The organism is Telluria sp. ZB4P36, from assembly GCF_059685865.1.
Genome location: NZ_JCASIE010000018.1, coordinates 1 through 54,451, shown reverse-complemented (window position 1 = coordinate 54,451; position 54,451 = coordinate 1). Strand labels below are relative to the sequence as shown.

60 protein-coding genes and 4 tRNA genes (1 of these 64 cut by a window edge) are annotated in these 54,451 nt (G+C 64.1%); 49 read left to right on the top strand and 15 right to left on the bottom strand.

All coding sequences use genetic code 11. The features are described from left to right. From tssC to tssA, 5 genes are all read left to right on the top strand, one after another. Nucleotides 1-411: the end of a type VI secretion system contractile sheath large subunit gene (gene tssC, locus AC56LK_RS20085; RefSeq protein ID WP_497186290.1), read on the top strand. 1,080 nt of this gene lie to the left of the window's left edge; the window shows 411 of its 1,491 coding nt (coding positions 1,081-1,491); its start codon lies beyond the left edge, outside the window; its stop codon occupies nt 409-411. Nucleotides 412-442: 31 nt separating this feature from the next. Then, nucleotides 443-934 (top strand): Hcp family type VI secretion system effector, encoded by a 492-nt coding sequence (locus AC56LK_RS20080; RefSeq protein ID WP_497186245.1) that lies wholly within the window; start codon nt 443-445, stop codon nt 932-934. 84 nt (nt 935-1,018) lie between these two features. Beyond that, nucleotides 1,019-1,489, top strand: coding sequence for a type VI secretion system baseplate subunit TssE (gene tssE, locus AC56LK_RS20075; RefSeq protein ID WP_497186244.1), 471 nt, complete (start codon nt 1,019-1,021; stop codon nt 1,487-1,489). Between the two features lie 37 nt (nt 1,490-1,526). Next, nucleotides 1,527-4,169, top strand: a complete 2,643-nt coding sequence (gene tssH / locus AC56LK_RS20070; RefSeq protein WP_497186243.1) for a type VI secretion system ATPase TssH — start codon at nt 1,527-1,529, stop codon at nt 4,167-4,169. Nucleotides 4,170-4,178: 9 nt separating this feature from the next. Then, nucleotides 4,179-5,159: a type VI secretion system protein TssA gene (tssA, locus tag AC56LK_RS20065; protein WP_497186242.1), complete on the top strand. Its 981-nt coding sequence runs from the start codon at nt 4,179-4,181 to the stop codon at nt 5,157-5,159. 58 nt (nt 5,160-5,217) lie between these two features. Here tssA and AC56LK_RS20060 read toward each other — a convergent pair whose 3' ends face one another. Both AC56LK_RS20060 and AC56LK_RS20055 read right to left on the bottom strand, forming a co-directional pair. Next, nucleotides 5,218-5,805, bottom strand: a complete 588-nt coding sequence (locus tag AC56LK_RS20060) for a phasin family protein (protein WP_497186241.1) — start codon at nt 5,803-5,805, stop codon at nt 5,218-5,220. Between the two features lie 48 nt (nt 5,806-5,853). Beyond that, nucleotides 5,854-6,051, bottom strand: coding sequence for a hypothetical protein (locus tag AC56LK_RS20055; RefSeq protein ID WP_497186240.1), 198 nt, complete (start codon nt 6,049-6,051; stop codon nt 5,854-5,856). 100 nt (nt 6,052-6,151) lie between these two features. On the opposite strand from AC56LK_RS20055, the gene cueR reads away from it, so the two are divergent. Then, nucleotides 6,152-6,556 carry a Cu(I)-responsive transcriptional regulator gene (gene cueR, locus AC56LK_RS20050; protein ID WP_497186239.1) on the top strand — a complete coding sequence of 135 codons (405 nt, stop codon included), beginning with the start codon at nt 6,152-6,154 and terminating at the stop codon, nt 6,554-6,556. An 81-nt stretch (nt 6,557-6,637) separates the two neighbouring features. Here cueR and AC56LK_RS20045 read toward each other — a convergent pair. The 3 genes from AC56LK_RS20045 to AC56LK_RS20035 all read right to left on the bottom strand — a co-directional run bounded on the left by AC56LK_RS20045 (nt 6,638) and on the right by AC56LK_RS20035 (nt 7,003). Continuing rightward, nucleotides 6,638-6,722: transfer RNA gene (locus AC56LK_RS20045), tRNA-Leu, on the bottom strand. Nucleotides 6,723-6,769: 47 nt separating this feature from the next. After that, nucleotides 6,770-6,854, bottom strand: a tRNA-Leu gene (locus AC56LK_RS20040). A gap of 64 nt (nt 6,855-6,918) precedes the next feature. After that, a tRNA-Leu gene (locus AC56LK_RS20035) sits at nt 6,919-7,003 on the bottom strand. A gap of 340 nt (nt 7,004-7,343) precedes the next feature. Here AC56LK_RS20035 and rnr point away from each other — a divergent pair. The 4 genes from rnr (at nt 7,344) to AC56LK_RS20015 (ending at nt 12,257) form a co-directional block, all read left to right on the top strand. After that, nucleotides 7,344-9,929 (top strand): ribonuclease R, encoded by a 2,586-nt coding sequence (gene rnr / locus AC56LK_RS20030; RefSeq protein ID WP_497186238.1) that lies wholly within the window; start codon nt 7,344-7,346, stop codon nt 9,927-9,929. Nucleotides 9,930-9,932: 3 nt separating this feature from the next. Next, nucleotides 9,933-10,676, top strand: a complete 744-nt coding sequence (gene rlmB, locus AC56LK_RS20025; protein ID WP_497186237.1) for a 23S rRNA (guanosine(2251)-2'-O)-methyltransferase RlmB — start codon at nt 9,933-9,935, stop codon at nt 10,674-10,676. 148 nt (nt 10,677-10,824) lie between these two features. Next, complete coding sequence (gene cysE, locus AC56LK_RS20020; protein WP_497186236.1) at nt 10,825-11,574, top strand: serine O-acetyltransferase; 750 nt, start codon at nt 10,825-10,827, stop codon at nt 11,572-11,574. 8 nt (nt 11,575-11,582) lie between these two features. Next, complete coding sequence (locus tag AC56LK_RS20015; protein ID WP_497186235.1) at nt 11,583-12,257, top strand: YceH family protein; 675 nt, start codon at nt 11,583-11,585, stop codon at nt 12,255-12,257. Here AC56LK_RS20015 and AC56LK_RS20010 read toward each other — a convergent pair. Genes AC56LK_RS20010 through AC56LK_RS19995 form a run of 4 tightly spaced genes read right to left on the bottom strand, consistent with a single transcriptional unit; the run spans nt 12,217 to nt 15,231 of the window. Beyond that, entirely contained in the window at nt 12,217-13,032 is an 816-nt protein-coding gene (locus AC56LK_RS20010; protein ID WP_497186234.1) for a hypothetical protein, read from the bottom strand. The genes AC56LK_RS20015 and AC56LK_RS20010 overlap by 41 nt on opposite strands. A 5-nt stretch (nt 13,033-13,037) precedes the next feature. Further along, the gene (locus tag AC56LK_RS20005) at nt 13,038-14,003 is read right to left on the bottom strand and encodes a hypothetical protein (protein WP_497186233.1); all 966 of its coding nucleotides are present in this window, start codon (nt 14,001-14,003) and stop codon (nt 13,038-13,040) included. Next, nucleotides 14,000-14,857, bottom strand: a complete 858-nt coding sequence (locus AC56LK_RS20000) for an ABC transporter ATP-binding protein (RefSeq protein WP_497186232.1) — start codon at nt 14,855-14,857, stop codon at nt 14,000-14,002. The genes AC56LK_RS20005 and AC56LK_RS20000 overlap by 4 nt, the downstream gene beginning before the upstream one ends. Further along, nucleotides 14,854-15,231 carry a GntR family transcriptional regulator gene (locus AC56LK_RS19995; RefSeq protein WP_436106477.1) on the bottom strand — a complete coding sequence of 126 codons (378 nt, stop codon included), beginning with the start codon at nt 15,229-15,231 and terminating at the stop codon, nt 14,854-14,856. The genes AC56LK_RS20000 and AC56LK_RS19995 overlap by 4 nt, the downstream gene beginning before the upstream one ends. A 199-nt stretch (nt 15,232-15,430) precedes the next feature. On the opposite strand from AC56LK_RS19995, the gene AC56LK_RS19990 reads away from it, so the two are divergent. Next, nucleotides 15,431-15,823, top strand: a complete 393-nt coding sequence (locus AC56LK_RS19990) for a type II TA system antitoxin MqsA family protein (RefSeq protein ID WP_497186231.1) — start codon at nt 15,431-15,433, stop codon at nt 15,821-15,823. A 3-nt stretch (nt 15,824-15,826) separates the two neighbouring features. Here AC56LK_RS19990 and AC56LK_RS19985 read toward each other — a convergent pair whose 3' ends face one another. From AC56LK_RS19985 to AC56LK_RS19975, 3 genes are read right to left on the bottom strand one after another with little or no spacing between them, the layout of a single operon-like run. Then, nucleotides 15,827-16,573 (bottom strand): UDP-2,3-diacylglucosamine diphosphatase, encoded by a 747-nt coding sequence (locus AC56LK_RS19985; RefSeq protein ID WP_497186230.1) that lies wholly within the window; start codon nt 16,571-16,573, stop codon nt 15,827-15,829. Between the two features lie 40 nt (nt 16,574-16,613). After that, entirely contained in the window at nt 16,614-17,105 is a 492-nt protein-coding gene (locus AC56LK_RS19980) for a peptidylprolyl isomerase (RefSeq protein ID WP_497186229.1), read from the bottom strand. 49 nt (nt 17,106-17,154) lie between these two features. After that, nucleotides 17,155-17,826 (bottom strand): peptidylprolyl isomerase, encoded by a 672-nt coding sequence (locus AC56LK_RS19975; RefSeq protein ID WP_497186228.1) that lies wholly within the window; start codon nt 17,824-17,826, stop codon nt 17,155-17,157. Nucleotides 17,827-18,044: 218 nt separating this feature from the next. On the opposite strand from AC56LK_RS19975, the gene cysS reads away from it, so the two are divergent. The 8 genes from cysS to AC56LK_RS19935 all read left to right on the top strand — a co-directional run bounded on the left by cysS (nt 18,045) and on the right by AC56LK_RS19935 (nt 26,070). Continuing rightward, a complete protein-coding gene (cysS, locus tag AC56LK_RS19970; RefSeq protein ID WP_497186227.1) occupies nt 18,045-19,430 on the top strand; it encodes a cysteine--tRNA ligase in 1,386 nt (461 codons plus the stop codon). After that, nucleotides 19,430-20,092, top strand: a complete 663-nt coding sequence (locus AC56LK_RS19965; protein WP_497186226.1) for a DNA-3-methyladenine glycosylase family protein — start codon at nt 19,430-19,432, stop codon at nt 20,090-20,092. Before cysS ends, AC56LK_RS19965 begins: the two co-directional genes overlap by 1 nt. 103 nt (nt 20,093-20,195) lie before the next feature. Further along, nucleotides 20,196-21,173, top strand: a complete 978-nt coding sequence (locus AC56LK_RS19960; RefSeq protein WP_497186225.1) for an acetyl-CoA carboxylase carboxyltransferase subunit alpha — start codon at nt 20,196-20,198, stop codon at nt 21,171-21,173. Nucleotides 21,174-21,232: 59 nt separating this feature from the next. Continuing rightward, a complete protein-coding gene (tilS, locus tag AC56LK_RS19955; RefSeq protein ID WP_497186224.1) occupies nt 21,233-22,603 on the top strand; it encodes a tRNA lysidine(34) synthetase TilS in 1,371 nt (456 codons plus the stop codon). Nucleotides 22,604-22,743: 140 nt separating this feature from the next. Then, nucleotides 22,744-23,991, top strand: a complete 1,248-nt coding sequence (locus AC56LK_RS19950; RefSeq protein ID WP_497186223.1) for an aspartate kinase — start codon at nt 22,744-22,746, stop codon at nt 23,989-23,991. 98 nt (nt 23,992-24,089) lie between these two features. Then, a tRNA-Ser gene (locus AC56LK_RS19945) sits at nt 24,090-24,182 on the top strand. Nucleotides 24,183-25,193: 1,011 nt separating this feature from the next. After that, entirely contained in the window at nt 25,194-25,610 is a 417-nt protein-coding gene (locus AC56LK_RS19940) for a hypothetical protein (RefSeq protein ID WP_497186222.1), read from the top strand. 10 nt (nt 25,611-25,620) lie between these two features. Beyond that, on the top strand, nt 25,621-26,070 hold the full coding sequence (locus AC56LK_RS19935) for a hypothetical protein (protein ID WP_497186221.1): 450 nt from the start codon (nt 25,621-25,623) through the stop codon (nt 26,068-26,070). 248 nt (nt 26,071-26,318) lie between these two features. Here the strand turns inward: AC56LK_RS19935 and AC56LK_RS19930 are convergent, their stop codons facing one another. The 3 genes from AC56LK_RS19930 to AC56LK_RS19920 form a co-directional block, all read right to left on the bottom strand. After that, nucleotides 26,319-27,116, bottom strand: a complete 798-nt coding sequence (locus AC56LK_RS19930; RefSeq protein ID WP_497186220.1) for an OBAP family protein — start codon at nt 27,114-27,116, stop codon at nt 26,319-26,321. 80 nt (nt 27,117-27,196) lie between these two features. After that, a complete protein-coding gene (locus AC56LK_RS19925; RefSeq protein ID WP_497186219.1) occupies nt 27,197-27,664 on the bottom strand; it encodes a methyltransferase family protein in 468 nt (155 codons plus the stop codon). A 314-nt stretch (nt 27,665-27,978) separates the two neighbouring features. Continuing rightward, nucleotides 27,979-28,398 carry a protein tyrosine phosphatase family protein gene (locus AC56LK_RS19920; RefSeq protein ID WP_497186218.1) on the bottom strand — a complete coding sequence of 140 codons (420 nt, stop codon included), beginning with the start codon at nt 28,396-28,398 and terminating at the stop codon, nt 27,979-27,981. Nucleotides 28,399-28,676: 278 nt separating this feature from the next. Here AC56LK_RS19920 and AC56LK_RS19915 point away from each other — a divergent pair, with 278 nt between their 5' ends. The 30 genes from AC56LK_RS19915 to AC56LK_RS19770 all read left to right on the top strand — a co-directional run bounded on the left by AC56LK_RS19915 (nt 28,677) and on the right by AC56LK_RS19770 (nt 54,342). Further along, nucleotides 28,677-29,036, top strand: coding sequence for an ArsR/SmtB family transcription factor (locus AC56LK_RS19915; protein WP_497186217.1), 360 nt, complete (start codon nt 28,677-28,679; stop codon nt 29,034-29,036). Further along, nucleotides 29,033-29,464, top strand: a complete 432-nt coding sequence (locus tag AC56LK_RS19910) for a YeeE/YedE family protein (RefSeq protein WP_497186216.1) — start codon at nt 29,033-29,035, stop codon at nt 29,462-29,464. The genes AC56LK_RS19915 and AC56LK_RS19910 overlap by 4 nt, the downstream gene beginning before the upstream one ends. A 13-nt stretch (nt 29,465-29,477) precedes the next feature. Beyond that, nucleotides 29,478-29,915 carry a YeeE/YedE family protein gene (locus AC56LK_RS19905; RefSeq protein WP_497186215.1) on the top strand — a complete coding sequence of 146 codons (438 nt, stop codon included), beginning with the start codon at nt 29,478-29,480 and terminating at the stop codon, nt 29,913-29,915. Nucleotides 29,916-29,942: 27 nt separating this feature from the next. Next, the gene (locus AC56LK_RS19900; RefSeq protein ID WP_497186214.1) at nt 29,943-30,746 is read left to right on the top strand and encodes a sulfite exporter TauE/SafE family protein; all 804 of its coding nucleotides are present in this window, start codon (nt 29,943-29,945) and stop codon (nt 30,744-30,746) included. A 45-nt stretch (nt 30,747-30,791) separates the two neighbouring features. After that, nucleotides 30,792-31,490: an MBL fold metallo-hydrolase gene (locus AC56LK_RS19895; RefSeq protein ID WP_497186213.1), complete on the top strand. Its 699-nt coding sequence runs from the start codon at nt 30,792-30,794 to the stop codon at nt 31,488-31,490. Between the two features lie 19 nt (nt 31,491-31,509). Continuing rightward, a complete protein-coding gene (locus tag AC56LK_RS19890; RefSeq protein ID WP_497186212.1) occupies nt 31,510-31,911 on the top strand; it encodes a class I SAM-dependent methyltransferase in 402 nt (133 codons plus the stop codon). A gap of 298 nt (nt 31,912-32,209) precedes the next feature. Beyond that, nucleotides 32,210-33,370 (top strand): c-type cytochrome biogenesis protein CcsB, encoded by a 1,161-nt coding sequence (gene ccsB, locus AC56LK_RS19885; protein WP_497186211.1) that lies wholly within the window; start codon nt 32,210-32,212, stop codon nt 33,368-33,370. 429 nt (nt 33,371-33,799) lie between these two features. Further along, the gene (locus AC56LK_RS19880) at nt 33,800-34,174 is read left to right on the top strand and encodes a DUF302 domain-containing protein (RefSeq protein ID WP_497186210.1); all 375 of its coding nucleotides are present in this window, start codon (nt 33,800-33,802) and stop codon (nt 34,172-34,174) included. A gap of 144 nt (nt 34,175-34,318) precedes the next feature. Beyond that, nucleotides 34,319-34,684 (top strand): ArsR/SmtB family transcription factor, encoded by a 366-nt coding sequence (locus AC56LK_RS19875; protein ID WP_071362852.1) that lies wholly within the window; start codon nt 34,319-34,321, stop codon nt 34,682-34,684. A 111-nt stretch (nt 34,685-34,795) separates the two neighbouring features. Further along, nucleotides 34,796-36,145: a sulfite dehydrogenase gene (gene soxC, locus AC56LK_RS19870; RefSeq protein WP_497186209.1), complete on the top strand. Its 1,350-nt coding sequence runs from the start codon at nt 34,796-34,798 to the stop codon at nt 36,143-36,145. Continuing rightward, complete coding sequence (locus AC56LK_RS19865; protein WP_497186208.1) at nt 36,129-37,187, top strand: c-type cytochrome; 1,059 nt, start codon at nt 36,129-36,131, stop codon at nt 37,185-37,187. The genes soxC and AC56LK_RS19865 overlap by 17 nt, the downstream gene beginning before the upstream one ends. A 53-nt stretch (nt 37,188-37,240) precedes the next feature. Beyond that, nucleotides 37,241-37,675 (top strand): pseudoazurin, encoded by a 435-nt coding sequence (locus tag AC56LK_RS19860; RefSeq protein ID WP_497186207.1) that lies wholly within the window; start codon nt 37,241-37,243, stop codon nt 37,673-37,675. Between the two features lie 50 nt (nt 37,676-37,725). Beyond that, entirely contained in the window at nt 37,726-38,187 is a 462-nt protein-coding gene (gene soxY, locus AC56LK_RS19855; protein ID WP_497186206.1) for a thiosulfate oxidation carrier protein SoxY, read from the top strand. Between the two features lie 28 nt (nt 38,188-38,215). Beyond that, nucleotides 38,216-38,527, top strand: a complete 312-nt coding sequence (gene soxZ / locus AC56LK_RS19850) for a thiosulfate oxidation carrier complex protein SoxZ (protein WP_497186205.1) — start codon at nt 38,216-38,218, stop codon at nt 38,525-38,527. A gap of 85 nt (nt 38,528-38,612) precedes the next feature. Further along, nucleotides 38,613-39,410: a sulfur oxidation c-type cytochrome SoxA gene (soxA, locus tag AC56LK_RS19845; RefSeq protein ID WP_497186289.1), complete on the top strand. Its 798-nt coding sequence runs from the start codon at nt 38,613-38,615 to the stop codon at nt 39,408-39,410. 9 nt (nt 39,411-39,419) lie between these two features. Next, on the top strand, nt 39,420-40,040 hold the full coding sequence (soxX, locus tag AC56LK_RS19840) for a sulfur oxidation c-type cytochrome SoxX (RefSeq protein WP_497186204.1): 621 nt from the start codon (nt 39,420-39,422) through the stop codon (nt 40,038-40,040). Nucleotides 40,041-40,100: 60 nt separating this feature from the next. Then, complete coding sequence (gene soxB, locus AC56LK_RS19835) at nt 40,101-41,813, top strand: thiosulfohydrolase SoxB (protein ID WP_497186288.1); 1,713 nt, start codon at nt 40,101-40,103, stop codon at nt 41,811-41,813. 10 nt (nt 41,814-41,823) lie between these two features. Continuing rightward, nucleotides 41,824-42,426, top strand: coding sequence for a rhodanese-like domain-containing protein (locus AC56LK_RS19830; RefSeq protein ID WP_497186203.1), 603 nt, complete (start codon nt 41,824-41,826; stop codon nt 42,424-42,426). Beyond that, the gene (locus AC56LK_RS19825) at nt 42,404-42,937 is read left to right on the top strand and encodes a thioredoxin fold domain-containing protein (protein ID WP_497186202.1); all 534 of its coding nucleotides are present in this window, start codon (nt 42,404-42,406) and stop codon (nt 42,935-42,937) included. Before AC56LK_RS19830 ends, AC56LK_RS19825 begins: the two co-directional genes overlap by 23 nt. Beyond that, on the top strand, nt 42,934-43,440 hold the full coding sequence (locus AC56LK_RS19820; RefSeq protein WP_497186201.1) for a GlcG/HbpS family heme-binding protein: 507 nt from the start codon (nt 42,934-42,936) through the stop codon (nt 43,438-43,440). Before AC56LK_RS19825 ends, AC56LK_RS19820 begins: the two co-directional genes overlap by 4 nt. Before the next feature lie 43 nt (nt 43,441-43,483). After that, nucleotides 43,484-44,482: an MBL fold metallo-hydrolase gene (locus AC56LK_RS19815; protein ID WP_497186200.1), complete on the top strand. Its 999-nt coding sequence runs from the start codon at nt 43,484-43,486 to the stop codon at nt 44,480-44,482. A 27-nt stretch (nt 44,483-44,509) separates the two neighbouring features. Further along, nucleotides 44,510-44,932, top strand: coding sequence for a DsrE family protein (locus AC56LK_RS19810; RefSeq protein ID WP_497186199.1), 423 nt, complete (start codon nt 44,510-44,512; stop codon nt 44,930-44,932). A gap of 276 nt (nt 44,933-45,208) precedes the next feature. After that, complete coding sequence (locus AC56LK_RS19805) at nt 45,209-46,588, top strand: MBL fold metallo-hydrolase (protein WP_497186198.1); 1,380 nt, start codon at nt 45,209-45,211, stop codon at nt 46,586-46,588. An 18-nt stretch (nt 46,589-46,606) separates the two neighbouring features. Beyond that, nucleotides 46,607-47,113, top strand: a complete 507-nt coding sequence (locus AC56LK_RS19800) for a YeeE/YedE thiosulfate transporter family protein (RefSeq protein ID WP_497186197.1) — start codon at nt 46,607-46,609, stop codon at nt 47,111-47,113. A 64-nt stretch (nt 47,114-47,177) separates the two neighbouring features. Continuing rightward, on the top strand, nt 47,178-47,693 hold the full coding sequence (locus AC56LK_RS19795) for a YeeE/YedE thiosulfate transporter family protein (protein ID WP_497186196.1): 516 nt from the start codon (nt 47,178-47,180) through the stop codon (nt 47,691-47,693). Nucleotides 47,694-48,081: 388 nt separating this feature from the next. Further along, nucleotides 48,082-49,689 (top strand): cbb3-type cytochrome c oxidase subunit I, encoded by a 1,608-nt coding sequence (locus tag AC56LK_RS19790; protein ID WP_497186287.1) that lies wholly within the window; start codon nt 48,082-48,084, stop codon nt 49,687-49,689. 2 nt (nt 49,690-49,691) lie between these two features. Further along, a complete protein-coding gene (locus AC56LK_RS19785) occupies nt 49,692-50,324 on the top strand; it encodes a cbb3-type cytochrome c oxidase subunit II (RefSeq protein ID WP_497186195.1) in 633 nt (210 codons plus the stop codon). Next, nucleotides 50,321-51,181 carry a c-type cytochrome gene (locus AC56LK_RS19780; RefSeq protein ID WP_497186194.1) on the top strand — a complete coding sequence of 287 codons (861 nt, stop codon included), beginning with the start codon at nt 50,321-50,323 and terminating at the stop codon, nt 51,179-51,181. Before AC56LK_RS19785 ends, AC56LK_RS19780 begins: the two co-directional genes overlap by 4 nt. 25 nt (nt 51,182-51,206) lie before the next feature. Then, the gene (locus tag AC56LK_RS19775) at nt 51,207-52,346 is read left to right on the top strand and encodes a c-type cytochrome (RefSeq protein ID WP_497186193.1); all 1,140 of its coding nucleotides are present in this window, start codon (nt 51,207-51,209) and stop codon (nt 52,344-52,346) included. Between the two features lie 4 nt (nt 52,347-52,350). Further along, nucleotides 52,351-54,342 carry a heavy metal translocating P-type ATPase gene (locus tag AC56LK_RS19770; RefSeq protein ID WP_497186192.1) on the top strand — a complete coding sequence of 664 codons (1,992 nt, stop codon included), beginning with the start codon at nt 52,351-52,353 and terminating at the stop codon, nt 54,340-54,342. Nucleotides 54,343-54,451 lie beyond the last annotated feature (109 nt).

Here is a 54,451-nt window from a genome sequence, read left to right as displayed (position 1 = left end):
GCGGCCTTCTTCGGCGCCCAGTCGGCGCAGAAGGCGAAGAAGTACAACAATGAGGCGGCCAACGCCAACGCCGTGCTGTCATCGCAGCTGCAGTACATCTTCGCAGTCTCGCGCATCGCCCACTACATGAAGGCCATGATGCGCGACAAGATCGGCAGCTTCGCCGCCGCATCCAACGTCGAGGACTACCTGAACCGCTGGCTGACCCAGTACGTGCTCCTCGACGACAACGCAAGCCAGGACCAGAAGGCCCAGTTTCCGCTGCGCGAGGCCAGCGTGCAGGTGTCCGAAGTCCCGGGCCGCCCGGGCGTCTACCGCGCGGTCTCCTTCCTGCGCCCGCACTTCCAGCTCGACGAGCTGTCCGTTTCGCTCCGACTGGTCGCGGAGTTGCCCCAATCGACCAATGGCTAAGCATTTTTCTTAAACCTGAATGGAGTAGAACATGGCAATTGACGTGTACCTGCAGATCGACGGCATCAAGGGCGAATCGATGGACGACAAGCACAAGGACTGGATCGAGTGCCTGTCGGTGGACTGGGGCGTGAAGCAGCCGCGTTCCGCGACCGCTTCGACCGGCGGCGGCCATACCGCAGAACGTTGCGAGCATGAGGAAATCAAGTTCATGAAGCTGGCCGACCTGTCCTCGCCGATCCTGCTGCAGACCTGCTCCGCAGGCAAGACCATCCCCAAAGCCAAGCTGGAATTCATGCGCGCCGACGGCCAGGGCGAGCGGGTCAAGTACTTCGAGATCGAGCTGGAGAACGTGCTGATCGGCGCCGTCGAGCCGAACGTGAAGGAGGGCAGCATCATTCAGGAGAAGGTCGGCCTGAAGTTCTCGAAGATCAAGTGGAAGTACACCCAGCAGAAGATCGGCGGCGGCTCGGGCGGCAACACCTCGGGCGGCTGGGACCTGGCGGCCAACAAGGTCGTCTAACGTCTGACTCCTGCGCGCGGCGCTCGCGGCTGGATCGCGGCGCCGCGCGCATTTTTTTCGAAGTTTCCGGACACCGGAGGGAGCATGAAGGGCTTCAAGCCGGGCCTGCTGGACCGCCTCATGGACGAAGGCCCCGAGGGCAGCGCCGGCACACCGCTGAGCGCCGAGCAGTTCAAGGACAGCGTGGCGCGCGACCTGGAAGCGCTGCTCAACACGCGCCTGGCCTTCGACCCGGCCATCCTGAACGCCTACCCGGAAGCGCGCGGCTCCTTCCTCCACTACGGCCTCCAGGACTTCGCCGGCTATTGCCTGACCAGCAGCATCGACCGCGCCGCCGTCTGCGCCAGCATCCAGGACGCCATCGAAGCCCACGAACCGCGCCTGCGCGAGGTCAGCGCCACGCTCGAGCTGGCGCCGGGCAGCGTCAACCGCCTCAACTTCGTCATCCACGCCCGGCTGGCCTCCTGCGACATCGGCGAGCCGGTGAACTTCAATGCGGTGCTGCAGCCCTCGTCGCTGCATTACGCCGTCAAGCGCAGCGGCCGGCGGGCATGAATCCGCGGCCGGCCAACCACCACAAGGACCCGACACGATGGACATCAATCTCAAGACCCTGATCGGCAAGCTGAACGACACCACCCGCGCCGCCGCCACCCGCGCCGCCTCGATCTGCGTCGGCCTCGGGCAGTACGAGGTCGAGATCGAGCACCTGTTCCTGGGCCTGATCGAGCAGCCGGGCAGCGACCTGTCCGTGGTCGCGCAGGGATGCGACATCAGCCTGACGGGCCTGGAGACCGATCTGCGCAATGAGATCGCGCGCTTCGCCACCGGCAGCGCACGCACGCCGGTGTTCTCGCGCCACCTGCCGCTGCTGTTCGAGCATGCCTGGCTGATTGCTTCCCTGGCCGCGCCAACTGCGGGGCAACCGAACCAGATCCGCAGCGGCCATTTACTATTGGCGCTGCTCACCGAGCCGTCTTTGTCGCAGCTGGCGATGCGCGCCTCACCGCTGTTCAGGAAATTCCCGATCGACCGCCTGAAGCACGAATTCCAGAAGATCACGCGCGGCTCGCAGGAAGCGCAGCCGGCGGCGCTGGAACAGCCGGATTCGCCGGGCGACGCCGCCGACGAGATCGCGGCCGGCCCAGCGCGCGCGACGCCCGCCCTCGACCAGTACACCACCTGCCTGACCCAGCGCGCGCGCGACGGCCGGGTGGATCCGGTGATCGGGCGCGATCCCGAGATCCGCCAGGCGATCGACATCCTGATGCGGCGGCGCCAGAACAACCCGATCCTCACCGGCGAGGCCGGCGTCGGCAAGACCGCCGTGGTCGAAGGCCTGGCCCTGCGCATCGCCCAGGGCGACGTGCCGGAGGTCTTGAGCGGCGTCGAGATCCATACCCTCGACATGGGCCTGCTGCAGGCCGGGGCCAGCGTCAAGGGCGAGTTCGAGAACCGCCTGAAGAACGTGATCGACGAAGTGAAGAAGAGCCCGCACGCGATCATCCTGTTCATCGACGAGGCCCATACCATGATCGGCGCCGGCGGCACGGCCGGACAGAACGACGCCGCCAACCTGCTGAAACCGGCCCTGGCGCGCGGCGAGCTGCGCACCATCGCGGCCACCACCTGGGGTGAATACAAGAAGTACTTCGAAAAGGATGCGGCGCTGGCGCGTCGCTTCCAGGTGATCAAGGTCGAGGAGCCGGACGAACCCACCGCCTGCGCCATGCTGCGCGCGATGGCGCCGCTGATGGAGAGCCATTTCAACGTGCGCATCTACGACGATGCCGTCACCGAGGCGGTACGCCTGTCGCACCGCTACATCAGCGGCCGCCAGCTGCCGGACAAGGCGATCAGCGTGCTCGATACCGCCTGCGCCAAGGTCGCGCTGGGCCAGAGCTCGACCCCGGCGGCGCTGGAAGACTGCAGCCGCAGCATCGAGCGCATCGACGCCCGGATGGCGGCCCTGCAGCGCGAGGCGAACGCCGGCGCCAGCCACGAGGACCAGCTGCTCCAGCTGCGCCAGCGCCGCGGCGCCCTCGACGACGAACGCATCGGCCTGCAGCGGCGCTGGGACGAGGAGCAGAAGATCGCCGCCGAGATCGGCGAGATGCGCACGGCGCTCGAAGAAGGAAGGACCCAGGACGCGGGCGAACTGCGCGTCCGCGTGGACCGCCTGCGCAGCCTGCAGGGCGAGATGCCGCTGGTGCCGGTGCAGGTGGACGGCCACACGGTGGCCGCGATCGTCGCCAGCTGGACCGGCATCCCGCTGGGCCGCATGGTCAAGGACGAGCTGACTACGGTGATGAAGCTGCAGTCCCTGCTGGACGAGCGCATCCTGGGCCAGTCGCATGCGAGCCAGGCCGTCGCCCAGCGGGTGCGCACGGCGCGCGCCAACCTGGACGATCCGAACAAGCCGAAGGGCGTGTTCCTGTTCGTCGGTACCTCGGGCGTGGGCAAGACCGAGACCGCGCTGGCCCTGGCCGACATCCTGTACGGCGGCGAGCGCAAGCTGGTCACCATCAACATGAGCGAATACCAGGAGGCGCACAGCGTCTCCGGCCTGAAAGGTTCGCCGCCGGGCTATGTCGGCTATGGCGAGGGCGGCGTGCTGACCGAGGCGGTGCGCCGCAATCCCTACAGCGTGGTGCTGCTCGACGAAGTCGAAAAGGCGCATCCCGACGTGCTCGAGCTGTTCTTCCAGGTCTTCGACAAGGGGGTGCTGGACGACGCCGAAGGCCGCCAGATCGACTTCCGCAATACCATCATCATCCTGACCTCGAACGTGGGCTCGAGCCAGATAATGGGCGCTTGCCTGAACAAGCCGGCCAGCGAAGTGCCGGCGCCCGACCAACTGGCTGAGCTGATCCGCCCGCAGCTGATGAAGCACTTCAAGCCGGCCTTCCTCGGCCGCCTGGCGGTGGTGCCGTTCTACCCGATCCGCGACGAGGTGCTCACCAATATCATTCGCCTCAAGCTCGAGCGCATCAAGGCGCGCGTGCTGGACAACCACCGCGCGCGCTTCGAGTACGACGACGCCCTGGTGTCGGCGGTCCTGAGCCGCTGCACCGAGGTCGATTCGGGCGCGCGCAACGTCGACAACATCCTGAACGGCACGCTGCTGCCCGAGATTGCCGACAGCGTGCTGGCGCGGATGGCGGAGGGCGGCGCGATCACCCGGGTCAAGGTCGGCGCGACCAAGGCCGGCAAGTTCAAGTACGCGATCGAATAGGGAGCCGCCATGCTGGATCTGGACAAATTGCTGGCGCCGGTCACTGCCGACCGGCCCTGCGGCGAGGACCTCGCGTTCTCGCCCGAGTTCGACGCCATCAACCGTGCGCGCCAGGCCGACGATCCGTCGATCGAGCAGGGCGCCTGGGTGACGACGCTGAAGGAAGCCGACTGGAAGTTCGTGTCGAAGCGCTGCATCGAGCTGATCGAGACGCGCAGCAAGGACTTGCAGCTGGCGGTCTGGCTGGCCGAAGCCGAGACCAGGTCCGGCGGGCTGCCCGGCCTGGCAGGCAGCCTGCGCCTGCTCGCCGCCCTGTGCGAACGCTACTGGGCGGACGTGCATCCGCTGCCGGACGAAGACGGCGACGAGCGCCGCATCGGCAATCTGGCCTGGATCGCGGCGCGCATCGCGCCCCTGGTGAAGGAGGTGCCGCTGGCCGCGGGCGTGACCTTGATGGCCTGGGAAGCGGCGCGGGCGCGCGGGCCGGACAGCGTGGCGGAACTGGAAGCGGCGCGTGCCAAGGTGGCGCCGGCAGCGCGCCAGGCGCTGGCCGAGGCGGCGCACGACTGCCTGGCCGCGCTGGCGGAGCTGGAGCGGGTCGTCGACGAGCGGCTGGGCGCCGACGGTCCGAGTTTCGGCGCCGCCCGTGCGGCGCTGCGCGACGTCGAGGACCTGGCGGTGCCGGATACGCCGCAGTCCAAGCCGGCGCAGGCCATGCCCGTGGTGGTGGCTTCCGGCGCGCCGCTGCGCGGGCAGGGAATGGCAAGCGACGGCCCGCTGCAGAGCCGCGAGCAGGCGCTGGCGCAGTTGCGCTGCGTGGCCGAGTTCTTCCGGCGCACCGAGCCGCACAGCCCGGTCGCCTACCTGGCCGAGAAGGCGGCGCGCTGGGGTGAGCAGCCGCTGCACGCGTGGCTGCGCTCGGTCATCAAGGACGAGGCTTCGCTGGGACGGCTGGAGGAATTGCTGGGGATTGAAACGGAAGGAAGCTGAAAGAAGATTTCATCCTGGAGCCCAGGATGAAATCTTATGTCATTTCTTATGTCATTTATTACTCGGCTGGTTTTTGCGTGCCCGGCTGTACCAGCGAAGTCGCTTTCGCGATCTGCGCTTCGACCGTCTGCACCGCCTGGCGCGTGGCCTGGGTGACTTGCTCGTAACCCTTGAAGGCATTGTCGATCGCGGTCTTGATGATCTCGACCGCGTTCTCCGATCCTGGCTTGACGTTCTGGGTCACATCGTAGATCAGGGCCGACAGGGTGCTCTTGGCTTCGGCCACGTGGGTATCGGCGGCCTGGCGGAATTCCTGGTGCATCTCGTCGATGATGGACTTGAGCTGCTCGTGGTATTCCGCGGCGCCGGCGGCGCCCGGCTGCATGCGCGCATGCAGGGCCGCGATAGCCGCTTTCGGGTCGCCAAACTTGGCCATACCCTCGGCCATCCCCCCAGCCATCCCCTTGGCCATCTCCTGGCCGGCAGCGATCGACCCTTCCATCGAGCTTTTCGCTGCGTTCATGTTCAGCGCCATCACCTGTTCCACGCCCTTGACCGTCTTGTCGGCCAGGGTGTTGAAGGTCTGCATCTGCAGGTCGAACAGGGTCTTGGTGGCGTTGGCAAACTGCTCCGGACTCGTGAACATCGGTGTCTCCTCAGTATTGGAATAGATCGGATGAGTCTTGCTACCCCATTATTTAGCAACAATGAGTTTTTCGCAACGCGCGTCTCGGTAGGGGCCGGCAGATTTTTCCCAACCCGCTCCCAAGGGCGTCTGCGAACAGGCGAGGGCGCCGTTGAGCTTGCTGCGCCACTGGAACCAGGGCGCCGGTGCGGCCAGGGCGGCGTGGGCGGCCAGGCCCAGCGCGAGGAGGAGAGAAAGAGCTTTCATGTGCGGTCGAGCTTACCCCCTTGCCGCGCCAAGTCAAGCACTGCTTGACCCTCCTATCGTGGGAAGGTGTATTCTGCGCGTGGTACAACAGGAGATGACAATGCAGCAAACGCTTCTCAACATCGGCGACGCCGCCAAGGCTTCCGGGGTGTCGGCCAAGATGATCCGCCACTACGAATCGATCGGCCTGCTCAGGGAGGCGAAGCGTACCGAGTCCGGTTACCGCGTCTACAGCGGCGAAGACGTGCGCGTGCTGCAGTTCGTCCATCGCGCGCGCGCGCTCGGCTTTTCGCTCGAGCAGATCGGCAAGCTGCTGGACCTGTGGCAGGCCCAGGACCGCGCCAGCGCCGACGTGCGGGCGCTGGCGCGCACGCATATCGATGAGCTCAACCGCAAGATCGCCGAGATGGAAGCGATGCGCCGTACCCTGGAGGCACTGGCCTCGTCCTGCCATGGCGATGCACGCTCGAGCTGTCCGATCCTGGACGACCTGGCCGCGCAATAAGGGGAGGCGGACAACGCAAAACGCCGTAAGCCTTTTTCAAAGCTTACGGCGTTTTGCGGGACCGTAGTCCTAGGTAGAGTTTGGTGCCCACGGAGGGACTCGAACCCCCACACCTCGCGGCACATGGACCTGAACCATGCGCGTCTACCAATTCCGCCACGTGGGCACTGATACTGCTACAACAAAACTGCTTGCGGAGATACATCCAGTAGATGGTGCCCACGGAGGGACTCGAACCCCCACACCTCGCGGCACATGGACCTGAACCATGCGCGTCTACCAATTCCGCCACGTGGGCACTGATACTGCTTACATCTCACAACGGTACAACGAACTGCTTGCGGAAAACTGCTCCGGTAGAGTGGTGCCCACGGAGGGACTCGAACCCCCACACCTCGCGGCACATGGACCTGAACCATGCGCGTCTACCAATTCCGCCACGTGGGCACTGAACTGCTAACTCTGCTACAATAGCAGGGTTTGTCATTTTTCGCTAGATCAACTTTCGTCGGATCGCAGCGTAGAACGTACCTCCTGCTACTGCTTTCTCTCTCGCTTCGGCTTGCGGCCGTTGCTGAAGAGACCGAGATTATAGCGGAAGGATTTCAAAAGTCAAAGACCCCGCGCTGGGGTTTCCAACTGAATTCACCGAGCACGCTTCGCTGCATATGTTAGGCGAATCGCATCGCTCTCCGTTACACTACGCCTGTCAAGGTGTCAATCAATCGGCAGCCGCCGAGGCCGGCGCTGACCTCAACGCCATCACTAAGAGAAATAAGAAAACGATTTGAAGCAACCTACTCATACCATTCCTAGCCGCGAGGAAATCCTCGCCGTCTTTCGCAGTGCCAAAGGTCCGATCGGCGCGGCCGAACTGGCGCGCGCCCTCAAGGTCAAGCCCGCCGCGCAGGAAGTACTCGGCCGCCGCCTGAACGCCATGGAACGCGACGGCCAGATTCGCGCCGACGTCAGCGGCACCTATCTGCTGGCCGACCAGTCCGGTTTCATCACCGGCCGCGTCAACGCGCACCGCGACGGCTTCGGCTTCGTCATTCCGGACGAGGGCGGCGACGATCTCTTCCTGAACGACAAGGAAATGAACAAGGTGCTCAACGGCGACCGCGTGCGCGCACGCGTCACCGGCACCGACCGCCGCGGCCGCCCGGAAGGCACGATCGTCGAAGTCATCGCGCGCGCCAACACCCACCTGATCGGCCGCCTGATGAACGAAGGCGGCGTCTGGATCGTGTCGCCGGAAGACGTCCGCATGAGCCAGGACGTGCTGGTGGCGGGCGGCCCCGGCAAGGCCAAGGCAGGGCAGGTGGTCAGCGTCGAGCTGATCGAGCAGCCTTCGCGCTTCCAGCAGCCCACCGGCAAGATCGTCGAGGTGCTCGGCGAGCTGGACGACCCCGGCATGGAAATCGAGATCGCGGTGCGCAAATTCGGGGTGCCGCACGTCTTCTCCGCCGCCGCGCTGAAGCAGGCCAACCGCCTGCCGAACGAAGTGGTCGAGGCCGACCTGGCCGACCGTGTCGACCTGCGCGACGTGCCGCTGGTGACCATCGACGGCGAAGACGCGCGCGATTTCGACGACGCGGTCTACTGCGAGCCGGTCAAGATCGGCGCTACCCGCGGCTACCGCCTGCTGGTGGCGATCGCCGACGTCAGCCATTACGTGAAGCCGAACGATGCGCTGGACGTCGACGCGATCGAGCGCAGCACCTCGGTCTACTTCCCGCGCCGCGTGATCCCGATGCTGCCCGAGAAGCTGTCCAACGGCCTGTGTTCGCTGAACCCGGCGGTCGACCGCTGCACCCTGGTGTGCGACATGGTCGTGACCCAGGACGGCGAAGTGACGGCCTACCAGTTCTACCCGGCCGTGATGCACTCGGCCGCGCGCCTGACCTATAACGAGGTCGCCGACATCCTCGGCAACACGGGCGGTCCGGAAGCGCAGCGCCGCCCCGGCATCGTGCCGCACCTGCTGCACCTGAACGAGGTGTTCCGCGCGCTGCTGAAGGCGCGCCAGGAACGCGGTGCGATCGACTTCGAGACCACCGAGACCTATATCGTCTGCAATGCCGTGGGCAAGATCGAAAAGATCATTCCGCGCACCCGCAACGATGCGCACCGCCTGATCGAAGAATGCATGCTGGCCGCAAACGTGTGCGCGGCCGACCTGCTGATCCGTCACAAGCATCCGGGCACCTTCCGCATCCACGCGACCCCGACCGAAGAGAAGCTGCTGCAACTGCGCACCTTCCTGAAGCTGGTCGGCCTGAACCTGGGCGGCGGCGCCAAGCCGAGCGCGCGCGACTATGCCGAGGTGATGCAGAAGATCAAGGAGCGTCCCGATGCGGCCCTGCTGCAGACCATGCTGCTGCGCTCGATGCAGCAGGCGGTCTACAGCCCGGACAACGTCGGCCACTTCGGCCTGGCATACGAAGCCTATGCGCACTTCACCAGCCCGATCCGCCGCTATCCCGACCTGTTGACCCACCGCGCGATCAAGGCCATCCTGCAAGGCAAGAAGTACGAGCCCAAGGGCATCGAACTGGGCAAGCTGAACACGACGGTGTCGAATTCGGCGCGCAAGCAGGCGGCCAAGGACAAGGCGGCCGGCACCCGGAAGAACGAGAAGGACCTGACCATCTGGGACGCGCTGGGCGTGCACTGCTCGGCCAACGAGCGCCGCGCCGACGAAGCCTCGCGCGACGTCGAGAACTGGCTGAAGTGCTACTTCATGCAGGACAAGCTGGGCGAGGACTTCACCGGCACCGTGTCCGGCGTGACCCCGTTCGGCATCTTCGTGACCCTCGACCAGCTCTACGTCGAAGGCCTGGTGCACATCAGCGCATTGGGTACCGACTACTTCCAGTACGACGAAGCGCGCCACGAACTGCGCGGCGAGCGCAGCGGCCAGATCTACAAGCTGACCAGCAAGGTCAACGTCAAGGTCGCGAAGGTCGACCTCGAGTCGCGCAAGATCGACCTGATGCTGGCCGAACGTACGGAGAGCGTCCCGGCGCCGATGGAGCGTGCCCGCAAGGCCGCGATCGATGCGATGGAAGGCAAGGCGCCCAAGGGCCGCAAGGGCAAGGGCGCGGCCGCTCCTGCGCCGGTGCAGGCTTCGCGCTTCACCAGCACCGAAAAAGAGGCTAGCGAGGAAGATCAGGATGTCGTCTTCGTGCCGCCGCCGCGCGTGCCGCGCAGCGCCCGCAAGCCTGCCGCCAAGACCGAAGCCAAGACCGAGGCCAAGAGCGCCGGCAAGACCGCCAGTAAAACACCAACCAAGCGTGCGTCCAAGAGCGCACCAGCAACCAAAGCGGTGGCCAAGACCCCCGCGTCCAAAACCAGCAGGAAGAAACAGTAATACATGAAAAATAAAATGTTATTCGGGTTCCACGCGGTGACCTCGCGGCTGCGCCACGAGGCCCAATCGGTGGAAGAGATCTTCGTCGACGCCGCACGCCAGGACCGCCGCATGCAGGACCTGATCGCCAACGCCAAGGCGGCCGGCGTACGCGTGATGCCGGTCGATGCATCGCGCCTCGACAAGATCACCGGCACCCGCCGCCACCAGGGCGTGATCGCCTTCGCCAGCCAGCTGGCGCTGGCGCGCAACCTGGACGAGCTGCTGGACGCCGTCGAAGGTCCGCCGCTGCTGCTGATCCTCGACGGCATCACCGACCCGCACAACCTGGGCGCCTGCCTGCGCGTGGCCGACGGCGTCGGTGCGCATGCCGTGATCGTCCCGAAAGACCGCGCGGTGGGCCTGAACGCCACCGCCGCCAAGGTCGCGAGCGGCGCGGCCGAGAGCGTCCCTTATATCACCGTGACCAACCTGGCGCGCACCATGCGCGACCTGAAAGACCGCGGTATCTGGCTGATCGGCACCTCCGACGATGCCGACAAGGGCCTGTACGAAGCCGACTTCACGGGTCCGGCCGCGCTGGTGATGGGTTCGGAAGGCGAGGGCATGCGCCGCCTGACCCGCGAGACCTGCGACTTGCTGGTCAACATTCCGATGTTCGGCGCGGTCGAGAGCCTGAACGTGTCGGTGGCCTCGGGCGTATGCCTGTATGAGGCACGGCGCCAGCGGATCGCGCGCGAAGGCTGATCCGTTTCACGCCTGGCTGAAGGGAGCATGCCGCCGGCATCGCTCCCTTCAGTGCATTTGGGGAAGCCGTTTCTCCCATCTTGCGGCCTCCCAAGCAAACCCCGTAAACATACGCTACCATCATCCTTGGTTTGCGATCTTACTTATTATGTTTTCCAACTTATTTGCCAATCTGCGCGGCGATATCCAGAGCATCATCCAGCGCGACCCCGCCGCCCGCAACGGCTGGGAAGTCCTCACCTGCTATCCCGGCCTGCACGCCGTGATCATGCACCGCTGGGCGCACGCCTGCTGGACGCTTGGGCTGAAGTGGGTCGGCCGCTTCATCTCCTACCTCGCCCGGATCATCACCGGCATCGAGATCCACCCCGGCGCCACCATCGGCCGCCGGGTCTTCATCGACCACGGCTTCGGCGTCGTCATCGGTGAAACCGCCGTGGTCGGCGACGACTGCACCATCTACCAGGGCGTCACCCTGGGCGGCACTACCCTGGTGGCCGGCACCAAGCGCCATCCGACGCTGGAGCGCGGCGTGATCGTCGGCGCCGGCGCCCAGGTGCTGGGCGCGTTCACGGTGGGCGAGTATGCCAAGGTCGGCTCCAACGCCGTGGTCATCAAGCCGGTGCCGTCGGGCGCCACCGCGGTCGGCAATCCGGCCCACATCATCCGCAAGGAAGACCAGTCGCGCAGCGCCCACCTGTTCGCCGCCTACGGCGTCACGCCCAACGGCGACGATCCGCTGTCGAAAGCCCTGCGCGGCCTGATCGACCACGTCGCGCGCCAGGACGAGCAGATCGAACGCCTCACCAACACCATGCGCGAGGCCGGCCTGTGCTGTCCGAAGGTGGCCGAGGGTGATAAACTCGATTCGGAACAACTGAACCGACTGGTCGACTGAGGAATCGCATGACGAATGAAGTGACGGGCACGCCCGACGGCGCCGTATTGGACCCGATGGAAATCCGCGTGCTCGCGGTGCTGGCCGAGAAAGAGGCGCTGACACCCGATAACTACCCGATGTCGGTGAACGCGGTCGTCAACGGCTGCAACCAGCTGTCGAGCCGCGACCCGATCATGCAGATGACCGACGAAATGGTCCAGGACACCCTGCAGCGCCTGATCGAGAAGAAGCTGGTGAATGCGATCTCGCAGGCCGGCGCCCGGGTCGTGAAGTACGAGCACCGTATGCGCATCAAATGGACCCTGGAGCAGGACAAGGTGGCCGTCCTCAGCATCCTGATGCTGCGCGGCCTGCAGACGGCCGGCGAGATCCGTACCCGCACCGGGCGCCTGCACGAGTTCCGGAGCGTGCCGGAAGTCGAGACCGTGTTGCAGTTCCTGAGCGATAAATATCCGCCGCTGGTGGCGCGCCTCGACCGCGCCCCCGGCACCAAGGAGGCGCGCTACGGCCACCTGCTGGGCGGCGAACTCCCTGTCTTCGAGGCGCCCGCCGCCGGCGCCGGCCTCGGTGGGGGAGGTGCCAGCCGCGTCGGCCAGCTGGAACAGGAAGTCGCCGCCCTGCGCGGCGAACTCGAGGAACTCAAGGCGCAGTTCGAGGCGTTTCGGCAGCAGTTCCAGTAGGCGTTTCGGCAGGGTCCGCATACGTCAGCTCGATGATCGCGTCGTCGCTCCAGGTGGAGTTGCCGATCGGTACGTCGAACTGTTCCCCCTTGACCTTCAATTGCGCCGAGCGATTCCCTTCGGCCAGGATCGCCCGGGCGAGCGGCCGCTCGGCCCGGTAGCCGAAGTGGGCCCGCTTGCTGGCGCCCTCCCAGCGCATGTCGTCCTGGTCGCCGAAGAAGCCGCACCAGTCGGTCCGCAGCAGGATGGTGTTGATGGTCAGGACCCAGAAAGTCGGAATCTCCGCCTTGGCCATCGCCACCGTCACCTTGCATTCCAGGCGCAGGTCGCCGAGGCGCCGCTGGTTGGCCGCCAGGCCCGGCGTGCGGATGTCGGGCTCGGTACGGTAGACGCGCTTTTTGCGGTTCAGTTCCAGCTCGCTGTCCGCATCCTCGGCCGCCTCGCTGCGCGGCACCACGAAGCGCCGGTCGGCATCGATGGCGACCGGCAGCTTGAAGCCGCCCTCGCCGACGAGGCGCAGCGCCAGCGGCTCCGCCGACTCGTCCTTCCCGCGTCCCGTCAGCCGGAACTGCAGGCGTTCGGCCGCGGGCGCCAGGCTGTGGTACTTGTCGAAGGCGTCCAGGCCGGCCAGGATCACCTTGTACTTGCGGACTTCCGGATTGCGCATGGCATTGACATGCACGGGCTCGAGTTGACGTGTCGCTTGTTCCTCCGCGGCGCCGGCCGCGCCGCAGAGGAACACGCTCCCGAGAAACAGGGTGGGGAGGGCGCGCATTCGGCTCAGCCCTCGTCGCGCCAGCGGCGCAGGCGCACTGCGACGGCGATCATGGCGACGCCGATGGCGGCGGCGATCCAGACGCCCGAGCTGGCCAGCGTGGAGTAGGACACGCCCAGCAGGGTCATCGGATCCAGGCCGTACTGCTGGTTGATGAGCTCGATGTCCGGCTGCGACAGCCAGATCCCCGGCACCAGGCCGGCCAGGCCGCGCATCACCACTTCGCTGACGAACCAGTCGACGTCGAACACCGTGTCCGACACGTGGCCGACGATGAAGTTGAACCACTTCAGCATCAGGGCCACGACCAGCGGCGTACCGACCGCCCACAGGAAGACCTTGGAGCGCGCCCAGCTCGACACCATCAGGAGCCAGCCGACGGTCGGCAGCGCCCAGATGATGTACAGCGGCAGGAAGGCCAGCAGGTACAGGGGGCTCAGGTAGAGGTTCGGCTCCATCAGCACGGGCGCGAACAGGTTCATGCCCTTGCCGGTGGCGCTGATCATGCCGAGCACCAGCAGCACCAGCGCGGTCGCGGTACCGATCGCGATCGTGATCACGGGGGCGACGACCAGGGCGGTGACGACTTTCGACAGCACGGTGTCGCGGTCCGACAGCGGCAGCGACTTCCAGAACAGGATGCTGCGGTCGCGGCGGTCGTCATGCAGGGCCCCCAGGCAGTAGAAAAACACCACGACGGTCAGCACCAGGAACAGCGGCGCGGCCAGGCCCATGTAGCTCGAGGCGGCGACGTGGGCGATCTTGTAGCGCAGCGCCGACGGCACGCCCTGGATCGAGACCACGGTCTGGCCGTCGATCTGGATGTTCTCGTGGCCGCCGAAGGTCATGGCGTACATGAAGCCGACGCCGACCAGCAGGACCATCGCCGCCGCCACCGCGACCGGCGTCCAGAAGAAGGCGCCCTTGTGCTCCCAGAACTCGCGCCGGAGCAGCCATTTCATTGTTTTCATGCGTAGGTTCCTTTCATGGTTGCCACGAACAGGTCGGCAACGCTGGGATTGCGGGTCTCGCCGAGCTGGGCCAGCTGGGTGCGCGACACGCCGTCGAACAGCATCACGGACTTGCCGAACACGCTGCGCTGGTCGATCGGTGCCAGCGCATTCGCCGCGCCGACCTTGTCGGGCGGGACCATCACTTCGGTATAGCGCTCGCCGATCTCTTCCATCGACGCGGCCAGCACGATCTTGCCGTCGCGGATGAACATCAGGTCGGTCAGGATGTGCTCGACTTCTTCCACCTGATGGGTGGTGATGACGATGGTCTTCTGCTCGTCGAAGTAGTCTTCCAGCAGGTTCTGGTAGAACTGCTTGCGGTAGAGGATGTCCAGGCCCAGGGTCGGCTCATCGAGCACCAGCAGCTTGGCGTCGATGGCCATCACCAGCGCCAGGTGCAGCTGGACGATCATCCCCTTCGACATTTCCTTGACCTTCATGGTCGGCTTCAGCTTGGTATTCGCGATGTAGCGCTCGGCCTTGGCGCGGTTGAAGCGCGGATGCACGCCTTCCACGAAGTCGACCGCGTCCTTCACGCGCATCCAGCGCGGCAGGATGGCGACGTCGGCGATGAAGCAGACTTCCTTCATGAGGTCGTCGCGCTGTGTGCGCGGGTCGAAGCCCAGCACCGAGAGCTGGCCGTCGAAGTCGATGAGGCCGAGGGCGGCCTTGAGCGTGGTGGTCTTGCCCGAGCCGTTGGGGCCGATCAGGCCGACGATGCGTCCGGCCGGGACCTCGAAATCGATACCGTCGACGGCGCTGCGCTTGCCGTAGCGCTTGGCTAAGCCGCGTGCGGAGAGCACGGCATTCATGCTGAACCTCCCGGGGCATTGCCTGCCGAGGCTTGCAGCAGTTGCTCGACGTTGAGGCCGAGGCGGCGGATGCGTTCGACCATGGCGGGCCATTCCTCGCGAATGAAGCGCTCGCGTTCGGTGGCCAAGAGTTTCTCGCTAGCTCCTTCGGTAACGTACATGCCAATCCCCCTTCGTTTTTCCACCAAGTTTTCGTCGACCAGTTCCTGGTAAGCCTTGGACACGGTGATCGGATTCAGTTGATATTCGGCCGCGATCTGGCGGACCGAGGGCAGGGCGTCGCCGGCTTTCAGAATACCGTCGAGCATCATGCCCACCACCCGCTCCTTGAGCTGGCGGTAAATGGGTGCGTTGTCATTCCAGCCGACTGTCATGTCCAGTCCTCCCTTGTCTCGGCGCTGCATTGTTCATGGTCGTCTCCTTGTCGTGCTTGGTGGTGCTGCATTGAGGTGGTGTTGTAGTGAAGTATAACAGTGGCTTGGTAAATGTAAACATACATATTGAACAAAAGTGCGGGCGCGGCCTCGGGACGCACTTTGGTAGGATGGGGGACCGATAGAGAAGGAGGGAGCGATGCTGACCTGCCCGAACTGTGGCCTCTCGCCGCTGACGCATGCGATCAGGGAAATGCAGTACACCTACAAGGGACAGAGGACGACCATTCCCGAAGTGTTGGTCGAGCATTGTGCCGGGTGCAAGGAAGTGATGTTCGCGGCGGGCGAGCACGATCACTATGGCGAACTGGTGGCGGCCTTCCGCAAACAGGTGGATGCGGACGAGCTCAAGACGATCCGGGCGATGCGCAAGCGCCTGGGTCTGACCCGGCACAAGGCGGATGAGATGTTCGGGGATGGAGCAGGGGACTTCGCGCGCTATGAATCGGGCGAGGCGGATGCGCCGGTGGCGCTGGTCAAGTTGTTGAGGCTGTTGGGCAAGCATCCGCAACTACTGGATGCTGTTCGGTAGGGGCTAGGCTAAGTCGTGGCGTGTCAGCGTCCCATCGTGTGCCAGCGCGATCCACCCGCCACGCCGCGGCTCGGCATCCAGCTCCCAATCCGGCAGCACGTAACGCAGCTTGCCGTCCGTCTCATGCACGGCCGGCCGGTGCGTATGCCCGTGAACGATGACGCTCGCATCCGTGTCGCCGTACAGCTTCTCGACGGCCTCGGGCGCCACGTCCATGATCTCGTAGGACTTGCCCGCCTGCGCCTCGCGGCTGCCTTCGCGCAGTCCGGCAATGATGGCCTTGCGCTGCGCCAGTGGCATGCCGAGGAATTGCTGCTGCCATTTCCGGTCGCGCACCTGGGCGCGGAAAGCCATGTACTTGAGGTCGGCGGTGCACTGGGCGTCGCCGTGGACCAGCGCAATGCGCCTGCCGCCGGCGCTGATGACATGGGGTTCTTCCAGCAGGCTCAGGCCCGCGGCCTCGGCAACGCCCGGCCCGACGAGGAAATCGCGGTTGCCGGCCAGCCAGTACACGGCCGTGCCCGCAGCGCTCACGGCGCGGATGGCGTTGAGGACTTGCTGGTGGAAAGGCTCGGCAAGATCGTCGTCGCCGGCCCAGTATTCGAAGATGTCGCCGAGCAGGTAGAGCCGCTCGGCATGCACGGCGCGCTCGGCCAGGAAGCGGAAGAAGGCTTCGGCCGTGCGCGGGTGCGCGGCCTGCAGGTGCAGGTCCGAGATGAACAGCGCAAACGTGCGCTCGGGCGTGGTCATCGAACTGATGGGTGTTGCTGGCCCCGGCGCACTGCGATCATCAGATGACTTCGGCCTTCTCGATGACGACCGGATCGACCGGCACGTCCGAGTGCATGCCGCTGCGGGTGGTCTTCACGCCGTTGATCTGGTCGACGATGTCCTGGCCTTCGGTGACCTTGCCGAACACGGCATAGCCCCAGCCGTCCTGGCCCGGATAGTTCAGGAAGGCGTTGTCCTTGGTGTTGATGAAGAACTGTGCCGATGCCGAATGCGGCGCCGAGGTGCGGGCCATGGCGATGGTGTACTTGTCGTTCTTCAGGCCGTTCTTGGCTTCGTTCTCGACGGTCGTCTCGGTCGGCTTTTGCTTCATGCCCGGTTCGAAGCCGCCGCCCTGGATCATGAAGTCCTTGATCACGCGGTGGAAGATCGTGTTGCTGAAGTGACCCTTGTTGACGTAGTCGATAAAGTTGGCAACGGTCTTCGGCGCTTTTTCGGCGTCCAGTTCGACGGTGATGTTGCCCATATTGGTGGTCATGCGTACGCTGGTCATCTTGTGTCCTGTTCCTTGGTTATTGTTGAGATGCGAGATTGCACATCCGCTATTTTACAAGCTTGTCGCCTTTGAGCACGCTCACGGACTTGATGAAGACCGGCGTCACCGGCACGTTCTGCATGCCGCGCACGTCGTCCACCACCACGCCCTTGATCTTGTCCACGACTTGCTGGCCTTTGACGACCTTGCCGAAGACGGTATAACCCGAGCCCTTGTAGTTCGGGTAATCGATGCCCGAATTGTCGGCCACGTTGATGAAGAACTGGGAGGTCGCCGAATCCGGATGATCCTCGCGCGCCATCGAAATGGTGTACGGCTGGTTCGACAGGCCGTTACTCGATTCGTTCTTGACCGGCTTGTTGGTCTTGCGCCCCTCGAACTTCTCGTTCATGCCGCCGGCCTGGATCATGAAGCCGTCGATCACGCGGTGGAAGATCGTGCCCTTGTAGAAGCCCTGCTTGACGTACTGCATGAAGTTGGCGACCGTTTTCGGCGCCCGTTCTTCGTCGAGCTGGACGACGATCTCGCCCATGCTGGTCTTGATCGACACTTGCGGGCCCTTGACGACGGGGGCGGCGGGCGCCGCCTCGGCGGCGGGTTCGGCCTGGGCTTCTTGCGGCGCGGCCAGCGCGGCGCCGGTCAAGGTGCCACATAAACTCAGGGCGCCGGCGCCCAGGGCGATGCCCTTGAGCAGCGAGCGGCGGAAGGCAGTCGTCATCGTCTTGGCTCTCCTCTGGTGGACACTGCGCAAAGCGGTGTCAAGTCTTTTCCCGAAAAATAAAGCTGAGCCATATGCGGCCAGACGGGATTTTAACAATGCTATACTTTGCGCAGAACGCCCCATTCTATCAAAGAAGAACAACACCCGAGGGTACAGACGGTCTCGACGCAATCCCCGCGGTTTGCCCCGGTCCTCTCCCTCACCAGATTACACCCATGAGCCAACTCAAGATTTACAACACGCTCGCGCGTGACAAGCAGGTATTTGTCCCGATGGAAGCCGGCAAGGTCGGCATGTATGTGTGCGGCATGACCGTCTACGACTACTGCCACGTCGGGCACGCGCGGATGATGATGGCCTTCGACGTCATCTATCGCTGGCTCATGGCCTCGGGCTACGAGGTCACCTACGTCCGCAACATCACGGACATCGACGACAAGATCATCAAGCGCGCCGTCGAGAACGGCGAAACCATCGGCGCCCTGGTCGAGCGCAATGTCAAGTACATGGACGAGGACATCGGCGCGCTCAACATGCTGCCGCCGACCGTCGTGCCGCGCGCCACCGAATACGTGCCGCAGATGCTGTCGATCATCGAACAGCTGGAACGCAAGGGCCTGGCCTACCGCAGCGACGACGGCGACGTGAACTACGCCGTGCGTGGCTTCGAGGGCTACGGCAAGCTGTCCGGCAAGTCGCTCGACGACCTGCGCGCCGGCGAGCGCGTCGACGTCAACAGCGGCAAGCGCGATCCGCTCGACTTCGTGCTGTGGAAGGCCGCCAAGGAATCCGAACCCGCGGAAGCCAAGTGGGACTCCAAATGGGGCAAGGGCCGTCCGGGCTGGCACATCGAGTGCTCGGCCATGTCCTGCGCCACCCTCGGGCAGCACTTCGACATCCATGGCGGCGGCGCCGACCTGCAGTTCCCGCACCACGAGAACGAGATCGCGCAATCTGAGGGTGCGTTCGGCGGCAACATGGTCAACTACTGGATCCACAACGGCTTCGTGCGGGTGGATAACGAGAAGATGTCCAAGTCGCTGGGCAATTTCTTCACCATCCGCGACGTGCTCAAGCAGTACGACGCCGAAATCATCCGCTTCTTCATCCTGCGTGCCCACTACCGCAGCCCGCTGAACTATTCGGACGCCCACATCGACGACGCCAAGGGCGCGCTGACCCGCCTGTACACCGCGCTGTCGACGGTGGACATCGATGCCGAGCAGCCTGCGGTCGACTGGGACGAAGCCCACGCCCTGCGCTTCCGCGAAGCCATGGACGACGACTTCAACACGCCGCTGGCCGTGGCCGAGCTGTTCGACCTGGCCGGCGAAGTCAACCGCAGCAAATCCCTCGACGCCGCGCGTCAGCTGAAGGCCCTGGCCGGCGTGCTGGGTCTGCTCGAGCGTGCGCCGCAAGCCTTCCTGCAGGGCGGCAGCGAGGGTGGCGATGCCGGTATTGACGACGCCATCGCGCGCCGCGCCGCCGCCAAGAAAGCCCGCAATTTTGCCGAGGCGGATGCCATCCGCGCCGAACTGACTGCCGCCGGGATCATCCTGGAAGACAAGCCGGACGGAACGACGACCTGGCGCCGCGCATAATGGCGGCCGACAAGGACACGCCGGGCCTCGAGGCCGGGGCGCAGGACGAACTTTCCGTTCCCGCCTACTGGGCGGAAGCGAAGGCCGCCCTGATGGGGCGCGACCGCATCATGGCCAAGCTCATCCCGCAATTCGGCGACCTGCACCTGCGCGGCCATCCCGATCCCTTCACCACCCTGGCGCGCTCGATCGTGGGCCAGCAGGTGACGCCGAAGGCGGCCGACGCCGCCTGGGGCAAGCTGCTGGCGATCTGCCCGAAGCTGTCCCCGGCCCAGGTAATCAAGGCCGGCGCCGCAGAGCTGGCCGGCTGCGGCCTGTCCAAGCGCAAGACCGAATACATCCTCGACCTGGCCGACAGTTTCAAGGCCAAGCGCGTCCACGCCGACCTGTGGTCGCAGATGGACGACGAGGCCGTCATCGCCGAACTGGTCCAGATCCGCGGCATCAGCCGCTGGACAGCGGAGATGTTTTTGATATTTAATCTGCTCCGGCCGAATGTGCTGCCGCTCGACGACCCCGGCCTGATCCAGGGTATCAGCCAGAATTATTTCTCTGGCGAACCTGTTTCGCGCAGTGATGCGCGCGAGGTCGCGGCCAACTGGGAGCCCTGGCGCACGGTGGCCACCTGGTATCTGTGGCGCAGCCTGGACCCACAACCCTGATGTGATATCCGACGCGGGTACGGTAAAATAACGCCCAAAACAGGGCCAGAGCGGCTGCGCCCCATCCATAAGCGCTGCTGCCACGAAATAATCCGGAGGTACAATGACTAAAACAACTTTCCTCAATTTTGAGCAGCCGATCGCCGAGCTCGATTCCAAGATTGAAGAGCTGCGCTTCGTGCAAGACGATTCCGCAGTGGACATCTCCGAAGAGATCGACCGCCTGGCCAAGAAAAGCCAGCAGCTCACCAAGGACATCTACGCCAAGCTGACCCCGTGGCAAGTGTCGCAGATCGCCCGTCACCCGCAGCGTCCTTACACGATGGACTACGTGAACGCGATCTTCACCGACTTCCACGAACTGCACGGCGACCGCAGTTTCGCCGACGACCAGTCGATCATCGGCGGCCTGGCCCGCTTCAACGGCCAGGCCTGCATGGTCATCGGCCACCAGAAGGGCCGCGACACCAAGGAGCGCGCGATGCGCAACTTCGGCATGCCGCGTCCGGAAGGCTACCGCAAGGCCATGCGCCTGATGAAGCTGGCCGAGAAGTTCAACCTGCCGATCTTCACCTTCGTCGATACCCCGGGCGCTTTCCCGGGCATCGACGCCGAAGAGCGCGGCCAGTCGGAAGCGATCGGCCACAACCTGTACGTCATGGCCGAGCTGAAAGTGCCGCTGATCGCCACCATCATCGGTGAAGGCGGTTCGGGCGGCGCGCTGGCGATCGCCGTCGGCGACGCGGTGCTGATGCTGCAATACTCGACCTATTCGGTGATCTCGCCGGAAGGCTGCGCCTCCATCCTGTGGAAGACCTCGGAGCGCGCCTCCGACGCCGCCGACGCACTGGGCCTGACCGCACACCGCCTGAAGGCCATGGGCCTGATCGACAAGATCGTCAACGAGCCGCTGGGCGGCGCGCATCGCGATCCGAAGCAGATGGCCCAGCTGCTCAAGCGCGCGCTGGCCGACACCCTGCGCCAGTTCCAGGGCATCAAGACCAAGGACCTGCTCGAGGCGCGTCACCAGAAGCTGATGAGCTACGGCAAGTTCAAGGAAACGCTGCCGAGCGAAGAGTGAGTTCCAGGCATGCCGGATCCGCATCTAAGCTGAACCCTTCGGCAGTCTTTGCGCAGGCCATGGACGGCCTGCGCGAAACGTATTCCCCTTCCTCCATGGCGATTGCCTGCAGCGGCGGCCTCGATTCGATGGTCCTGCTGCGGCTGGCGCACGCCTGGGCGGCGGAGCAGGGCATTCCCTTGCACGCCTTTCACGTCCATCACGGGCTGAGCCCGAATGCCGATGCCTGGCTGGCGCACTGCGCGCAAGCCTGCGCGGCGCTCGGCATCGCCTTCGACCATCGCCGCGTCGAGGTCGTCAAAGGCAAGGACGGCATCGAGTCGGCGGCGCGCAAACTGCGCTACCGCGCCCTCGGCGAGCTTTGCCAGCAACACGGCGTGCCGCTGCTGCTCACCGCCCACCACCTCGACGACCAGGCCGAAACCGTCCTGCTGCAACTGCTGCGCGGTTCCGGTCCGGCCGGCCTGTCCGGCATGGACGCCGCCAACCGCGCGCCAGGCCTGCTGGGCGATCCTGATCTCGTGATGGCACGGCCGCTGCTGGCGCTGTCGCGCGCCCAGCTCGAAGCCTATGCCCAGGACGAGGGCCTGGACTGGGTCGAGGACGAATCGAACAGCGATCCGCGTTACGCGCGCAATGCGCTGCGCCATGGCGTGATGCCGGCGCTGGCCGCCAGCTTTCCCGGTTACCAGCAGCGGCTGGCGCGCGGTGCGGCCCACGTGCAGGCGGCCCAGCGCATCCTCGACGAAGTGGCGGAGCAGGATCTTGCCGCCTGCCAGGATGGCGAGGCGATCGACCTGGCCCGCGTCCAGGGCCTCAGCCGCGACCGCACCGACAATATGCTGCGCCATCTGTTCTCGGTGCGCGGCCTGGCCATGCCCTCGACCGCTTGGCTGGGAGAAATGGTGTCCCAGCTGTTCTCGGCGAGGGAAGACGCCCAGTTGAAAGTGACGCATCCGGCCTGCCACATCCGCCGCCACCGCGGCAAGCTCTACCTCACGCCGAAGCTGCCGGACTTGGCCGGCATGCGCGACCCGGACGACGAAGGCGTGCTCGTCAAGGAAGGCGAGGGCTTCCGTTGGAACGGCGAGGCCGCACTGGCGTTTCCGGCCTACGGGGGCGTGCTGCATTTCGACCCCGCGCCGCAGGGCTTCGATCCGGCCTGGCTGCGCAGCCAGGCCTTGATCATCGATTTCCGCAAGGGCGGCGAGCGTTTAAAACTTGCCGCAAATCGTCCGAGCCGTGGGCTGAAAGCGCATTACCAGGCGCTGGGCGTACCGGCCTGGGAGCGCGAACGCGCGCCGCTGGTCTGGGCCGGCCACGAGTTGCTGTTCGCCGCGGGCATCGGCATGGATTGCCGCTGCATCCCGGACGGGGAAGGCGAGCGAGTCGCCTTGCGCTGGGTACCCGATCCTATTCGGGCCGGGTAGAGAGTTACTATACGAAAAAGGTATTACTTTATTTTCTTTTCGTATAGCTTTTTCTCCCACCAGTCTTGTGATACTGCGCTGCAGCATGCTAGAGTAAAGGTCCCCTTTTGATCTTTCAACAAGCTGGAACCCTTCCTGATATGGCTTTAATTGTCCACAAATATGGCGGAACGTCGATGGGCTCGACGGACCGTATCAAGAATGTCGCGGCCCGCGTGGCCAAGTGGCATGATGCCGGCCACCAGATCGTGGTGGTCCCCTCGGCGATGTCCGGTGAAACCAACCGCCTGATTGGACTGGCCAAGGAAATCATGGCGCAGCCGGACCCGCGCGAACTGGACATGATTGCCTCGACCGGCGAACAGGTCTCGGTCGGCCTGCTGGCGATGGCGCTGCTGGCCATCGGCAAGGACGCCGTCTCCTACACCGGTTGGCAGGCCGGCATCCGCACCGACTCCTCGTTCACCAAGGCCCGCATCCAGTCGATCGACGACACCCGCGTGCGCGCCGACCTGGAAGCCGGCAAGATCGTGATCATCACGGGCTTCCAGGGCATGGACGAGGATGGCAACATCTCGACCCTGGGCCGCGGCGGTTCCGACACCTCGGCGGTGGCGATCGCCGCCGCGCTGAAGGCCGACGAATGCCTGATCTACACCGACGTGGACGGCGTCTACACGACCGACCCGCGCGTGGTGCACGAGGCGCGCCGCCTGGAGAAGATCACCTTCGAGGAAATGCTCGAGCTCGCATCGCTGGGCTCGAAGGTCCTGCAGACCCGCTCGGTCGAGTTCGCAGGCAACTACCAGGTCCCGACGCGCGTGCTGTCGTCGCTGACCGATCCCCTGATGCTGCTGGACGAAGAAGCGAAGTCCGGCACCCTGATTTCGTTTGAGGAAGAAAGCAACATGGAACAAGCCGTCATCTCCGGTATCGCCTTCAATCGCGATGAAGCCAAGATCACCGTCCTGGGCGTGCCGGACAAGCCGGGCGTCGCCTTCCACATCCTCGGCCCCATCGCCGAGGCCAACATCGAAGTGGACATGATCATCCAGAACCAGTCGGTGGATGGCAAGACCGACTTCACCTTCACCGTGTCGCGCAATGACTACGTGAAGGCGATGAGCGTGCTGGAAGGCCAACGCGAGGCACTGGGCGCGGCCAAGATCCTGGGCGACGCGAAAGTGTCGAAGGTGTCGGCGGTCGGTGTGGGCATGCGCAGCCACGTCGGCGTGGCCTCGCAGATGTTCCGCACGCTGTCGGAAGAGGGCATCAATATCCTCATGATTTCGACCTCGGAAATCAAGATCTCGGTGCTGATCGACGAGAAGTACATGGAGCTGGCGGTGCGTGCCCTGCACAAGGCTTTTAACCTCGAGCAAGCTTAACAATTTTCAAAATTTTTAGGCGTGCGTCCTTGACGCAACAGGCACCAGCCCTTAAGATGCCTGCACTCAGCGCTGACTGACAACAGTTGGTTCTGATTGGAGACGTGGCCGAGTGGCCGAAGGCACTTCCCTGCTAAGGAAGCATACGGCTTATACCCGTATCGTGGGTTCGAATCCCACCGTCTCCGCCAAGACAATTGTTTTAGGGAAACCTTTAACAATCAAAAAAACCGCTAGCCTTCAGGCAGCGGTTTTTTTGCTTCTTAGTATCATGATTGTGAATCTAGTTCGAATCCCGTTGTCCTTGCGTATATGGCAACAGAATGGCACGTGACTGTACCGTTACGTGGAACGCTGAGAACGCGCCTGATCTCCAGTCAAGTGATAGTCACAATTAGACCAAGACCTTGATCGTTCTAAGTAACCCCCTCAGTGTCAAACCACGCTGATTCGCACGAAACATCGAAGAATGCACTTGCTTGGTAGTTAAATGGGACATTACGGGAATAATGTTTAAAACCGCATCTGTCTTGATGGAACCGGTTAATGTGTTTTGTCGTGGCGATTCACGACGGGCTACCTAGTTTCTGCCATCTGACATTGAGGCGTCGTCGTGCTCTCCGGCCGCGAATTTCCCACGACGTGAAACTCGCATCCACTGCCGATGAACCGCTGATCAGGCAATACGACTTCTCGCACTCGAAGGAGGGCGCACGAATCTTTACCAAGTCGGATATAAAACCTGATCTTCCGAAAGAATCATGCGGTCGACGCAACCGCTGCGCCACCCTGTTGTTCAACTATCCCGTGCATATCTGTCGCAACGGCGCTTGACGGAGGATATGTGGCTCTGTAATGCGGATCGCTACCCGCGCCTGCTCACCATCACGCCACCTTAGGCGCCCACCCGAGCATTTGGGAGCTGACAAAAGGAGAGTTCCTCTACCCCTTAGCTTGCTTGCTCGACGCGCAGTCTTACGGTTGTCGTGAGTACTCATCGGTAACCGAGTCCCGGGTTGACGTATACAACTTAATGCGGGCCACCACTAATCTTTGCGTTGCGGAACAGTACATCCCAATCTCATAAATTGGCCTAAGATTGGTCGCGCAGACCTTATCAGGGTCCCGTTCACTACCACCAGGCGTATTAGGAAGACTGGCGACAAAGCCGTTGAGTATTCATTATTGACATGGAGGCTCCGATGTTTCCTGCAACAACTGAAAAGGCCGAACGCAACACGTCACCGGCTGCCATACAGCGGTTCGACCAAGAGTTTCGAGAAAACATCGCGCGCTTTAAGGAGGCGGACAAGCGGGCGATAGAGCATCGCTTGAGAGAACTTGATCGTGAGTGGAATGTCGAGAGGGCAATCGAGCTCGAAGCGCCGACTATGATTCTCCTCGGCCTGGCGCTGGGCAGCCTGAGCAATCGTAAATGGTTCGCGGTGTCCGTGATGGCGGCGAGCATGGTTATTCTGCACAACCTCCAGGGCTGGTATCCGCTTCTGCCCGTTTTTCGCGCCGCAGGGCTACGGACCGCCGAAGAGATCGAGCAGGAACGCATGGCGTTGAAGGCATTGCAGGGTGAAAAATCCACGCTGGCTTATTCAATTCACTAAGGAGACGACGATGTTCGCTGCCACCGCGACCCAAGTATCAGGCCATACCTCGCCGCATCTGAACGATCAGATTCGGCACGAGGCGCAGGAACGGATCAGGGAATATGAACACGACGACAGGAACGCCTTGATCACCCGTCGCCTTCATGAGCTCGAACACGAGTGGGATGTCGAGCGTACCCTGCAGACAAATTTCGCCACCCTATCGCTTGTCGGCCTCGCACTTGCGCTCAAGAGCGACAAGCGCTGGCTGGCACTGGCTGCCGGCGTGCCTCTCTTCATGGTGCAGCACGCGCTGCAAGGTTGGTGCCCGCCGCTTCCGGTGCTACGCAGGCTAGGCGTGCGCACAGCGAGAGAAATCGCCGAAGAGCGCTATGCACTGAAATCGCTGCGGGGTGACTTCGACGATGTCGATGGCTCGAAGGATACGGACGCAATCGTCCGCGCGGTCCGAGCCTAGACTCTGGCGGGTGTCTGCAGAAAAAAGGAGGAACAATGAGTTTTCGCCAGTTGTTCGAGCCGCTGTAGAGCACTTATACATATCCGCTCGGCTGGGAAGAGACCGGCCACGCGAGGTTGAGGAATGACGGCCCCTTGAACCGTACAGCGTCACCGTACGGTCTCCCAGCCTGTATTCTTATGAATGCAATGCAATCCACATGCGGCTGCCGGCGTGTTTCTTGAGGGGGCGCACGTGCCCCATGATCGTCAATTACCCGGCTTCTGTCCGGAAGCGTTCTGGTCAACGACACCAGGGATTGCTTTCGTTGACCGGGGGAATTTGCCTTTCAGATCGTCTACTCCAGATTGAGGCTTGGCAAGCGCGCGCAGATCAGAGCGCTGCTCACGTTTTTTGGCCGTGTCAACTTTCAACTGCTTGTCACGCGCCTTGCCCAAGCCAGGCATGATTTCACCATCTCGATTGAATGACCAGGCAAGCATGGCTTCACCCAACGGGATTTTATCGCCCCGCTTGCCCTGATGACCGGTATGCCACACATGCCAGGTCTTGCCATAGCTGTTCATTTTCTTCTTCATCAGGGCATGCTCAGCAGCGGCTGGCAGTCCTGGCGCAACAAGCTGGCCGGACAGGATCTCACCGTTATGCGGATGCCAGTATTCTCGCTCTTCTTGGGGCAGGGTACTGAACAGCTTTTCGGAAATTATATATTCCACCCCATTCATGTTGGCGGTTCTTGTATTGCCGTCGAACAGCACACACTGCGCAAAGTCCTCGTTGACCTGATGGCAGTAATGGTGTGCCTCCATCTGCATTTCCGGATTCTCCTTCATTGGATGAAACCCATCCAGATACACATCGAACCCTTTGAGAGGAGAGTTGCTCTGCAAGATCTTTGCGCCTGCCTCGAGCATCTTTGTATCGCCATATTTTGCCTCGCCTGCCGGTCTGGTCTTGGGTGGCGACCCGGGCTGCGCTGACGCTACGCGTCCACTCCCAAGTCCGACGACACAAATTGCTGCGGCTATACATGCGTTCAGTTTCATTTCAGACTCCTCATGTGTAAATTCTTCTATAAATGAACGTTCCAGTGAATCGTATTTCACAGGGTACCCGGACCCACGCATCAGTAAAGGTAAGGCAGTAGCTTCCTGACCCTGGCCTGATACGCCGGATAGTCGGGATAGCGCTCCAGCAACCACCTTTCCTCGAGCGTTGCCTTGCGGTCGAAAAATACGCCTAACAGCAAGGTCAGTGCGATACGCAAAGGGCTCAATGTCAATAACGAAATCCCGAGCGCGGCCAGAAGCAGGCCGAAATAGATGGGGTGCCGTACCAGGCGGTAAGCGCCACTCGTGACGAGTTGAGCCCTAGGCAAGGGCCGGGGGAAAGGCGTAAGCGATTTCCCGAGCGAGACGACACTACTGCCGAGAACAGCGATTCCGCCCAGTACGGCGATTGCTCCCAAGACGCCGAACACCATCGGCGCAGGCCAAGCTGGCCCGACCTGGGGCATCAGCAGGAAGAGTACAAATAGCAAGACCTGGATCACTACCCAGGCTTCGCCACGGTTGCCGAAATGGTTTCGATTCATGCCATATCCAGTTTTCGCTGAGAAGCACCACGAGGTTGCGGTAAGCCAGCAAGCTGCCGTCGGCAAGCACCACGGTGTTACGTTCCGGGGCAAACCCGGCAGTCGCGGCCTTGATCCAGCGAATCCCACGCGGCATGACCGAGGCCATGTCGTGCACGGTATTGCAGGCCTTGAAGATGCCGGCCCCGACCACGGTCCAGTCGGGCTGGTAGAAGTGGGTGGTAGCAGGTTCAACGATGGCGATGGCGATGCCGGACAGCCGCGCCGCCTCCCACGATGAGCACATCATGTGATGCGGACATGTCTGTCTCCGTCTATTTTTTTTTCTCAAGGCGCGGTGCAAGCGCGCTGAGATCGTACCCGGCCTGCGACGCAGCCTCCAGCAGCGCGGAGGGGGCTTCCTCACCCGCGCGGGAAAGCGCCCACATCGAGGTTGAACGCCGTCCCGTGCGGCAATAGCCGAGTACCGGCTTTGGCAACTCGGCCATCAATTGCCCGAACGCGGCCGCATGGGAATCGGTGACGTTGTCCGGCGCCGCCGGCAGATACCGCGCTTCCACTCCGAAGCGGGCGGCCTCCTGTTCGATCTCGCTAAAAGCAGGCTGGCCCGGTCCTTCGCCGTCCGGCCGGTTGCAGATGATCGAACGAAAACCCTGTTGCGCCAAGGCGGGGATGTCCTCGAGTTGAACTTGTTGCGAGACCGCGAGGTCCGGGCTGAGCTGTTTTAATGTCATGGGATCTCCTGGGAGGTTGATGTCGTCGTCCGACCAAAGCGCTTGCGAGCTTGCGGCCGCGGAAGGAGTGCCGCTTACCGGCCATGCTGACCGAGGAAGCACATCGGCCGCCAAATCAGCAATTCCACTTGTAGCGATGACGTGCCATGTCGAAGCATACGTCCGACTTCCGACTTGGCACGCGCGCGATGTCGCCGGTGACCGATATACAGACAATATACTTGAAAATAGTTTGATATGCTATATACTATAAAAATGTATTTTGATAGGTGGACAGGATGTTAAAGAAAGATGAGGAAGAGGGGCTGTGCCCGGCCGATGGCATCGATATCGAGTCGATGCGCCGTGCTGCAGAGCAGGCCTGCGGCCTGTTAAAGGCACTGGGCAATGTTGACCGTCTGCTGCTGCTTTGCCAGATGACACAAGGAGAGTTCTGTGTCAGCGAGCTGGAAGCCTTGACCGGCATTCGCCAGCCCACACTCTCGCAACAGCTTGGCGTGCTGCGCGACGAGCAGCTGGTCCATACCCGCCGTGAGGGCAAGCAGATTTATTACAGCATGGCGAGCAGGGAAGCGATGGCCGTGATGGAAGTTTTGTACGGGCTGTACTGTAAACCGATGAAGGAGAGTAAATCATGACCATTAACTGGAGCGAATTCACGCCGTGGGCGTCGCTGTCTGGCGGCTTGCTGATCGGGCTCTCGGCCGCGTTGTTTGTACTGTTCAACGGCCGGATTGCCGGCATTAGCGGCGTGCTTGGCGGTTTACTGCGTCCGCTACGCGGCGACATTTCCTGGCGTATCGCATTTCTGGCTGGACTGCTCGGTGCGCCTTTGGTGTACGGGATGTTTGCTACCTTGCCTGAGGCCCGCATCGAAGCCGGCACCGGGACCCTGGTTGTCGCCGGATTGCTGGTCGGGCTGGGCACGCGCTATGGGGCCGGCTGCACCAGCGGCCACGGCGTATGCGGACTGTCGCGGCGTTCGCCGCGCTCCCTGGTCGCCACGGCGAGCTTCATGCTGGCCGGCTTTGTCACCGTGTATGTCGTACGCCACCTGATGGCTTAAGGAAGGAATTCTCATGCAGATCGTAATGGCATTGATCGTCGGGCTTATCTTTGGTATCGGGCTGCTCGTATCGGGCATGGCCGACCCGGCGAAAGTCATGAATTTTCTCGACCTGGCTGGTAGCTGGGATCCTTCGCTGGCATTCGTCATGGGTGGCGCGATTGCAGTCGGTTTGATCGCATTCCATTTTGCCGCCGGGCGCAAGAAGTCGCTGCTCGGCGATGCCATGCGCTTGCCGACTGCCACGCAGATCGATCGGCGGCTGGTGTTCGGCGGTTTGACCTTTGGGGTGGGCTGGGGCCTGGCGGGCTACTGCCCGGGGCCGGCGCTTGTGTCGCTGGTCGGCGGTGGCGAGAAACCGCTCATTTTCACTGGCGCACTCCTGGCCGGCATGGCGATCTTCGAGCTGCTGGAGCGCCTGCCCGCTGCCCCAGGCAAGCAGCATGTGTAAGCGTATCGCCAGGGCGAGGGCGACGTCATGCTGATCAGTCTGGGGCTGGGTCTGGTGGTCGGCGTGGTCCTCGCGCTTACCGGCGCCGGCGGTGGCATTCTTGCGGTGCCGCTCCTCGTCTTTGGCATGCAAATGGGGGTTGCCCAGGCCGGTCCGATCGGCCTGCTGGCGGTCGGCATGGCGGCGGCCCTCGGTGCCATCCTCGGCTTGAAGGCCGGGATCGTACGTTACCGGGCCGCCGTCCTGATCTCGGTAACAGGGATGCTGTTGTCGCCGGTCGGCTTATGGCTTGCGAACCGTATCGACAATCGCTGGCTGAGCGTACTGTTCGCACTCGTTCTCTTGTTTGTGGCTTTCAACACATTTCGGCGCGCTACGGGTAAACAGGCTGTCCGTCAGGACCCTGTTGACCTCGAGCAGCCGTGCATGCGTGACGGCGGTACAGGTCGCTTTGTCTGGACGGCGCGCTGCGCGCGTTCGCTCGCGTTGTCCGGCACGCTTGCAGGGATGCTCTCCGGCCTGCTTGGTGTTGGCGGCGGCTTCGTGATGGTGCCGGCGCTGCAGCGTTATACGAACCTGGATATGCAGTCGACCGTGGCGACCTCGCTTGCGGTGATCGCACTGGTGTCGGTGACGGGAGTTGCCTCGAGCGCGATCGCCGGCTCGATGAGTTGGCCGGTGGCACTGCCGTTCGCCGCAGGGGCCCTGGCCGGCATGCTGGTCGGCCGCGTCGTATCGGACCGCTTGGCCGGACCGCAGTTGCAGATCGGTTTTGCCGTCGTGTCGGCGCTCGTCGCGGTGGGCATGATTGCTAAGGTACTGTACCGATAACCCGAGCCGCCATGCGGCGCTCATCCTACTTCAAGGAGAACCTCCATGCATCTCAAACCCATCCAGCTGTTTGACACCGAGTCTTCGACCTTTACCTATATTCTTGCAACCAAGGCCGGCGGCGAGGCAGTGCTGATCGATCCTGTCGATGAACATTGGGAACGCGACCTGGCGCACCTGCGGCGCCTCGACCTGAAGCTGGCTTACGTCCTCGAGACGCATGCCCATGCGGACCACGTCACGTCTGCCGGCAAGCTGCGCGAGCTGACCGGCGCCAAGGCGGCGGTTCCGAGCGGTTGCGGCATCCCTCCTGCCGACGTCCAGTTGAACGACGGCGATGTCATCCGCTTCGGCGGCGAGGAGATTCTCGTATTGCATACGCCCGGCCACACCGCAGGGAGCATGAGCTATGTGTGGCGCAACAACGTGTTCACCGGCGACACCCTCCTGATCAACGGTTGCGGCCGTACCGATTTCCAGAGCGGCAGCGCCGATGCCTTGTTCGATAGCGTCACGAAGAAGCTGTTTTCGCTTCCGGACGACATGTTGATGTGGCCGGGGCACGACTACAAGGGCCAGGTGGTATCGACGATCGGTTGGGAGAAGCAGCACAACGCGCGCCTGGCCAACCGCAGCCGCGATGAGTTCGTCCAGTTGATGGCCGAGCTGGATCTGCCCAAACCGAAACGGATCGATGTCGCCGTACCTGCGAACCAGAACCTGGGCTTGCCGCACAGCGTCTGACGCATGGACAGGGATTGCGATGATGGAAGATACAGCGGCAAAGGCGGCAAGCCTGTGGGATCAGCGCTACGGCACACCCGAATTTCTCTTCGGGACGGCGCCCAACAACTACCTGGCCAGCCAGCGGCGCCTGCTCCGGCCGGGGATGCGGGCGCTGGCGGTCGCGGACGGCGAGGGCCGGAACAGTGTCTGGCTCGAACGCCAGGGCCTGAACGTGGACGCGTTCGATGTCTCGTCGGTGGCCGTCGGCAAGGCCAGGCAGCTCGCCAGCAATGCCCAGGTAGCGGTTGGCCTCCACATCGCCGATTGCGATGCCTGGAGCTGGGAACCGGCATCTTACGACGTGGTCGCGGCGATCTTCGTTCAGTTTGCCGACCCGCCCAAGCGGGCCGCCTGTTCGCAAACATCATCAGCACACTGAAGCCGGGCGGCATCCTGATTTTGCAGGGATATACGCCCAGGCAACTCGACTACAAGACTGGCGGTCCTGGGGTGTTGGAGAATCTCTATACTGAGGAAATACTGCGTACGGAACTTGGCACACTGGACATCGTCGAGCTCCGGAATTTCGAGGCAACCCTCGACGAAGGAACGCAACACGCAGGACGCTCGGCACACATCGGCCTGGTCGGCAGGAAAACCGTGTAGTCGCGACGTGGGGCGGCCTCCCGGCCGGCGCCAACAACGCGCACTTATAAAAACGATTGATGGAGACAAGCATGGAAGCATCCCAACCGAATCCGGGCGCCGTCTACAAGGAGGCACCCGGCTATTTTCGGCGTCTAACGGGCATTGACTGGATGTTCGGCGCCGGCCTGTTGGCCGCCACTCTGTTTGCGCTGAACCGTTATGCCGTTTTCATGGATGGCTACGAGCGCGCCATCCTGTTGCTGACCGCGCCAACGCTGGCCGCGCTCGGCTGGCACTGGAAACCGGTGCGCTGGCTGTTCCCGCTGTCCGCGCTCTTGTCCTTGTGGGCCGTGTCGCTCTACGACGGCTCACTGGCCGTGGCGGAACAAAATTTCTTCCTGAAGTACATGCTGTCGAGCCAGTCGGCCATCCTCTGGATGAGCGTGCTGTTCGTGTTCTCGACCGTGTTCTACTGGATCGGGATGCTGGCGCGCTCGCATGCCAGCAGTGCGCTCGGCTCGCGCCTGTGCTGGGCCGCCGTGGTCCTGGGTTTCACCGGCATGGCGGTGCGCTGGTTCGAGTCCTACATGATGGGGGCGGATATCGGCCACATTCCGGTGTCGAACCTGTATGAGGTGTTCATCCTGTTCGCGCTGATCACCGCGCTCTTCCACCTGTATTACGAAGAGCGCTATGCGACGCTCCAGTTGGGCGCGTTCGTCCTCCTTATCATTGCCGCCGCGGTCGTCTTTCTCCTCTGGTACACGGTGTCGCGCGATGCCGCCCAGATCCAGCCGCTGGTGCCGGCGCTGCAGAGCTGGTGGATGAAGATCCACGTGCCGGCCAACTTCATCGGCTACGGCACCTTCGCGCTGGCCGCCATGGTCGGCTGCGCCTACCTGCTGAAATCGCATGGCATCCTGGAAGACCGCCTGCCATCGCTGGAAGTGCTGGACGACGTGATGCACAAGTCGATCTCGGTCGGCTTCGCCTTCTTTACCGTCGCCACCATCCTGGGTGCGCTGTGGGCGGCCGAAGCCTGGGGCGGCTACTGGTCCTGGGACCCGAAGGAAACCTGGGCCCTGATCGTCTGGCTCAACTACGCGGCCTGGCTACACCTGCGCCTGATGAACGGGTTGCGCGGCCGCGTTGCAGCTTGGTGGTCGGTGGTGGGCCTGCTGGTGACGACCTTTGCCTTCATCGGCGTGAACATGTTCCTGTCGGGCTTGCACTCGTATGGAGAACTGTGACGAACGGTAGCAGTTTTCCCTTGGGGTAGGCCTGTCCCGGTGGTCAGGCACAAGCTGGCGCAGAATGTGGCAGGACAGCCCACTATCACAGTAAATGGTGATGATGGGCCATGCTTGGTTATGCCCGTGTCAATGTCCAGCAAGGTAGCGTTCGCGGATGGGCCGTGCAAGGTTTACTTGCGCAGGTATTACCTGAAGAATATGCTGCTGGCACGATTCCCGTTGGAACAACCCCATGCATTCCTCCATTCGCCATATCACGCTGATCATGTTGCTTGCAGCTGCGATTTCGGGCTGCAATACCCTGGCCGTCCTCGCGCGCACTGAACGGACGCCGCACGCGAAGCTGCCACAGTATTCGGCAAGTGGGTCGACGCCGGCGGCGACGCCGCAGCGGCGGCTACCTGGTCACGCAAGGTCGCTCCTGGCGTGTCGATCCAGGAGATCGAAGAAGCCTTCACGAGCGTCGCTGCAGAAGATAATCTCCGACCGGTTGGCGAGTTATTTCTCTCTAATGAACTCGCGCTGCGCACCGGACAAGCCCAGAAGTTCCTCAAAGTCTACTCATACTGCGATCCGGATACCGCACGGGCGATCGTCGATTTCAGTCCGGCGTTGGCGGCGTTCCTGCCATGCCGGATTGCCGTCGTAGAGCAGCAGGACGGCCTCTGGATCTACGCGATGGATATGGACATCCTGATCAAACTGGGGCGACCGATGCCATCCGAACTCCATACGAGAGTCACGCGGGTACGTGCAACCATGCTGAAAATGCTTGATCGCGCTGCGAATGGAGAGTTCTGAGCCTCGCCCGTTTTGTAAGTGGTGCAGACCAAGTGATGACCCTGTTTGCCGCTTTGCAGCATCGAAATATCTTGCACTGCATCTGTCTTAATGGTTATATGCTTATAAATACATAAGCTCATAACTGAAGCGCACGAACAAGCAATGGATGTTGATCTCGACAAGGAGGAGATGGCAGAAGTATTCGAGCAAGTGTCGAATTACTTCAGCTTGCTCTCTGAACCGACACGTTTGAAGATCCTGCACGCCCTGTGCAATGGCGAGCGCTCAGTTGGTGCGATCGTGACGCAGCTCGGGGCTAACCAGGCAAACGTCTCGCGCCAACTGAACATGCTATACCGTGCCCGCATTCTTGGACGCCGTAGGGATGGCGCTCAGGTGTACTACCGAATCGAAGACCAGAACACGATCGCCTTGTGCCGTACCGTATGCAATCACATGGCGGAGAAGGTAAAGAAAAGCCGCCAGATAGACCAGGCAGCGATCGAAAACTTCATGACGGGTAGCTAAGAAGCCGTACAGCAGGCAAGTTGGCAGCTGCTCAATTATTTTATGCTCATATGTGCATATAGGCATATGTGCATGCGGTTATTTTTATTGTTCGTCGCAAGGATGGAGTAGATGGGTAACCCAATTCGCAAGTTCGGCCGTGTAGTGAGGGCGCCAGAAAATTTTGTCGAGCGCTCCCTGATCAATGACATCAACGAGCATGGCCTGAACGAGGAACGGCGTGGATTCCTGCGCCGCAGCTTTCTCGCAGCCAGTGCTGCAATGGCAAGTGGCGGCGCGCTGGCCCAGGCGGGCGAGGGCGATCCGAACATCGTGACGCTGCCCGAGCATGCGCGCACGCTTGGCAAGCCGGTCGCCGCGGCGCCCTACGGGATGCCGTCCCAGTTCGAGGCCAACCTGCAGCGCCGGGAATCCCCCGGGCTGACCCGCGTCTCGGCGGCTTCCGTGGCCTTTACTCCATTGCAGGGCCTGTTTGGCATCATCACGCCCTCCGGCCTGCACTTCGAGCGCCACCATCAGGGATGGCACGACATCGACCCGAGCAAGCACCGCTTCATGATCAACGGCCTGGTCAGGCAGGCGAAGGTCTATACGATGGATGACCTGATGCGCATGCCCTCGGTGTCGCGCATGCACTTCATCGAATGCGGGGCGAATACCGCCATGGAGTGGGGCAATGTCGCCGTCCCGTCAGTGCAGTATTCGCACGGCATGCTGAGCTGCAGCGAGTTCACGGGCGTGCCGCTGTCGGTGCTGCTGGAAGATTGCGGCTACGACAAGCGCAAGGCCAAGGTCGTACTGGCCGAAGGCGCGGACGGTTCCTCGATGACGCGCACCATCCCGATCGACCGGGCGCTCGACGACGTCATCGTCGCCTGGGCTATGAACGGCGAAATGCTGCGTCCGGAGAACGGCTACCCGCTGCGCCTGGTCGTGCCGGGCATCCAGGGCGTTTCCTGGGTCAAGTGGCTGCGCCGTATCGAGGTCGGAGACCAGCCGTATGCGACGAAGGACGAGGCGATCCATTACATGGACGCCATGCCCGACGGCAGCTATCGCCAGTACACCTCGATCCAGGAATGCAAGTCGGTGATCACCACGCCGTCGGCCGGCCAGCGCCTGCTGGACACTGGCTTCTACAACATCACCGGCCTGGCCTGGTCCGGACGCGGCAAGGTGAAACGGGTCGACGTCTCGGTTGATGGCGGGCGCAATTGGCGCACCGCACGGCTGGAGACGCCGGTGCTGAGCAAATGCCTGACCCGTTTCAACATCGACTGGGAGTGGAACGGCGCACCGGCCATCCTGCAGTCGCGGGCGATCGACGATACCGGCTACGTCCAGCCAAAGATCAACGAGCTGCGCGCGGTGCGCGGCACGCGCTCGATCTATCACAACAATGCGATCCAGTCCTGGCAAGTGGCGCAATCGGGGGAGGTGTCGAATGTCCAGGTCTATTAAGCTCGTGGCGGCTGCGCTGCTGGCGGCCGCAACCGCAGCCGTGTTCGCCGGCCCCCAGGCCTTGCCGGGGCGCCCGGCAACCCCGAAGGAAGTGGCGGCGTGGGATATTGATGTGCGGCCCGATTTCAAGGGATTGCCGAAAGGTTCCGGGACCGTGGCGGCCGGCCAGGTCGTGTGGGAAGGCAAGTGTGCCTCCTGCCACGGCACCTTCGGCGAATCGAACGAGGTATTCACGCCGCTGGTCGGCGGCACCACGGCGGAAGACGTCAAGACCGGCCGCGTGGCCGCGCTCGCCAACGGCCGCCAGCCACAGAAGACCACCCTGATGAAAGTGCCGACGGTCTCGACGCTATGGGATTACATCAACCGCGCCATGCCCTGGACCGCCCCAAAGTCGCTCACCACCGACGAAGTCTACGCGGTGACCGCCTACCTGCTGAACATGGGCGAGATCATCCCCGACGACTTTGTGGTTTCCGATAAAACCATGGCGCAGGCACAGGCGCGCATGCCCAACCGGAATGGCATGGTGACCAGCCACGGGATGTGGGATGTCAAGGGCAAGCCCGATGTGCGCAGCGTGGCCTGCATGAAGAACTGCCCGGTCGATCCGGCGCCCCGCTCGACGCTGCCGGAAGCGGCGCGCAATGCCCATGGCAACCTGGCCTTGCAGACCCGAGGTTTCGGCGCCACCCGCGGCGTCGATACCACCCGTCCGGCACCGGCCACCCGCGCCGACGCCGTCGCGGCCCCTGCGGCGCCAGCGGCTCCCGCGAAGGCCGCGGCCATTGCCGTGCCGACCGCCCTGCTGCAGGCGAACGCTTGCCTGGCTTGCCATGGCGTCGACAACAAGGTCATGGGTCCAAGCTTCGCCGCGGTGCGCGCCAAGTACAAGGACGACGCGGCCGCGCACGAACGCCTGGCCGAAAAAATCCGCCAGGGCAGCAGCGGCGCATGGGGAGCGATCCCGATGCCTCCCCAGGCCCATGTGAAGGAAGAAGATTTGAAGGTGATGGTGGGCTGGATCCTGGCCCCGCAATGACCGGTATGGCGGCAAGCCGTATCGTTGACAATACTTAACGGAGATGTAGCAATATGAAACATGTCGTAACCGGACTCATCCTGTCGATCGCCTGCGCCGGGGCGCTGGCCGCGGACCACCAGGTCAAGATGATTAACTCTGGCAAGGATGGCACCATGGTCTTCGAGCCGGGCTTCCTGAAGGTCGCCAAGGGCGATACGGTCAAGTTCATCAAGGTCGACGCGTCGCACAACAGTGCCTCGGTCATCACTCCGCCCGGCGCCACCGCCTGGAAGGGCAAGATGGACGAGGAAATCTCGGTCAAGCTTGACCAGGAAGGCGTGTATGTCTATGTGTGCGAGCCGCACAAGATGATGGCCATGGCAGGGGTGATCCAGGTCGGCAAGCCAGTCAACCTGGCCGAGGCGAAGAAGGGGGCGGACGCTTTGTCGAAGTCCTTTGTCATGAGCAAGGATCGTCTCGACAAATACATGGCGCGGGTGAAATGAGCATGCAAGCCGCTCCGGCGGCATCGCGTTTTCAACAATTGGAGGATGGTATGAACCAACAGCGACGCAACGTCATGCGCATCAGCGCGATCCTGGGTGCCGCCTTTGCCGCGGGGGTGCTGAAGCCGGCAGACGTGTTCGCGGCCGAGTGGAGGCAGAAAGTCTTCGACGCCAAGAGCCTCGAGGCGGCGGTCAAGGAACTGGGCGGCGACAAATTCACAGTCAGTTCCGACGTGTCGATCACCGGACCGGATATCGCCGAAAACGGCGCCGTGGTACCGGTATCGATCGCCAGCAAGGTGCCGAACACCGATTTCATGGCGGTGTTGGTAGAAAAGAATCCGAGTGCCATGTCGGCCAGTTTCAATATCCCGGCGGGCACCGAGGCGGCCGTGACCACGCGCGTGAAGATGGGGGCAACCTCGAACGTGCATGCGCTGGTGCGCGCCGACGGCAAGTGGCTCGTCGCCAGCAAGGAAATCAAGGTCACGCTCGGCGGCTGCGGCGGCTGATCACTCAAGCTCATTGAAAGGAAAGAACATGGCAGATCCAATGCGTATCCGCGCTACCCTTGCCGGCGACACGGTCGAAGTGAAGGTCTTGATGCGGCATGACATGGAGACCGGGCAGCGCAAGGACTCGTCCGGCAAAGTGATTCCGGCCCTTTACATCAAGACGCTCGTCGCCAAGGTCAAGGACAAGATTGTACTGGACGCGAACTTCGGTCCCTCGGTATCGAAGGACCCATTCCTGGCGTTCAAGTTCAAGGGCGGGGCCAAGGGCGACAAGGTCAGCGTGACCTGGGTCGACAGCGCGGGCGACACCCGTACCGACGAAGGCACCATCACCTGAACTACGAGCCGCCCCGGGCCCGGGGCGCAGGCATGCGCGGCGCCAGACCGCGCAGACATATCAAGAGGAGACAGCCATGACCAGGATGCATTCCGGTTTCGTCGCAGCATCGCTGCTGGCGCTATGCGCCGTGGCGCTGGCACAGTCGTCGACGACCGACGAAATCGCCAAGTACCGCCAGATGCTGGCCGACGGCAATCCCGCCGAACTGTGGGAAATGCGTGGTGAGGAATCGTGGAAGAAGAAAGCGGGCCCGAAGAATGTCTCGCTGGAGCGATGCGACTTCGGCAAGGGGCCAGGCGTGCTCAAGGGCGCCTATGCCGAACTTCCGCGCTACTTCAGGGATGTCGACAAGGTCATGGACCTGGAACAGCGCCTGTTGCATTGCCGCATGACCCTGCAAGGGCTCAGCATGGCGGAGGCTACCAAGACGCCCTTTGGCTCGACCGGCAAGCAGTCGGACATCGAAGCGATCGTCGCCTACATCACGGCCGAGTCGCGCGGCGCCACGATGGCAGTGTCGACCCAGCATCCGAAGGAAAAGCAGGCGTACGAGACGGGCAAGCAGCTGTTCTTCTACCGTGGCGGCGCACACGACTTCGCCTGCGCCACCTGCCACTCCACCTCGGGCCAGCGCATTCGCCTGCAGGAGCTGCCGAACATCCTGGAGAAGGCGAATGCACAGGCAGCCTATACCACCTGGCCCGCCTATCGCGTATCCCAGGGCGAGGTTCGCACCATGCAGCACCGTCTGAACGACTGTTTCCGGCAGCAGCGCTTCCCCGAGCCGATGTACGCATCCGAGGCGATCACGGCGATCACCATGTTCCTTGCGAAAAACGCGAACGGCGGCATGTACGCCGGTCCGGCACTGAAACGATAGGAGACCGGCATGACACCACTGAAAACCTCGCTGATCCTCGTGCTGGCTGCCGCCGCCGCCGGCTGCGCAACCGTTGCGGCCGAGCCCGATTACCGGGAGGCCGCGCTCGCCTTGCTGAAGCAGGACTTCCGTTCCAAGGGACCGGCGACGCTGGAGCGCGTGACCAATCAGGACGAGGCACAGCAGCTCTGCAGCCAGTATCCGCAGGAACGCCCGGCCGAGGTCGCGGCCCGGATCGAAGCCACGCAGATGAAGAACATCGTCCAGCCTGCCGACGGCAAGTACCTCGGCGACTGGAAAGAGGGCGAGAAGATCGCCCAGAATGGGCGCGGCATGCAGTCATCCGACATGGTGGGCGGCATCAACGGCGGTAACTGCTACGCCTGCCACCAGATCTCGAAGAAGGAGATATCGTTCGGCAACATCGGGCCGAGCCTCTACAACTACGGCAAGATCCGCGGCAGCAGCGACGAGATGCTCAAGTACACATGGGGAAAAATCTATAACGCCCAGGCGTATACGGCCTGCTCCAACATGCCGCGTTTCGGCCATAGCGGCATCCTGACGGAAGCACAGATCAAGGATGTGATGGCGCTGCTGCTCGATCCAGCCTCGCCCGTCAACCAGTGAACCACTGCGGCGGGAGCTTGAATGCCCGTCGGCTAACAGTACCAAGGACATAGCATGGGTATGAATCGGCGCGAATTCGCGCAACTGCTCGGGATGGCCGCCGCCGGCGGCATGCTGCTCGGCTCCCGCGGCGCCATGGCGGCGCCGTCGCCAGGCGCCCTCTACGACCTGCCGCGCTTCGGCAACGTCCACTTCCTGCATTTCACCGACTGCCACGCGCAGTTGATGCCGGTCTATTTTCGCGAGCCGAGCGTCAACATCGGGCTCGGGCCGGCCGCCGGACGCATGCCGCATCTGGTCGGCGAAGCCCTGCTCAAGGCAAGCGGAGTGGCCCCGCACACGCCGCAGGCGCATGCCTTCACGGCGCTCGACTTCGAGCGGGCGGCGCGCAGTTACGGCCAGGTCGGCGGCTTCGCCCACCTGGCCACCCTGGTCAAGAAGATGAAGGCGGAGCGCCCGGGCGCGCTGCTGCTCGACGGCGGCGACACCTGGCAGGGGTCGGCCACGGCGCTCTGGACCAAGGGGCAGGACATGGTCGACGCCGGCCTGCTGCTGGGCGTCGATGTGATGACTGCGCACTGGGAAATGACGCTGGGCGACAAGCGGGTGCAGGAAATCGTCGGCAAGGACTTCAAGGGCAAGGTCGATTTCGTGGCCCAGAACGTCAAGACCAACGACTTCGGCGATCCGGTGTTCCCGCCCTACGTGATCAAGGAGATGAACGGGGTGCCGGTGGCGATCATCGGCCAGGCCTTCCCGTACACGCCGATCGCCAACCCGCGCCACCTGGTTCCCGACTGGAGCTTCGGCATCCAGGAAGAGAACATGCAGAAGATGGTGGACGAGGCCCGCGCCAAGGGCGCGAAAGCGGTGGTCGTGCTGTCCCACAACGGGATGGACGTCGACCTGAAGATGGCGTCGCGCGTGCGCGGTATCGACGCCATCCTGGGCGGGCATACGCACGACGGCATTCCGGTGCCTGTCACCGTGAGCAACGGCGGCGGCAAGACCCTGGTGACCAACGCCGGCAGCAACGGCAAGTTCCTGGGTGTGCTCGACTTCGATGTGCGCGGCGGCAAGGTACAGGATTTCCAGTACCGCCTGCTGCCGGTGTTCTCCAATTTCCTCCCGGCCGACCGCGAGATGGCTGCCCTGGTCGAGACGATCCGCAAACCGTATGCGAGCCGGCTGAACGAAACGCTGGCGGTCACCGAAGGTACGCTCTACCGGCGCGGCAACTTCAACGGCACGTTCGACCAGCTGATCATCGACGCGCTGATGGCGGTCAAGGGTGCGGACCTGGCCTTTTCCCCAGGATTCCGCTGGGGCACTACCTTGCTGCCGGACAGTCCGATCCTGATGGAACACCTGATGGACCAGACCGCCACTACGTATTCGCATTCCACGCTGACCGCGATGACTGGTGCGACCATCAAGACCGTGCTGGAAGACGTGGCCGACAACCTGTTCAATCCCGACCCCTACTACCAGCAGGGCGGCGACATGGTAAGGGTGGGCGGCATGAGCTATACGATCGATCCGACGGCGCCGATGGGGTCGCGCATCAGCGACATGCGCCTGGGCGGCAAGCTGCTCGAAGCGGGGAAGACCTACAAGGTGGCCGGCTGGGCGCCGGTGGCGGAGGGCGCTTCCGGCGAGCCGGTATGGGACGTGGTGGCGCAGTGGCTGCGTTCGGAGAAAGTCGTCAAGCCGCGCAAGCTGAACACGCCGCGCCTGGTTGGTGTCAAGGGCAATCCGGGCATCATGGCCTGAGGAGACGAGAATGAGGACGATCACTGGGCAGTTCAGGATACTGGCGGCCGCGCTGGCCTTGTCGGCCTGCGTGCAGGCCTGGGCGGTCGAGGCGAGCGCGGTGCCAAAGCACAAGCAGACCACGGCGGGGCGCTATCTCGATGCACGCGAAGCCTACGCGATGAAGCGCGAACTGGGCCCGCGCGCCTATTTCGTCGACGTGCGGACCCGCTACGAAGTCGCCTATGTCGGCCTGCCGACCGTGGTGGACGCCAACATCCCGTATGTCGAACACCCGGAAGATGCCCCCTGGGACGACAAGGCAGGCCGGTTCCGGCTCGACGTCAACAGTGACTTCGGCCCGGAACTGGCGCGCCGGCTGCAGGCGGCCGGGCTCGGCAAGGATGCGCCGGTACTCCTGCTGTGCCGCTCGGGCGACCGTAGCGCGCGCGCCGCCAACCTGCTGAGCCAATTGGGCTACACGGCGGTCTACACGGTCGTCGACGGCTTTGAAGGCGATGCCGTGGCCTCGGGCGACAAGCAGGGCCAGCGCATCCTGAACGGCTGGAAGAACGCCGGTTTGCCGTGGTCCTACGATTTGGGCAAGGCGCGTGCCTACTTCCCTGTCTACTGAGCGGGCAGGGATGCGCCTGCGCGCCATGTTGCGCACGGCGCTGCTGGCGGCGTGCGCGGCCAGCGACGGCGCGCTTGCGCAGCACACGGCATTGCCAGCCGCGGGCGACCTTGCCACGGACGGCCGCGCCGCCGCCCGGCGCGCCGCCCCGGTCGTGCTGCTGTTTTCGCTGCCTGACTGCAGCTACTGCGAAACGGTCAGGCGCAACTACCTTCTGCCGCTGTTGCGCGAAGGTGAAGCGCGGCGGCGTCCGATCCTGCGCGAAGTCGGCCTGGCCTCGGCAGCGCCCCTGCGCGGCTTCGACGGGCAGGGCAGCAGCGGCAAGGCGCTGGCGAGCCGCTATGGCATCCGGGTGGCGCCCACCGTGGCCGTTGTCGACGGCGACGGCAAACTGCTGGCGCCGGTGCTCGAGGGTGGGGACGTCGCCGGCATGTACGGCGCCTATCTTGATGAAGCCCTGGCCGCCGCGCGCCGCGCGCTGGCCGCCCCCAAGCACGGGAGAACCGAATGAGACTACGCATCCTCGGCGGCGCGCTGCTGCTGGCCTTGCAGGCAAGCCCCGCCGCGGCGCAGGCGCCTGCGCCTGCCACCTACAGCGTCACCTTGATGAGTCCCGAACTGGCCCTGCGCGCCGCCCAGGCGGCGCTGGCGGCATGCCGCCAGGCCGGCTACCAGGTCGCGGTGGCGGTCGCCGACCGCGGCGGCCAGGTCCAGGTGCTGCTGCGCGACCGTTTGGCGGGCGCCCATACCGTGGAAGCGGCCTCCGACAAGGCCTGGACTGCGGCCAGCTTCAGGATCGGTACCACGGCGCTGGCCCTGGCCACCAGGGAGGGTGCCGAAGCGAGTGGGATCCGGCACATCCGCCGCGCCCTGGCCGTCGGCGGCGGGATGCCAATCGAGGCCAATGGCGCATTGCTGGGTGCGATCGGCATTTCCGGCGCTCCCGGCGGCGCCGCCGACGATGCTTGCGCCCGCGCGGGCATTGCGGCGGTAGCCGAGGACCTGAATTTCTGACCCGCTTCTTGACACGCGCCGCCGTGCGCAGAAGGACCTGACCATGCAGTCGATTAGTATCACTCCAGCTTTCCTGCACGCGGCGTGGCGCACACTGCTGGCGCTGTCGACTGCCTGCTGGCTGGCGGCCGGCGCCGCCGCGGCGCCGCTGCCGGTGCTGCAGCCCGTGCAGATCAGTGCGCACGTCTACATGTTCCGGGGTGACTCCGGCATGGCCGACCACGCCAACGCAGGCTTCATGTCCAACGCCGGCTTCGTGGTCACCAAGGATGGCGTGGTCGTCTTCGACGCGCTCGGCACGCCGGCGCTGGGCGAGGCGATGGTGCGGGCGATTCGCGGCGTGACCAGGCAAGCGATCCGCCGCGTCATCGTCAGCCACTACCACGCCGATCATTTTTATGGCTTGCAGGCATTCAAGGCCGAGGGCGCCGAGATCTGGGCGCACGAGCGCGGCCGCGACTACCTGGCCTCGGACACCGCCTCCCTCCGCCTGGCGCAGCGCAAGCAATCCCTCAAGCCGTGGGTCGACGACCGGACGCGCCTGCTGCCGGCGGACCGCTGGCTTGCGTTCCCGGGAGGCAAGCCGATTGCGTTCGAGATGGGCGGACTGCGCTTCCAGCTCATCGACTCGAGCGGCGCCCACGCGCCGGACGACATCATGCTGCTGGTCGAGGAAGACCGGTTGCTGTTTGCGGGCGACCTGTTCTTCACCGGCCGGCTGCCTTTCGTGGGCGATGCCGACAGCCGTGTGTGGCTGGGCGCGCTCGAGCGCATGCTGGCGCTGGCCCCGGCGGCCGTGGTGCCGGGCCATGGGGATGTGTCGCGCGATCCGGGCAAGGACCTCGCGCTGACCCGCTCCTACCTGATCTTCCTGCGCAAGGTGATGGGCGAGGCGGTCGCGGAGCTGGCGACCTTCGACGAGGCCTATGCGAAGGTCGACTGGAGCGCCTACGCAGGCTACCCTGCGTTCGCGCAGGCCAACCGCATCAACGCCTACGGTACCTACCTGCTCATGGAGCGGGAAAGCCTGCAGCGGAAGTAATGCCCTTCACTATCCAAAGGAGACCCAATGAAACTGTTCCGTGTAATCGCCGCCATGCTGCTCCTGAGTGTTGCCGTGAGTGCCGGCGCCGCCGGACGTCCCGAGAAGGTCGTGTACCACATCAACGATTCGAGCATGGCCATGCAGGCCCTCGGCAACATCCGCAACCACCTGAACGCCAGTCCAAACGCCAGCATCGTCGTGGTCACGCACGGTCCCGGCATCGATTTCCTGCTCGAGGACGCGAAGGACAAGAACGGCAATCCCTACGACGCCGTGGTCCAGGAACTCGCCAACCGCAAAGTCCAGTTCCGGGTATGCAATAACACCCTGGAGGGGCGCAAGATCGACCGCAAGCGGGTGCTGCCGGAAGCGACCGTGGTGCCGTCCGGCGTCGCCGAAGTGGCGCGCCTGCAGTCCCAGGAAGGCTACGCCTACATCAAGCCCTGAGTTCCGGCACCGCCAGGGTGGGGGACACTACGCAGTGGCGGGAGTACGCTGCCGGTCTCTCGCGCCGGGCCGGTCTTCGGCGTGGGAGCGCGGGCAAACGCCCCGGACCGCACCGCCGAGGTAAGCCTGAATCGCATGGGCGGCCTGCATGCCCGAGGGGGCCCGCATCCCGCCGCGCGACCCTGTGCGCCTCCGGTTGGCCGATCGTGAGAAAGTAAAGACAACGGGCGCGGCCGCCGCGCAGTGACGACTGATTCTCGATGAAAGGGTGCACGCATGTTTTTTCAGAGGGTAAAGACGCAGGGACTGGGCCACAACGCCTACGTGCTCGGATGCGGCGAGGGGCTTGCGGTAGTCGTCGATCCGCGCCGCGACGTGGCAGAGTATCTTCAGCTGGCGCGCGACAATAATCTCCGCATCGCCTATTGCATCGAAACGCATCGCCAGGAAGATTTCGAGTTCGGCTCCGCCAGCCTGGCGGACCTTGCCGGCGCCAAGATCCTGGCGGGGAAGCATCCTCTGTTCGGACGCGTCGATGTGCAGGTGGGCGATGGCGAGGAATTCCGGGTCGGAACGACCCGCTTCGTCGCGCTCGCCACTCCTGGCCACACGCCCGAGAGCATGTCCTATGCGGTGTATCCGGAAGATTCCGGCGATCAGTGCTGTGGCGTATTCACCGGCGATGCCCTGTTCGTGGGCGACACCGGCAGGACCGACCTGTCCGATCCGGAAAAGACGGCCGAAAACGCCGGCCTGCTCTACGATTCGGTGCACCAGAAACTGGCGCCGCTGGGCGACCAGGCGATCCTGTTGCCGGCCCACGGCGCCGGATCCGCATGTGGCGGAAACATTTCCGAGCGCGACCAATCGACACTGGGCATCGAACGGGCGACCAACCCCGTGTTCATGAAAACCCGCGAGGAATTCATGGCGCAGAAGGCCGGCGAGAATCTGCCGCGGCCGCCGTATTTCTCGCACATGGAAGTGGTCAACCTGGTGGCGGGGCGCCCCGTGCCCGCGTCCCCCGACGATCGCGTGCTGCTGCCCAGGGCATTCCACGAGAAGGCCGGGGGCGGGATCGTGATCGATACCCGCTCGCCCGATGCCTTCGCGGGTGCGCACATCCCGGGCTCGTACAACGTCTGGCTGGAGGGCTTGTCCACGTTTGGCGGCTGGCTGGCAGACGAGCAAACTCCGGTCTTCCTGGTCGTGGAGCAACCCGCGAACGCGCCCGTGGCGATCGCGCGGCTGGCACGTGTCGGCATCGACCGCGTCGAGGGGGTGCTGGTCAAGGGTGTCGAGGCATGGCGCGAGGCCGGCCTGCCCATCGAAGCGCTGGGCACGACCAGCGCCAGCGAAGCGGCACGCTGGAACGAGGAGGGCGAACTGACCATCCTGGACGTGCGCGACGACATGGAATGGGAAGAAAAACACATACCGGGCGCACATCATGTCTTCATCGGCCATCTTGAAAAGAACCTGCCCACCACTCCCAAGGACCGACGCATCGTCGCGCATTGCAGCGTGGGCCATCGGTCCGGAATCGCGGTCAGCATCCTGCGGCGCAATGGATACACGAACGTCCATAACATGCTCGGCGGAATAACGGCATGGGAGAAACTCGGACTGCCGTTGACACGGAATCAGGCGAATTAAGACGCGGAGGAGACCTACATGAATACGACTGGCGGCGCATGGGATCCCTATCTTGTTGGCGCCCTGATCGGCGTGCTCTCGATGGCGACGTTTTACTTTTCGAACAAACCCCTGGGCGTGTCGACCGCGTTCGCACGCATTGCGGGCCTGCTGGGCTACCTGGTCTCCAGGAAACATACCGACTCCCTGGCCTTCTATCGCGACAAGACTCCCAAGATCGAGTGGGAAGTCATGCTGGCGTTCGGCATCGTCATTGGGGCATTCCTGGCTGCCTGGTCGGGCGGTGAATTCCATGCCCGTGTGATTCCCCCGCTGTGGGAGGCGCATTTCGGAAACTCGGTAGGGCTGCGTCTGTCAGTCGCTTTCGCTGGCGGGGTGATCATGGCGCTCGGCGCGCGGATCGCAGGCGGGTGCACCAGTGGCCATGGCATCAGTGGCGCACTGCAGTTATCGGTCGGATCGTGGATTGCACTGGCCTGCTTCTTTGTGGGCGGGGCCCTGGTGGCGCAGGTGATATATGGATGATAAGTCCGCACATGCCGGCGCCGGGCACGCCGCGCCCGGGAAGGGCGATGCCCCCAAGCAGCTCGTGCTGGGCCTTCTGTTCGGGATCATCTTCGGTTTCCTGCTCCAGAAAGGCGGCGTTGCCAAGTATGATGTCCTGCTGGGCGCGCTGCTGCTGACCGATTTCACGGTCATGAAAATCATGCTGGCGGCCATTCTGGTCGGCATGGTCGGCATCTTCGGGATGCATGCGCTGGGACTGGTCAAGCTGCACCTCAAACCCACGAAGTATGGGGCAAATATCCTTGGCGGACTGGTCTTCGGAGCCGGGTTCGCCTTGATCGGTTATTGCCCGGGAACCGGCGCGGCCGCGTTGGGACAGGGGAACCTGGATGCCGTCGCCGGCATCGCGGGTCTCCTGGCAGGCAGCTATCTGTTTGCCGAATTTTCGGAAAACCTCGGCAAGAACGTCTTGACCTGGGGTGACCGCGGCTGCATCCAGCTGCCCGATCTGCTCGGCGTGCGCACCGCGCCCTTCCTGCTCGTGTTCGCGCCCTTGCTGGGTGTGGCGCTGTGGCTCCTGTACCTGTATTTCCCCTAACCCGAGATCCGCGCAGTCGAAGGAAAGGGGTTCAGCCTGGGACCGGTATCGTCGAGCTCGAGCACGCCAACCGATGCCGGCCCCGCAAGCGCATGCGCGTCAAGTTGCCTTGGATAGCAAGGCCTTGACGCGTACGCGTGCAAGTTGACTCAGCTCACCTGTTCAATCGTGTCCCAAGCATGCAATTTCCGGTGTCTCCGCGACTTCCTTAATCCTGCCTTAATCCGCAGTGCATAGCATTGCTTCTTGCAACAGAAATTGCTCTAAGAAAATATGTGGTGCCGGTCAATATAGGGAGGCTGGTCCGCATCCGCAGCGCTCCCTCTGTGCGAACCCGATGAACCAGGCTGCCCCCGCACGGGCGCAGCACACCACGCACTTCAACGCCATGCCCATCACAATCGGACTCCTGCTCGCGCTGAGCTTTACCGCGTCGCTTGCGGCGCTCGGCTTCCTGATCTGGGCCATTGCCCGCCGCCAGTTTGCACTGTCGCAAAGCGATGCCTCCACGATCTTCGAGCCGGGCGAGACCGCCGTGCCCGACGACACCACCGCCTTCGGCCGCGCGCCGGAGGGTTCCCATGCACATCGTTTTGACGTGATCCGCGAACGCATCGACGTCGCCGGGCGCCGCACCGTGCTGCTGATGGCGGCCGCGGCGGCGTTCTGGCTGGTGCTGGGCTCGGTCTTCGGCGTGATCGCATCGCTCAAGCTGCACCTGCCCGACTGGCTGGTAAGCCACGCGCCGCTGACCTTCGGCCGCATGCGCAGCATGCACCTGAACCTGGTGGCCTACGGCTGGCTGTCGGTGGCCGGCATCGCCTCGGCGCTGTGGATCGTGCCGCGCATCTTCCATACCCCCCTGCGCTACCCGCGCGTCGCGATGTTCGGCGCCATGGTCTGGACTATCGGCGTCGCCATGGGCGTCAGCGCCATCGCCCTCGGCTATACCCAGGGCGTCGAATGGCTGGAAATTCCCTGGCAGATCGGGCTGCTGCTCGCGGTCGGCGGCGCCTGTTTGGCCTTTCCGCTGGTGATGACGGCGCGCCACCGCAAGTCGCACCACATCTACGTGTCGGGCTGGTACTTCCTGGGCGGCCTGGTGTGGTTCCCGGTGCTGTACTTCATCGCCAACCTGCCGGGCCTGCACGCTGGCGTCCAGCAGGCCACGGTCAACTGGTGGTTCGCGCACAACGTGCTGGGCCTGTGGCTGACCCCGCTCGGCGTGGGGACGGCCTATTACCTGATCCCGAAGATCGTCGGCCAGCCGGTGTACTCGTACAGCCTGTCGCTGCTGGGCTTCTGGGGCCTGGCGCTGTTCTACAGCCAGGTCGGCATCCACCACCTGATCGGCGCCCCGGTGCCGACCTGGCTGGTGACGCTGTCGATCGTCCATAGCGTGATGATGTTCATCCCGGTGATCGCCGTGGCGATAAACCAGCACACCACGGTGGCCCGCAATGCGTGGGCGTTGAAGCAGTCGGTGGCGCTGCGCTTCGTGGCGCTGGGCGCGCTGATGTACACGCTGTCTTCGTTCCAGGGCTCGCTGCAGGCGCTGCGTCCGGTGAATTCGATCACCCACTTCACGCACTACACGGTCGGCCACGCCCACCTTGGCGCCTACGGCTTCACCAGCATGGTGCTGTTCGGGGCCCTCTACTACATACTGCCTTACCTGACCGGACGCGACTGGCCATGGCCGCGCCTGCTCAAGCTGCACTTCTGGCTGGTGGTCGGCGGCTTCTCGGTGTATTTCTTCGCCGTGTCGATCGGTGGCTGGGTGCAGGGCATGGGCCTGCTCGAGCCGGGACGCTCGTTCGAAGCCGTGACCCGCGCCACGATGCCTTACCTGGAGGCGCGCTCGCTCGGCGGAACCCTGATGACCCTGGGCCACCTCGTGTTCGCCTTCCATATCGCCGCCCTCCTGATGGGCAAGGGCCCCCAGCGCACGGCCATTGCGGGCCAGGCGCCAGCAACCGCCACCGCCGGAGCATGACCATGAACCGCCTGATTCCGATTTTCGTCGGCGCCATCGCCATCCTCGCATTCGCGACCCTGATGCTGGTGGTGATCCCGGGCGCGCAGATCCGCGACCAGGCCCCTGCGCCGGGGCTGGCGGACTACACGCCGCAGCAGCTGGCCGGGCGCCAGCAGTACATCAACCAGGGCTGCGTCTACTGCCACAGCCAGCAGCCGCGCGCGGCCGGCCAGACCCTGGCCGACCTGTCGAAAGGCTGGGGCCGGGCCCCGACGTCGGCCGATTTCGCCTATGACCTTCCGCACCAGCTCGGCACCATGCGCACCGGCCCCGACCTGCTCAATGTTGGCGCGCGCCTGCCGAGCCGCGACTGGCACCTGACCCACCTGTACCAGCCGCGCGCGATCTTCGGCTGGAGCATCATGCCGGCCTATCCCTACCTGTTCGAGCGCAAGAAGCAGGCGGTGCCGGGCGACGTCGTCGTCAAGCTGCCGCCGGAATACCAGCCGCAAGGCGAGGTGGTGGTGGCGCGCCAGGAAGCGCTCGACCTGGCGGCATACCTTCAGGGTCTCAACCGTACGTATCCGGCAACGCCGGCGGGCCAGGCCGTCCGTGACGAAGGCTATGCATTGTCGAAGGGAGAACAGCGATGAACAAGAACGATCAGGCCAGGAACCCGGCAGCGCCGCAGGTCGACGAAGCCTTCGATCCGTGGGAGCGGACGCGTCCGATTCCGCTGTTCGTGGTCGCGCTGGTGTTCGCACTGGCATTCTGGGGCCTGCTCACCTACGTGTCGGAGTACCAGGCGCAACGCCACGGGCAGCAGCAGAACCAGCACAGCGCCAGGACGGCCGCCGTGGCCGTCGCAGCGGCGGCACCAGGCGTCGTGCGCGGCCTGGCCGACGCCGACCCGGCAACCCTGCAGGCGGTTTCTGCCGGCATTGGCCAGGCCTGGAGCTGCGCGTCCTGCCACGGCGCCGCCGGCGAGGGGAATCTCAGCACGCCACGCCTGGCCGGCCAGCCGGCCGCCTACCTGGCCAAGCAGCTTGAAGACTTCCGCTCCGGCCTGCGCCACAACGAATCGATGGCTTTCGTGGCGCGTGCCTTGAGCGACGAGGACATCGAGAAGCTGGCGCGCTACTACGCCGGCATCGAACTGCGCGCCACGCTGGCGCCCAGCCTGGGCGGCAACCTGGAGCGCGGCAAGCTGATTGCCGAGAAGGGCGACTGGAAATCCAGCGTGCCGGCCTGCTTCCAATGCCATGGCACGAACGGCGAGGGCGTCGCGCCCGGCTTCCCGGCGCTGGCCGGCCAGCAGCCCGACTACATCTTTACCCAGCTGACCGCCTGGCACGCTGGCGAGCGCAGGAATTCGCCGCAGAAGCTGATGGACGACGTTGCGCGGCGCATGAATCCGGACGACATGCGCGCCGTATCGGACTACCTCGGCTCAATGCCCGCACCGGCCATGCCGGCCCGGGCCGGCGCCGCTTCCACCCCAACGCTGTGATGGCAATGCGCTCTTGAGACACGATATGAACGACGCGAAGAAAACCACGACCAAGTCACCCTATACCCTGGGCAGCACGGCCCGCCGCATGGCCGCGGCGGCCGGAGGCGGCCTGGTGCTGTTCGCCTTCGGCGCTCTGGTGGTCCAGACCGGCGCCTGGCAGCGATTCCAGACGATGGCCGGATTTACCCCCGACACGCCGGCGCCGGCGCTCACGCGCGAGGCAGCCGAGGCGAAAGCGCGCCAGAAGATGCTCGCCGCACGCGCTGAGCGCAAGAAGGACAAGGAAGGCAAGGTGGCAGCGCCACTGCAGCCGACAGGGCCGGACGGCTACTTCGTGCCGCCGCTCGAATCCGAAATGCCGGACGGTCCGGAGGGTAACGCGATCCGGCGTGGCCGCGACATCTTCATCCACACGCCGCAATATGCCCAGCGCTATGTCGGCAACAGCATGGCCTGCGCCCAGTGCCACCTGGACGCGGGACGGCGCGAGAATTCGGCGCCGATGTGGGCGGCCTATGTACAGTACCCGAAATACCGCGCCAAGAACAACAAGGTCAACACGCTGGAAGAGCGCATCAATGGTTGCTTCAACTATTCGATGAACGCGCAGGCCTCCGAGGCCGGCAAGGCGCCGCCGCCGGGTGACGACATCTACAAGGACCTGATGATCTACATGTACTGGCTTGCCGATGGCGCGCCAACCGGCGAGCAGATGCGCGGCGGGGGCTACATCAAGGTCAAGGAAACGCCGCAGGGCTACGACCATGCACGCGGCGCCAAGGTCTACGCGCAGAATTGCGCGCTGTGCCACGGCGACGACGGCCAGGGCCGCAAGGACGAGGGCGGCAAGCTGCGCTTCCCGCCGCTGTGGGGGCCGGAGGCCTACAACTGGGGCGCCGGCATGGCACGGATTGATACCGCGGCCGGGTTCATCAAGGCCAACATGCCGCTTGGTAAGCCGTACAGCCTATCGGACCAGGATGCGTGGGATGCGGCGGCCTACATCAACAGCCACCAGCGGCCGAAGGATCCACGTCAGACCGGGACGATCGAAGAAGCGCGGGTGCGTTTCCATAACAAGGAAAAGAGCTACTACGGCAAGGAAGTGAACGGCAAGATCCTCGGCGCCGGCGTGGCCCGCGCCACGCCGGCCAAGGAGTAAGCAGATGGATGCGGCCTTCGCCGGCATCGACCGCGACGCGCTGCGCCGTGCCGGGCGCATGGTCGTGAGCATCGAGGGCATGTGGTGCGCCAGCTGCGCGCTGGCCGTCGAGCGCACGATCGCGCGCTCGCCCGGCGTGACCGCGGCCAGCACCAGTTTCGCGGGCGGATCGGCGCTGGTGCGCTGGGACCCGGAGCGCATCGACCTCGATGAACTCTTCGCGCGGGTCGAACGGCTCGGCTACGGCATCGTCCCGCTGGTCGAATCCCAGGAGCTGGAGCGGCAGATCGACACGCAGGCGCGCGCGGTATGGATGCGCCTGGCGGTGGCCGGCTTCTTCGGGATGTGGAGCATGCTTGGATCGGTCGCGCTGTACCTCGACGCCGGGCTGGCCGCCTCGCCCCAGGCTTGGTGGGTCGCGCTTGCCACTTGCCTGGCCGCGCTGCCGGTCGTGACCTGGTCGGCACTGGACTTCTACCGCGCCGGCTGGCGCACCCTGCGCGCCGGCGTGCCGGGCATGGATGCGCTGGTGTCGACCGGCGTACTGGCATCCTGCCTGCTGTCGGCATGGTCGCTGCTGCGCGGCAGCGCCGATGTGTATGCGGACACCGCGACGATGCTGGTGAGTTTCCTCCTGTGCGGGCGCCTGATCGAACTGCATGCACGGCGCCGCAACTCGGTAGCGGTGAATGCATTGCGCCAGGCTGTTCCGGAAACGGTGCGCCGCATCGGCGTCGATGGCGTCCCGGCGGAACAAGCCGCGGACCAGGTCGCCCCTGGCGACCTGGTGCTGGTCCACGCGGGCGAGCGCGTCGCGGTCGACGGCACCGTCGTCGAAGGCGAAGGCGAGATCGATGCCGCAATCGTGAGCGGCGAGTCGGTTCCCCTGCCGGTGGCGCCTGGCGACAGTATCGTTGCGGGCTCCATCAACCTGTCCTCGCGGCTGGTGCTGCGCGTCGACCAGCCCTGGGGCCAGCGCTTCATCGACCGCATCGGGGTGCGCATGCTGGAACTGCTTGGCACCAAAAGCGCCGCCGCCATGCAGGCGGAACGGTTCGCACGCTGGCTGGTGCCTGGCGCGCTGGGGCTGGCGGCGGCCAGTTTCGCGCTGGCCTGGAGCACGAGCGGCGATCCGGTGCAGGCAGCGCTGCGCGCCCTGTCGGTGCTGGTAGCGGCCTGCCCCTGTGCCGTCGGGCTGGCGCTGCCGCTGGCGTATGCCGCGTCGACCGCGAGCGGGGCGCGCCAGGGAATCCTGCTGCGCGATCCCGCTTCGCTCGAAGCGCTTGCCGGTGCCCGCGAAATCCTGTTCGACAAGACCGGCACCCTGACCGAAGGCATGCTCGAAGTGCGGGAGGTGCTCGGCTCGCAGAATGCCTCCCCGGCCGAGGTGCTCGCGCTGGCGGCGCGGGCGGAAGCGGACATCGCGCATCCGGTGGCGCGCGCGATCCGCACCGCATCCGGCAGCGCGGGCTCGGACTGCCTTGCGCAAGGCCTGGCACAACGCCACCCGCGCGGCTGCACCTGGCGCAGCAAGGATGGACACGAGACGGTACTGGTAGGTAGCGCGGGCTTCGTCGAAGATCAGGGAGTGCGCCTGCCCGCCAGCACCACGACGGACTGCACCAGGGTCGAAATCGTGCGCAACTGGATGTGGATCGGCGCCATCCTGTTGCAGGACCGGATCCGGGATGACGCCGCCGGCGCCCTGCGTCGCTTCGCAGACGCGGGCATACGCACCCGCCTGGTCACTGGCGATAGCGCGGCTGCAGCGGCCCCGGTCGCAAGCGCCGTCGGCCTCGAACGTTGCCATGTCCATGCGCATTGCCTGCCCGAGGACAAGGTGAAGGTTCTGGAGCGGGCAGGCAAGCCCGCGGTGTTCGTCGGCGACGGGGTCAATGACGCGCTGGCCCTGGCCGCAGCCGACTGCGGCATCGCCGTGCAGGGCGCCACGCCGTCGGCGGTGGCGACAGCAGGGGTGGTGATCGCAATGAACTGACCCCAGAAAGTTGGACATCAACTTTCTGGGGTTTTTCACATGGGGAAGTACACACCTGCCTTCAAGCTAATTGTCGTGCAACGATATCTTGAAGGCTCGATGGGTTACC

Bases quoted from the DNA above. Each gene is read 5' to 3' on its own strand.
- AC56LK_RS20080 (WP_497186245.1), top strand. From the start codon at position 443: ATGGCAATTGACGTGTACCTGCAGATCGACGGCATCAAGGGCGAATCG.
- tssE (WP_497186244.1), top strand. From the start codon at position 1,019: ATGAAGGGCTTCAAGCCGGGCCTGCTGGACCGCCTCATGGACGAAGGC.
- tssH (WP_497186243.1), top strand. From the start codon at position 1,527: ATGGACATCAATCTCAAGACCCTGATCGGCAAGCTGAACGACACCACC.
- tssA (WP_497186242.1), top strand. From the start codon at position 4,179: ATGCTGGATCTGGACAAATTGCTGGCGCCGGTCACTGCCGACCGGCCC.
- AC56LK_RS20060 (WP_497186241.1), bottom strand. From the start codon at position 5,805: ATGTTCACGAGTCCGGAGCAGTTTGCCAACGCCACCAAGACCCTGTTC.
- AC56LK_RS20055 (WP_497186240.1), bottom strand. From the start codon at position 6,051: ATGAAAGCTCTTTCTCTCCTCCTCGCGCTGGGCCTGGCCGCCCACGCC.
- cueR (WP_497186239.1), top strand. From the start codon at position 6,152: ATGCAGCAAACGCTTCTCAACATCGGCGACGCCGCCAAGGCTTCCGGG.
- rlmB (WP_497186237.1), top strand. From the start codon at position 9,933: ATGAAAAATAAAATGTTATTCGGGTTCCACGCGGTGACCTCGCGGCTG.
- cysE (WP_497186236.1), top strand. From the start codon at position 10,825: ATGTTTTCCAACTTATTTGCCAATCTGCGCGGCGATATCCAGAGCATC.
- AC56LK_RS20015 (WP_497186235.1), top strand. From the start codon at position 11,583: ATGACGAATGAAGTGACGGGCACGCCCGACGGCGCCGTATTGGACCCG.
- AC56LK_RS20010 (WP_497186234.1), bottom strand. From the start codon at position 13,032: ATGCGCGCCCTCCCCACCCTGTTTCTCGGGAGCGTGTTCCTCTGCGGC.
- AC56LK_RS20005 (WP_497186233.1), bottom strand. From the start codon at position 14,003: ATGAAAACAATGAAATGGCTGCTCCGGCGCGAGTTCTGGGAGCACAAG.
- AC56LK_RS20000 (WP_497186232.1), bottom strand. From the start codon at position 14,857: ATGAATGCCGTGCTCTCCGCACGCGGCTTAGCCAAGCGCTACGGCAAG.
- AC56LK_RS19995 (WP_436106477.1), bottom strand. From the start codon at position 15,231: ATGACAGTCGGCTGGAATGACAACGCACCCATTTACCGCCAGCTCAAG.
- AC56LK_RS19990 (WP_497186231.1), top strand. From the start codon at position 15,431: ATGCTGACCTGCCCGAACTGTGGCCTCTCGCCGCTGACGCATGCGATC.
- AC56LK_RS19985 (WP_497186230.1), bottom strand. From the start codon at position 16,573: ATGACCACGCCCGAGCGCACGTTTGCGCTGTTCATCTCGGACCTGCAC.
- AC56LK_RS19980 (WP_497186229.1), bottom strand. From the start codon at position 17,105: ATGACCAGCGTACGCATGACCACCAATATGGGCAACATCACCGTCGAA.
- AC56LK_RS19975 (WP_497186228.1), bottom strand. From the start codon at position 17,826: ATGACGACTGCCTTCCGCCGCTCGCTGCTCAAGGGCATCGCCCTGGGC.
- cysS (WP_497186227.1), top strand. From the start codon at position 18,045: ATGAGCCAACTCAAGATTTACAACACGCTCGCGCGTGACAAGCAGGTA.
- AC56LK_RS19965 (WP_497186226.1), top strand. From the start codon at position 19,430: ATGGCGGCCGACAAGGACACGCCGGGCCTCGAGGCCGGGGCGCAGGAC.
- AC56LK_RS19960 (WP_497186225.1), top strand. From the start codon at position 20,196: ATGACTAAAACAACTTTCCTCAATTTTGAGCAGCCGATCGCCGAGCTC.
- tilS (WP_497186224.1), top strand. From the start codon at position 21,233: ATGGACGGCCTGCGCGAAACGTATTCCCCTTCCTCCATGGCGATTGCC.
- AC56LK_RS19950 (WP_497186223.1), top strand. From the start codon at position 22,744: ATGGCTTTAATTGTCCACAAATATGGCGGAACGTCGATGGGCTCGACG.
- AC56LK_RS19940 (WP_497186222.1), top strand. From the start codon at position 25,194: ATGTTTCCTGCAACAACTGAAAAGGCCGAACGCAACACGTCACCGGCT.
- AC56LK_RS19935 (WP_497186221.1), top strand. From the start codon at position 25,621: ATGTTCGCTGCCACCGCGACCCAAGTATCAGGCCATACCTCGCCGCAT.
- AC56LK_RS19930 (WP_497186220.1), bottom strand. From the start codon at position 27,116: ATGAAACTGAACGCATGTATAGCCGCAGCAATTTGTGTCGTCGGACTT.
- AC56LK_RS19925 (WP_497186219.1), bottom strand. From the start codon at position 27,664: ATGAATCGAAACCATTTCGGCAACCGTGGCGAAGCCTGGGTAGTGATC.
- AC56LK_RS19920 (WP_497186218.1), bottom strand. From the start codon at position 28,398: ATGACATTAAAACAGCTCAGCCCGGACCTCGCGGTCTCGCAACAAGTT.
- AC56LK_RS19915 (WP_497186217.1), top strand. From the start codon at position 28,677: ATGTTAAAGAAAGATGAGGAAGAGGGGCTGTGCCCGGCCGATGGCATC.
- AC56LK_RS19910 (WP_497186216.1), top strand. From the start codon at position 29,033: ATGACCATTAACTGGAGCGAATTCACGCCGTGGGCGTCGCTGTCTGGC.
- AC56LK_RS19905 (WP_497186215.1), top strand. From the start codon at position 29,478: ATGCAGATCGTAATGGCATTGATCGTCGGGCTTATCTTTGGTATCGGG.
- AC56LK_RS19900 (WP_497186214.1), top strand. From the start codon at position 29,943: ATGCTGATCAGTCTGGGGCTGGGTCTGGTGGTCGGCGTGGTCCTCGCG.
- AC56LK_RS19895 (WP_497186213.1), top strand. From the start codon at position 30,792: ATGCATCTCAAACCCATCCAGCTGTTTGACACCGAGTCTTCGACCTTT.
- AC56LK_RS19890 (WP_497186212.1), top strand. From the start codon at position 31,510: ATGATGGAAGATACAGCGGCAAAGGCGGCAAGCCTGTGGGATCAGCGC.
- ccsB (WP_497186211.1), top strand. From the start codon at position 32,210: ATGGAAGCATCCCAACCGAATCCGGGCGCCGTCTACAAGGAGGCACCC.
- AC56LK_RS19875 (WP_071362852.1), top strand. From the start codon at position 34,319: ATGGATGTTGATCTCGACAAGGAGGAGATGGCAGAAGTATTCGAGCAA.
- soxC (WP_497186209.1), top strand. From the start codon at position 34,796: ATGGGTAACCCAATTCGCAAGTTCGGCCGTGTAGTGAGGGCGCCAGAA.
- AC56LK_RS19865 (WP_497186208.1), top strand. From the start codon at position 36,129: ATGTCCAGGTCTATTAAGCTCGTGGCGGCTGCGCTGCTGGCGGCCGCA.
- AC56LK_RS19860 (WP_497186207.1), top strand. From the start codon at position 37,241: ATGAAACATGTCGTAACCGGACTCATCCTGTCGATCGCCTGCGCCGGG.
- soxY (WP_497186206.1), top strand. From the start codon at position 37,726: ATGAACCAACAGCGACGCAACGTCATGCGCATCAGCGCGATCCTGGGT.
- soxZ (WP_497186205.1), top strand. From the start codon at position 38,216: ATGGCAGATCCAATGCGTATCCGCGCTACCCTTGCCGGCGACACGGTC.
- soxA (WP_497186289.1), top strand. From the start codon at position 38,613: ATGCATTCCGGTTTCGTCGCAGCATCGCTGCTGGCGCTATGCGCCGTG.
- soxX (WP_497186204.1), top strand. From the start codon at position 39,420: ATGACACCACTGAAAACCTCGCTGATCCTCGTGCTGGCTGCCGCCGCC.
- soxB (WP_497186288.1), top strand. From the start codon at position 40,101: ATGAATCGGCGCGAATTCGCGCAACTGCTCGGGATGGCCGCCGCCGGC.
- AC56LK_RS19830 (WP_497186203.1), top strand. From the start codon at position 41,824: ATGAGGACGATCACTGGGCAGTTCAGGATACTGGCGGCCGCGCTGGCC.
- AC56LK_RS19820 (WP_497186201.1), top strand. From the start codon at position 42,934: ATGAGACTACGCATCCTCGGCGGCGCGCTGCTGCTGGCCTTGCAGGCA.
- AC56LK_RS19815 (WP_497186200.1), top strand. From the start codon at position 43,484: ATGCAGTCGATTAGTATCACTCCAGCTTTCCTGCACGCGGCGTGGCGC.
- AC56LK_RS19810 (WP_497186199.1), top strand. From the start codon at position 44,510: ATGAAACTGTTCCGTGTAATCGCCGCCATGCTGCTCCTGAGTGTTGCC.
- AC56LK_RS19805 (WP_497186198.1), top strand. From the start codon at position 45,209: ATGTTTTTTCAGAGGGTAAAGACGCAGGGACTGGGCCACAACGCCTAC.
- AC56LK_RS19800 (WP_497186197.1), top strand. From the start codon at position 46,607: ATGAATACGACTGGCGGCGCATGGGATCCCTATCTTGTTGGCGCCCTG.
- AC56LK_RS19790 (WP_497186287.1), top strand. From the start codon at position 48,082: ATGCCCATCACAATCGGACTCCTGCTCGCGCTGAGCTTTACCGCGTCG.
- AC56LK_RS19785 (WP_497186195.1), top strand. From the start codon at position 49,692: ATGAACCGCCTGATTCCGATTTTCGTCGGCGCCATCGCCATCCTCGCA.
- AC56LK_RS19780 (WP_497186194.1), top strand. From the start codon at position 50,321: ATGAACAAGAACGATCAGGCCAGGAACCCGGCAGCGCCGCAGGTCGAC.
- AC56LK_RS19775 (WP_497186193.1), top strand. From the start codon at position 51,207: ATGAACGACGCGAAGAAAACCACGACCAAGTCACCCTATACCCTGGGC.
- AC56LK_RS19770 (WP_497186192.1), top strand. From the start codon at position 52,351: ATGGATGCGGCCTTCGCCGGCATCGACCGCGACGCGCTGCGCCGTGCC.